This is a genomic window from Citrobacter freundii complex sp. CFNIH4 (assembly GCF_002934505.1).
In the GTDB taxonomy this organism is placed as follows: domain Bacteria; phylum Pseudomonadota; class Gammaproteobacteria; order Enterobacterales; family Enterobacteriaceae; genus Citrobacter; species Citrobacter freundii.
The window spans coordinates 1089853-1146816 of sequence record NZ_CP026231.1 but is presented as its reverse complement, the minus strand read 5'-3'; the positions used below and the strand labels follow the sequence as shown (position 1 = coordinate 1146816).

The following is a 56964-nucleotide window of genomic DNA, read 5'->3' as shown; positions in this document are numbered from 1 at the left end:
GAGCCATAAATGAGACAAGTATTCCGGCTACCGATGCGAGGAACTGACGACGGACCTGGCGACGACTTTTTTCCTCGACCAGCAAAATCGAGCCCAGCTTCATGCCCAGAACCGGTAACACACAGGGCATCAGATTGAGGATCAAACCGCCCAGCAGCGCCATTAGCACCACTTGCCACAGTGGAAGTGAGGCGTTCTCAACAACCGGGGCTTCGCCAATCGCAAGACGACTTTCCTGGGCAACACCGTTATCTGCCAGCACCAGGGTGACTGACTTACCACGCAGATCCGGCGCGCCTTCTCCCCAACCGTCATGTACAGGTACCGTGGCGCGTAATGTCTCCCCCTCAACATGGATTTGCGGCATGCCAAAATCCGCATCATCAACAGCATCCAGATACAGCCCTGGTGCAGTCCAGCCTCCCGCACGGTGAGCCTCGACGACTAACTCTCCCGCCCGTGCGCCGGCGCTCAGTGCATCGGTCAGGCCGCTGGCAAGTGGGATCTGTCCCATCGCCTGAGCATAGTCATGTGCAAAAGTCGGGTCCTGGGCTGTGGGCGTCACGGAAAAAGGAAAATCCGTCAACAGGCAAACGTTGCTACAGGTGGATAGCGTCAAAACGCCGCTGAGCGTGGCGGGCGCTCTACCGCGCACCACCATCGGGAACGTCACCTTATCGTGATACCCCTGGGTAGTGATATTGGCGACCTCAAAACGAGCAGGGGTTGGCCAGAACCAGTCGACCGCAGGCATTTCCTCTTTCCAGGCGATAGCAGGCGCTACGCCCCCCTCGCCCGGAGAACGCCAGTAGGTTTTCCAGCCGTCCTCCAGTTTGACATCCAACAACAGACGGGTTTCACCGCCAGCGGACGTATCAGCGCGTAACCGCACGCTGGCGTGATCGTTATCGGGTGAACGCATCCAGCCGGGTTCAGCCGCCCAGGATACGGGCAGCCATAGCAATAACAGACAGAGCAGTGTCTGCCTGAAAACAGTCATCATAGTTTTTCTCCGTGAATAATTATCTAACAGTCAGCAACGGCTGTTCTGTCATTCACGGAAGACGCAAAATCGGAGATGCACCCGGAGAGTGGGCGGCGAGATGGCTCGCGGTGGGAAAAAAGGTAGACGAAACACCCGCACTGGCGCCAGCAACGACAGCAGCAGGCACAGCACCAGAATAGCACCTTCAAACAGTACGGGTGGCGCAGCCAGTAATGACTTCGCGCTCAGTTCACAAGGGGTAACGGGTGAGGTTTCATCGGTCTGCACTTGTGCGCTGGCGACAACGCTTGTAACGGCGGTATCCATCTGCAACGCGTGCAGGCCCGCCATGCGTTGTGCGGTGCAAACCATCACCACAACACATGCCAGACAGAGGAACCACCATCCCATCCGTTGACGTTTCGCCATTATACCCTCACTCATTGATGCGAGTTATCTTAACCACTCGCCGGTTTTTGGCAACCTTTACGCTGTAAAGTTATGTCCTTCCATCTGCTGGATATACCGCGATTTCAATCAGATTGAGATCGGGATCCCTGACATAAACCGAGCGAATCGGTCCTGTCGCGCCGGTTCGTGCAACGGGCCCTTCAATAATCTCAACTCCGTGGGTTTGAAACGTCTCTGTCACCTCTTCCAGGGTACGCGTGGTGATAAAACACAAATCCAGCGCCCCCGGCGTTGGCGCGTAGGCTTTAGGTTCAAACTCTTTTCCCCGAATATGGAGATTGATTTTCTGATTGCCAAAGACGAAGGCTTTCCGACCTTGTGCGAAAGTTTCCAACCTCATGCCTAAGAGCTCGACATAAAAACGAACGCAAGCCTCTTCATGATTGGTGGTTAGTACCAGGTGATCCAGGTGGTCGATCATAGTGATATCCATTTGGGTTGCTCGTCTCTGACACTTACCCTATTCATTCACGCGCGACAAGAAAAAGACAATCTACAGGGGTATTTGCAGAACTTAGCGAAATACCTTGCCATTCACGCTTTAAAGGCGAAATGATAATTAATCATATTTTCGTTTTTGTTTATTACACTATAACATTGCTCAAAACACCCCTAAAAATATCACGGAAGTTATCATTCACTATTTACGAAGAATGCCAGAGAATATTTCAATGCCAGCACACAAATAATGCCCGCTACGTACTGATGCGTAAATGAAAGTAAGGGTCAGCGCATTTTCAGGGGATTTCCTTATTATATCCAGACGCAATGAATAACGTATTCATTAGCAGATAATTTGTTTATCAAATGTTATTTAGAGTATATGAAAATGAAAAAATATTTATTACCCCTGATTGGGTTACTTTTTACAGTTAGCGCTCAGGCAGCATCATTTACCGACGGTAAAGGGTGATGCTGCCAACTTACTGATTTAGTGTATGATGGTGTTTTTGAGGTGCTCCAGTGGCTTCTGTTTCTATCAGCTGTCCCTCCTGTTCAGCTACTGACGGGGTGGTGCGTAACGGCAAAAGCACCGCCGGACATCAGCGCTATCTCTGCTCTCACTGCCGTAAAACATGGCAACTGCAGTTCACTTACACCGCTTCTCAACCCGGTACGCACCAGAAAATCATTGATATGGCCATGAATGGCGTTGGATGCCGGGCAACCGCCCGCATTATGGGCGTTGGCCTCAACACGATTTTCCGCCATTTAAAAAACTCAGGCCGCAGTCGGTAACCTCGCGCATACAGCCGGGCAGTGACGTCATCGTCTGCGCGGAAATGGACGAACAGTGGGGATACGTCGGGGCTAAATCGCGCCAGCGCTGGCTGTTTTACGCGTATGACAGGCTCCGGAAGACGGTTGTTGCGCACGTATTCGGTGAACGCACTATGGCGACGCTGGGGCGTCTTATGAGCCTGCTGTCACCCTTTGACGTGGTGATATGGATGACGGATGGCTGGCCGCTGTATGAATCCCGCCTGAAGGGAAAGCTGCACGTAATCAGCAAGCGATATACGCAGCGAATTGAGCGGCATAACCTGAATCTGAGGCAGCACCTGGCACGGCTGGGACGGAAGTCGCTGTCGTTCTCAAAATCGGTGGAGCTGCATGACAAAGTCATCGGGCATTATCTGAACATAAAACACTATCAATAAGTTGGAGTCATTACCACGGTAAAGAGTATATCACCCAGGAAAAACCCGTCGCTTCCGCCCCAGCTGCGCTGAAGTTTTTCTCATTTTACTGTCCTTCCTGTTATCAGTACGATGAAGTTTTTGAAATCACGGATAACGTGAAAAAAGTACTGCCTGCTGATGTCAAACTCACCGAATACCACGTCGACTTTTTAGGTCCGCTGGGGCAAGACATGACGCACGCCTGGTCCGTCGCCATGCTGTTAAACGTACAAGATAAAGTTAAACCGTTGCTTTTTGATGCCGTTCAGAAAAAACAAACCGTTAAAACAGCGGATGATATTCGTAACGTATTTATCAGCGCGGGCGTCAGCGCCAGTGATTATGATGCCGCCTGGAACAGTTTTGCCGTGAAATCCCTGACCGCAAAACAACAAGAAATGGCTAAAGCGGTAGATTTAACCGGTGTGCCCGCCATTTTTATCAACGGTAAATATATGATCAATCCAAAAGGACTGAAATCTGACGACCTAAACTCTTTTGTGAAGAGCTACGCGGATACGGTTCGCTATCTGATCACCAAATCCTGACATTTCGCTAATCTCACTTTTCGCACCACACAACAGTCAAAAGCGCTGTTGGTGGTGCGCAATCACATCATTTAGACCAATATCCTTTCTTCCCGGTTGGCATTCGCCGTTATCAGGATTACCCTAAACTTAGCGGTGTTACCTGTTGTCGGGGTACACCTTCTTCAAGTGTTGATTTACACGAGAGAACGCTATGGAATTAAAGGATTATTACGCCATTATGGGCGTGAAACCGACAGACGATCTCAAGACAATCAAGACCGCCTATCGTCGACTCGCCCGTAAATACCATCCTGATGTCAGTAAAGAGACTGACGCTGAGGCCCGGTTTAAAGAGGTTGCTGAAGCCTGGGAAGTCCTGAGTGATGAACAGCGACGTGCCGAGTACGACCAACTGTGGCAGCATCGCAACGACCCTCAGTTCAGCCGTCAATTCCAGCAAGGAGAGGGGCAAAGCTACAGCGCCGAAGATTTCGACGATATCTTCTCCTCCATTTTTGGTCAGCGTGCGCACCAGTCGCGCCAGCGCCCTGCCAGCCGCGGGCATGACATCGAAATAGAAGTTGCCGTCTTCCTCGAAGAAACGCTTACTGAGCATAGCCGCACTATCAGTTACAACCTGCCAGTCTACAATGCGTTTGGCATGGTAGAACGAGAAATTCCTAAAACACTGAACGTGAAAATTCCGGCTGGCGTCGGTAACGGTCAGCGTATCCGCCTGAAAGGTCAGGGCACGCCCGGCGAAAACGGTGGGCCGAACGGTGATTTGTGGCTGGTGATTCATATTGCGCCGCATCCGCTGTTCGATATCGTTAATCAGGATCTGGAAGTTGTCGTTCCCCTGGCGCCGTGGGAAGCTGCGCTGGGTGCGAAAGTAACCGTTCCGACGCTGAAAGAGAGCATCCTGCTGACCATTCCTGCAGGCAGCCAGGCCGGTCAGCGGTTACGCATTAAAGGCAAGGGTCTGGTAAGTAAAAAACATACCGGCGATTTGTATGCGGTGATCAAGATCGTCATGCCACCGAAACCTGACGACACCAGTGCCGCCCTGTGGCAACAACTGGCAGATGCACAAAAGACCTTTGATCCGCGCAAAGAGTGGGGGAAAGCATAATGGCTAACGTTACCGTCACTTTTACCATTACCGAATTTTGTCTGTACACCGGTGTGTCAGAAGAAGAACTGCATGAGGTTGTCGGCTTAGGGGTGATAGAACCCCATGAAGACGAGACGTTTGACGATCATGCGCTGACCGTAATGCGTCGCGCGATGCGTCTGCGTCAGGAGCTGGAACTTGACTGGCCAGGGATTGCCGTTGCATTGACGTTGCTGGAAGAGAACGCTCAGTTACGTCAGGAAAATCGCCTGCTGCGCCAGCGATTGTCTCGTTTTATCAGCCATCCTTAGTGTGTCAGGGCCAGCATGGTGCTGGCCCTTTTATTGTCCCGAAACCTGCTCTTAATGACATTAAGCAGTAGATGGCATACAGTCAGCGATAAGAATTATCTCAAACAATAAGACGTTGAGCCATGCAGCTTAAGCCCCTCACAAAAGGTCGTTTTCACAATATCTGGCAGCAAGATGATGCCTTAATTGAGAAGATATTCCAGGAACTGCTCTCTGAAACGCAGATGATCCACGAAGATGAGTATCTCTATCGCCAGGGACAGGTAGTCGATCGACTTATCATGGTGCAATCAGGCAGAATTTCCCTGCGTTACAGCGCGGAAAATGGTCGCCGTTTTCAGTTGGGCGCAATGGAATGTGATGAGCAACTATTTGGTGAAATGGAGTTTTTTACCGGGTATCGCTGCCAGCTTGATATCGTGGCCGAAGAGCCGTTGACCGTGGCGGTGTGCAGCTGTGAGCGTCTGGAAGAAGCGCTAAACCAGCACCCGAGACTGGCGATATTTTTTGCCAGTGCGATGGCGATTGATTATCAGGATATGCTGGAAATCTTCCTGCACCGGATGCTCTACCCTATCGTTCATAACGTGGCGTATGACCTGTATCGCCAGCATCAGAACAAACAGCCGATGGATGGTTTCCATAAAAAATACCAGGAAGCAGAACGGTTCGGCACCACCGATCGGGTCTATCGGCGGGCGGTTAAAGCCCTGACGGATGCCGGACTGGTAACGCGCACGAAGCAAGGACTGGAAATTAAGGATCTGGATGGACTGCGTAAACTCCTCGGCAATGACATCATTGACTGACACACCATCTCCGTAGAGAAGGTTGGTGTGTCAGTTCAGCGCAATCAGAATTTATAGGTAAGGTTGAAGTAGTGACCGAGTCCGGTGGTGCGCCCTGCTCCGCCGTGATTTTCCATCAATGCCATATTGCGGAAATACTTCAGGCCATAACCCACCGCATAATGCTCTGAATGCCAGTAGATACCGTTATACCATTCAATCGCGTTATTGCTGTATAACGGTTGATTAGCAATCTTGTTAGCGGCGAACTGATAGTCAAAGTAACCCTGATAGTTCAGGTAGCTGCCGTTGGCAAAGGTATAGAACGGCGTCGACCAGTTGGTCGAGAACATGTAGCCATCCCACTTGCCTTCGTTATCCGCACCGTAGTTTTCACGCACATAATGCGCATAGATGTTCATTCCCACCAGACCAAACCACGGAACCTTAACATCTGTGCCCAGACCGACATAATGTTCAAATAATTCCCGGTCGCCAATGTTATTTACCGTTGCGATATAGAATTCGTTAAATGGCCCAACGGATAAATCTTTATTTAAAATAGCATCCAGAGAAAACCGTGGGGATATCTTGGCGAAAAAGTTATCGCCACCATGGCGGTCATCCTGCTTGCGGTCAAAAATATCAAAGAAATCGACATAACCATACAGATCGATAATTCCGGAACGCGCCCCAAACTCCAGTTCCAGATAAGTGTCATTACGAATACCATAAGGCACTTTCGCATCCACACTTTGCATTAAGTTCATCTGCATCCAGTTAAAATCATTTTTACGGACGTTGCCATCGGTATAATCAGCAGCAAGCGCTTGCGTACAGCTCATTGCAACGATTGCGCCCAGAACTGTTTTTTTAATCATTGATTTATTCTTCATCATTTTCAATTCCTTTGAGCAAGGTTGAGTGTCGCCCCACCAAATAAATGGTGTGGCGACTGACTATCTAATTAGAGAGGTAAGTGTTATTACTGTGCTTTGTTACGTTTAAGCTTTAATGTACCCATCAACATGATAAAGATTATTAAATATAATACTGGTATTGCGTACATAATTTTCTGCAAGCCCATTGTTTTTTCCATTAGCGCACTGATCGCTGGACTAAACATAGCCCCGGCGCTACCGCTAATTAAAATATATGAAACATTCTGACTACTTGCGCGCTTCACAAATGAAACTCCGTAGGCAATAAAGGAGTTATACAGCGCCGCACAGACGAATCCGTAACTATAAGCCAGATAATCAAGCCCCAAGATGTTTTCTTTCGTTACAATAATGGTCGTAATAACGCAAGCGAGTAAAATAATACTCAACAGGAAATAATGTATCCTCACTCGAGAAACAATGACAGTTGATACTAGCGCCCCAACCAACGCAGCTCCCCAGTATTGCGTAATAATATTACCGGCTTCTTCAAAAGGAATGCCAAATTTGTTCTTCACAAATAATGGTGCCCAGGTCAGGAAGGTATACAGCGCCAGCATACCTAAGAACAGGCCAATACCTCCGCTAATAATCCCTGGGTTCCACTCAGACTTCACCGCGTCTGTCCGATCCTCCGCAGACGCGGTTTCACAGGCAGTAAAACGAGTGAGCGCCACCACACCTAACGTAAGTAAGGCCACCATGCCAACACTTAGATAGCTGTAACTCCATGACATATTGTGCGTCAGGGCGTAGGTGGTGATCAGCGGGAAAACCACGCCTGCGACGTTAAAGGTGGCGTCTTGTACCACCAACATTGTACTTTGAATGCGATCCTGCCATACCGAAACGACAATCGTTCCTGCCACACACAGGCCAATCCCACCGCAAAAGCCCACCAAAGTCATAGCAACCATCACTGGCCATAAGCCGGGGCTTAAGTGCATTGCCAGCGAACAGAGGAACACTATCGAATAGATAATAAACGTCATTCGCTTGACGCCAATTTTTTCTATCAGGAAAAAGGCGGCGATGGTCCCCGCTAATGCCCCACCGTTAAGCAGCGAAAATATCGAGGCAACGGTATTCACATCAGCACTGTAACGTACCGCAATCGGTTCAATCAGCATTCCAAACTGACTGGCAAACCCCGCCATAATAAAATTTGCCAGAAAACTAATCAGTGTAAGTGCTATTTTATTCTTCATATAATGACATCCCTGATTGGTTCAATTAAAAGCCAATGCTAAGCCGTAACGGCTGTATTTAGCGCCAGCTCAATCATATTTTTAAAAGTTAATTGTCGTTCCTCTGCCGTGGTTTCTTCGCCTGTCAGGCAATGATCGGACACCGTTAAAATAGCCAGTGCTTCAATATTAAATTGGTGTGCTAAGGCGTATAAGCCGGCCACCTCCATATCCACACCCAGTACACCAAACTTTTCCAGTGCAGGAATGAGGTTTTCGTCAGGATCGTAATAAAGATCGCCACTGAAAACATTACCGACCTTAATGTCGATTCCGGCCTTCTGTGCCAGCATCCACGCCTGTTGTAGTAATGGGAAGTGAGCGGACGTCGCCATCGTGTAGCCCGCGCTACGTTTTAAATTTGTGACAGAGTCAGTACCGGCAGCGAGAGCCAGAATAATGTCGCGCATTTTGACATGCGGTTGTGTTGCCCCCAGACTACCGACGCGAATAATTCTCTTCACATTAAAATCATGTACCAGCTCATGGGCGTATAGCGTCATAGACGGAATACCCATACCGTGTCCCATCACCGAAACAGGTTGACCAAAATAAAGACCGGTATAGCCCAGCATATTACGCACGTTGGTAACTTCGCGGTAATCCATGAGATAATTTTCGGCAATAAATTTTGCGCGCAGCGGATCGCCCGGCATAATCACAGTTGGCGCAAAATCACCCGCTTTAGCATTAATATGTGCAGTCATAACAATTCCTGAATTATGGGTATTGGAGATATACAGGGATTGTAACCAGACGTTTGCAGAGGATTGAGGACAAAAGTCCTGCTCAAAGGATCGGCCTCTCATTTCTGAGAGTTAGAGTTGCAGGCTTAGGATGCAGAGGAAAACTATGCCCCGGCAACAGTTAGGAAAAGCAAGACCCAGAACAATAAAAGAACAGATTAGCCCCCAAATCGCTGGTGACTACCGCGTTGGCGCGAGTAGCCATAGCAGCGTCAATATTGTTTTGAAAGTGGTCTTATTGTTATTATCGTATTCCACTCTAATCTTGGATGCCTGCCATGACCCGATTAAGGTTTAGTGAGATGACTCACGCCGATATACCTGCTGTTCAGTCGTTCCTTATTAAGCATCTTAATTTGTTCTTCAATGCCGGGAGAGTCATGCCTGCTGCTGAAGAAGATATCTTCGATCTCAAGCAGCAGTATATTTTGCAAGAAAGAAATCTATTACTTTGCGCATGGAGTGAAAAACAAGAGCTCATCGCTACACTTGCGGTATGTCAATATGATGATCGTATCACTGAGCTACGTGGGCACTATAATTTGCCTGAAACGGCAGAAATTTGTCGTTGCTACGTGGATGCGCGCTACCGCAGACAGGGAATCGGAAGCCGGTTGTTTGCTTTAGCTCAAATGTTCTGCCAGCAGCAAAAATATAAAACCTTATATCTGCATACTCATCATTTCTTGCCTGGAGGGTATCATTTTTGGTTGCGTAAAGATTTTAGCGTCGTTATGGATATGCAGGATGAATGGCAATTGGTACATATGCAGAGATCACATTATTAAATTAACCCAACGCTAATTAACTGCGTTATTGATAACGATCAATATGATTAAATTGAAAAAATAAAACCGTGTTTATAGTTTGATCAATATCAATCAATTCTCATTTAGCTTTTTATTGTTATTTTCATGTATACATCCGAGATAAAGGATTTAAGCATAACCAACTGTAAAACATAACAATTTTACCAAAGGTGTGAGGTTTTCCCTGTTTATTCATACGGTTGACCTCGTTAACAATTGCCGTTAGAGTCGCTTTTGACAGCATTTCATTACATTTTTGTATATGAATAGGAATATGGTGAGAATTATTCAATTCAATTCCATAACTGCCCCCGCAACTGTAGGCGGATGCAGAATATCCTTGTGTGGTTAATAAGCCACAGGTCACTGTAAAGCTCGTCTTTATGGGAAGGCCGATATTCTGATTACCGTGAGTCAGGAGACCTGCTGTCAACGATGTATACCATTAAGTGGACGGGATGGTCCATGGGATGAATTATTTGACGTAAGCAGTAGTGTATTTATGAATAAGATTTTGGCTAAGTAAGGCTTATTTGCATTTGTTGCATATCTTCATTCTTAAAATTCACGATTTAATGTCATCTATCTTCATGTCTCCTCCCGATATATGGAATGAAATGAGCCATGACCAGACTTTAAGATTCTGGCATCAACGGGACGATGATAATGCACGCTAATTCTACATTTTTCTCTTCTAAAAAAACGCTTCTGGCTATTGTTGGAACCACTGTACTGTTGACTTCCGGTTTTTCTAACGCGGCAAAAACCGAATATCCTCTGACGATTAAAAACTGTGGACGCGATATTACCTTTAATCAGGCCCCAACGCGCGTGGCAACCGTGGGTCAGAACAGTACCGAGATTCTCTATTCACTGGGGCTGGCCGATCGCGTCGTGGGTACTTCGTTGTGGTTTGGCCCGGTACTGGATGCTTACAAAGCAGCAAATGAAAAAGTTGCCGTCATTGCGCAAAATATTCCCAGCTTTGAAGGAATTGTGGCTAAAAAACCAGATCTGGTCGCCAGCCAGTTTGAATGGCAAATCGGCCCTGCTGGCACAGTTGCCTCATACGAACAGTTTAGTGAACTGAAGGTGCCCGTTTACACCGCGCCAGCTGACTGTGCTAAGGATAACGAAGATGGGGGTGATGGTGTTCGTAAGGGCATGTTTGATATTGCTATGGTGTATCAGGAAGTCGCCGATCTGGCAAAAATTTTTGATGTTCAGGATAAAGGCGAAGCGCTGATTGCCAGCCTTAAAGCGCGTGAATCAGCAGCAAAAAATAAAATTACCGGCATGGATAAGAATGTTTCTGCCGTGTTCTGGTTCTCAAGCGCCGATTTACAGCTCGATCCTTACGTTGCCGGGAAGTTTGGCCCAGCAGCATGGATAGCCCAAACGCTGGGTGTGAAAAATGTCATTGATTCTGCTGAAGAGTGGCCAACGGTGGGCTGGGAAACCATCGCTAAAGCTAACCCTTCTGTCATTGTGCTCGGTGAGATGAGCCGCCGACGCTTCCCGGCAGATGACTGGAAGATCAAGATGGAATACCTCCAGTCCGATCCTGTCACCAAACTGATTCCTGCCGTCAAAGAAAACCATCTGCCGGCCATTGACGTACAGACAATGAATGCCGGGATCAGAACTATTGATGGGGTGGAAAAACTGGCTGACGCTCTGGTTGAATATGGCTTAGCGCATCCGCAGGCTGCTCATTAATCTACATTTTGCGCTATATCACGGCACGGTATAGCGCATCTCCGTTACTCAGGAACGCAGATAATCATGAGTGATTCTCGCAGGATGCGTCGCGCTGTTGGTCAGCTTGCGGTGAGAGTCGGTGGTCATGCCGTTTGGGTCAGTGCGCTGATGTGTTGCGTACTGCTGGCGGGGATTTCCATCGGCGAAACGTTTATCCCCTGGCGGCACGTACTCAGCACGTTGGCAAATCATCTTTTCGATACCCACTATCCTGTCGATGCACTGGATGCGGGGATCGTCTGGAACTACCGCCTGACCCGAGCACTGGTCTCAGCAAGCTGCGGCGCCTGTCTGGCTGTTTCCGGCGTAGTGTTGCAGTCGTTGCTGCGCAATGCGCTCGCCGAACCTTATCTACTGGGGATTTCTGCCGGAGCATCTACCGGTGCGGTGCTGATTGCGCTCACGGGACTGGGGGCTGGCATCATCAGTATGTCTTTAGGGGCGTTCATTGGTGCGCTGACGGCATTTCTGTTCGTTGCGCTATTGGCGATGGCCGCTGGCGGTAAACAAGGCGGCGGGATTACAACCCAAATCATTCTTGCCGGGATCGCCAGTTCGCAACTGTTCAATGCGATTACGTCGCTTATCATCACCCGCTCAGCAAACGCCGAGCAAGCACGCGGAATTATGTTCTGGTTGTTAGGCAATTTGAGCGGTGTACGCTGGCCCGATGTTGTCTTAGCTATTCCTACCGCTCTGGTCGGTATTGCGCTGTGCTTCTGTTATGCCCGCCACCTTGATGCGTTCTCCTTTGGCGCTGAATCCGCGGCATCGTTGGGCATTCCAGTCAAACGTACTCGCGCAGTACTAATTGCTGCTGTCACCGGTATGACAGCGATTATGGTCTCCATTGTTGGTGCGATCGGCTTTGTCGGTCTGGTGATCCCTCATGCCGCTCGTTTGCTGGTCGGCAACCAGCATCATCGACTGCTGCCGGTTAGTGCGCTTACCGGCGCCATTTTCCTCATTGTCGCCGATGTTATTTCTCGCACGTTACTACCCGGCCAGGTACTGCCCATTGGGGTAATCACGGCTTTGGTCGGCGCGCCTGCGTTTTCAATCATTCTGATAAGAGGAAACCAGAACAAATGACGGTAAACCTCGTACAGCCACTTGTTACCTCTGCGCAAGCCGTTATTGAAGCCTGCAATCTGCGTTGGAAGGTAAAGGGTAAGACGATTGTTGATGATATTTCTCTCCGCGTAACTCCCGGCGAGTTTGTCGGTATCATCGGTCCCAACGGCTCGGGCAAAACGTCACTGATTTCACTGCTGGCCGGTTTGCTGAAGCCGACTTCCGGGCACATCACTCTGCGGCAAAAAGCGCTCCAGCACTATTCGCGACGTCATCTTGCGCAACATGTGGCGCTGGTCGAACAACAGGCTGAAACCAGCGAGCGGCTTACCGCTTTACAAGCCGTTTCTCTGGGACGGACCCCCTGGCTTAGCCTGCTCACCCCCTGGTCTGCCAAAGATGACGATATCGTACAAACGATGCTGGAGAAGGTCGATCTCAGTGAATTACAGCACCGCTGCTGGCATACCTTTTCCGGGGGAGAAAAACAGCGCCTGCATATTGCACGGGCGCTGGCGCAGCAGCCGCAATTGTTGCTGATGGACGAACCCACCAACCATCTCGACATTCAACATCAGATTGGCCTGCTGAGTCTGGTTAAACGTGAAAAGCTCACGGTGATTGCTGCTCTGCACGACCTTAATCATGCCGCAATGTTCTGCGATCGCATCATCGTAATGACCTCCGGACATATGGCAATGCAGGGTAAACCTTGCACCGTTTTTACCCGCGATAATCTCCATGCCTGGTTTGGTATCGACGCCGTTGTCGAACATGAAGCGGGTAGTGAAAACTGTTTTATTCGTTATCAAAGACCTGATGAATTTTAAGGAAGAATCGATGAAATACCTCAAACAGAGTCTGAAAGTTTTGTGTTTACTCGCCCTCGCCTCTTCAGCCTTCGCGCAAACTCACGAAGTGTTGATGAAGAATCGTGGGTCTGCGGGGCCGATGGTCTACGAGCCGGATTATCTGGAGATCCAACCCGGTGATACGGTGAAGTTTATCCGTAAGCATAAGAGCCACAACGCGGCTTCAATTGCTGAATTGTCTCCGGCTGACTATCCCGGTTTCATGGGAAAAATAGATGAAGAGATCGAGGTGACTTATGACAATCCTGGATTTTACGGCATCAAATGTTCACCGCATTACGCTCAGGGCATGGTGATGATGATTAAGGTTGGCGATACCACGTTACCGGATAGCTATCGGGCATTCAAAGCGCCAGGTATTGCTGATAAGCGCTTTCAGGAAATTTACGCGCGTATCGACAAACAATAATCCGCATTACTCTGGGAGAAATACAAGGTGGCAGATAAAAAACTTGCAGATGGCGAAATCCAGGAACAGCGTCGGGAATGCCTGTGTAAACTGACGAAATTCGTCGGCGCGGCTGGCGTCGCGGCTGCCGTGTGGCCGCTGGTTTCGGCCTTAAGCCCGGATGAGAAAACGCTAGGGGAAAATGAACCGATTGATGTTTCTCTTGCGGGTGTTGCTGCTGGACAAACCATCAGGCGCATATGGCAGGGAAAGCTGATTCTTATTCACCACCGCACGCAGGAAGAGATTGTCGCCGCCAGAAATACCAACTGGCATACGCTTATTGATCCACAGTCTGACAGCGAGAGGGTCTCTGCGGTTCATCCCCAATGGCTGGTGGTTCAAGGGTACTGTCCACATGCCGGATGTGTCCCCAACGCCCAGCCGGGAGGGCTGGGCTGGATTTGTCCGTGCCACGGCTCGGAATTTGATACCTCCGGGCGCGTGACGCGCGGCCCCGCAACGGCCAACCTGGCAATCCCGGATTACGCCTTTCATTCTGATGGTCAGATCGTGCGTATCGGCACTAAGGAAGCCTGACATGATGAGTGAGCGCGTCTATTCGCTTCGCTGGCGAATTCCTTTTCCTCGTTCGATTGCCGGACTCTGGCTGTTCGCTATCGGCGCAATCCTGCTGGTTATGCTCGGCGTGCAGATCCTGACAGGTATCGTACTGGCGATGTTTTACGTGCCGACAGCCGGGCTGGCATTTGACTCCATTATTCATATTATGCGTGCGGTTCGCCACGGAGAACTGATACGTAATATGCATGCTATTGGCGCATCGCTCTTTTTCTTTGCCTGTTATCTGCATATTTTTCGCGGTATGTACTACAACGTGTACCGCAAGCCCTGGACAACAATGTGGTTAATTAGCGTCACGCTGTATATCCTCCTGATGATAACCGCATTTCTTGGTTATAGTCTTATTTGGGGGCAAAAAAGCTACTGGGCGGCAACGGTCATTACTCGCTTTGCCCAGGCCATTCCGCTAGTGGGTGATACGTTATACGCATATTTAGTCGGTAGCCATACGCCGGGAACACCGATGCTTGGCCGCTTTTTTGTTATCCACTTTATTCTTCCTTTTGTGATTGTCGTGGCAACGGTTTTTCATATTCGAACCGTACAGTCAGCGTTTGCCCAGGCGATGAAAAAGAAGTTCAGCGAGAAAGAGTCCAGGAGCCTGTTGTTCGATTACAAAATTACCGATCTCGATGCCATCAAAATCACCCTTTTTTTGATGCTCTTCGCCTGGTTTTTATTCTTTGCTCCGCACTATCTGAGCAGCGCCGATAACTTTATTCCCGCAGACCCAACGATTACACCGGCGATTGTTGCGCCAGAATGGTATTTCCTTCCCTTCTTCTCCATCTTGCGCTGTTTCCCGAATGAATTCGTGGGACTAGCCGCGATGTGCGGTTCGATACTGATTTTCTATTTTCTTCCCTGGCTTGATACCTCCCGGGCTCGTTTTCGCCATTACAGCAAGCTGGTCAAATGCGGATTCTGGCTGTGGGTCATCAATGCCTGCTTTTTAGGCTGGTTAGGATCGAAAGCGCTGGTTGGCCCCGACCTTCTTGACGGTTTTCGTAACGAAGAAGGTTGGATACGTGCCGCGTCCCAGCTTTCCACGCTGATTTGGTTTGCCTGGTTTTTAATCGTATTACCTTGCCGTCGTTTTCTGGAAAAACAGGACTGATAATGAAACGACTATTGAAATTCAGTGTTCTGTGTTTTTCTCTATTGGGACTGGGCTCCACCTATGCGCAAGAAGCCACGCCTGAACGACAGGAATGGAGTTTCAGCGGCATCAATGGCCAGTATGATAAAGAGCAGCTTCGGCGTGGTCTGCAGGTTTATGAAGAGAAGTGTCGCGCTTGTCACGGCATGAAGCACCTTACCTTTCGAACCTTGACCAGACCCGGCGGCCCGGAACTCACGGAAGAAGAAGCAAGAAGTATCGCTAACGGCTATCAGTTTCCTGAGATTCAGGATGACGGCCAGATGGGTGAGCGGGACGGGACGCTAAATGACAGCTTTATATCGCCATATTTAAACGAGCGGGAAGCTCGATACCTTAATAATGGCGCAGAACCTGTTGACCTGAGCTATATCGTCCGCGCCCGCTCATACGATCGTGGATTTCCGCAATTCCTGTTAGATGCTTTTCTGCCCTACACGGACCAGGGAGCTGATTACGTCTACGCGCTACTCACCGGCTATCTGCCTGACGATCCCGAACTGAAGGCTAACCGCTATTTTCCGGGCGGCGTGATTAACATGCCGAAACCGCTGAATAGCGGAGAGATCCAATGGAGTCCGGCGTCACAGAAAGCTGAAACTGAGGAGCAATACGCCAGGGATGTTACCGCCTTTCTGGCATGGGCAGCCGATCCGGCGCTCTCTGAACGAAAACAGCAAGGGAATTACGTTATGGGCTATCTGGCTATTATGCTGGGGCTGCTATGGATATTACGACGAATGAAGAGACGTTCGCTCATGTAGGTCTTGCGAGGCGGGGGATTACTCAGTTCACCAGCATTCAACCGGTCAGCTGCGCTGTTGCCCTCGCGCGACTAAGACAAGTAAAGGAAGGAAAAATATAAATCAAGCAAAATGAAAAAACCCCAAGCTATTTGATAGCTTGGGGTTCATGTTTGGCGGAAGCGTAGAGATTCGAACTCTAGAACCCTTTCGGGTCGCCGGTTTTCAAGACCGGTGCCTTCAACCGCTCGGCCACGCTTCCAATGAGGCGCACTATAAACATCCCGAACGGACCTGTAAAGCACCAATGTGTTCGTTTGCCTGAAAAACAGCCAAAATGCTGTTAATCGACTGAAATAACAACAGATTGACCATTTAATCAGCACAAATATCGGCTACAACGCTTAATGTTTTTTGATGTACATATCTTTGGTGTAGTAATTTCCCCGGTTATCCGGTGCAAATCCCCCCACCCACGGCTTCACCAGATGCGTGCGGACATAGTGGTAAACCGGAATCGCAGGGACATCATCACCTAAAAGATCTTCAGCCTGCTGATAGTATTTGCCTCGTTCTTCCAGTGAATTTGCTTTCGCCGCATTACGCATCGCTTCATCAAAGGCGGGGTTGCTGTACTTGGTAGTATTCTCGCTATCACCGGTACGGAAAATATTGAGGAAACTTGAAGCATCATCATAATCGGCTATCCACGCATAGCGCACGACGTCAAAATTACCGGTGTGCATAGTGTCCAGCATGGTTTTCCATTCCTGGTTTTGCAGCTTCGCCTCGACGCCAAGGTTTTTCTTCCACATCGACGATGCGGCAATCGCAATACGCTGGTGCGTTTCGAAGGTGTTGTAGAGCAAATTCAAGCTAAGCGGATGCTCAGGACCAAAACCGGCTTCAGCAAGCAGTTTTTTGGCTTCAGCAATACGTTTTTCGAGCGGCCATGACGCATACTCCGGTGCATGCAGTTTCACCCCACCTATTTCCGGCTGGCTGATAACCCACGCTGCTCGCTGTCCCTGCCCCATCACCTTTTGCGCAATGATGTCTTTATCCAACGCCATATTCAGCGCCCGGCGCACGCGCGGATCATTAAACGGCGCGCGGGTTGTATTGAACTGATAGTAATACGTTGAGAGCTGGGGAGAGACATGCAGTTCATCGCCCATCGTTTTTTTCAGTTGGGCGAACTGATTGACCGGTACGCTATAAACAATGTCGATTTCACCGGCCTTATAGCGGTTTACGTCAGCCGACTCTGAGCTGATGGGCAAATAAGTAACTTTATTAATAACCGTATGCCGATCGTCCCAGTAATGTGGGTTACGCTCGGCAACGATGCGCTCATTGACCACCCATTGCGATAGTTTGTACGGCCCACTGCTGACAAAATGTTCTGGTCGGGTCCACTTGTCGCCAAAACGCCCAATCAGAACTTTATCCAGCGGCACCAGCGATGGATGCGCCAGCATCGCCAGAAACGCCGCCGTCGGTTGCGTCAGGGTAATTTCCAGCGTGGTATCATCCAGGGCTTTGACCCCTAGTGTAGCGGGATCTTTATTCCCTTGGGCAATATCAACCGCGTTCGCAACATGCATATTGCCCAGATACGAAGCATAAGGTGAAGCCGTTTGCGGCGAGACCAGACGCTGCCAACTCCAGACAACATCCTGTGCGGTAATCGCAGAGCCATCAGACCAGGTAATGCCCGGACGTAAATGAAAGGTCCAGATAGTATTGTCTTTATTCTCCCAGGATGCCGCAAGGCGGGGCTCGATAGACCCATTCTGCTTGACAGCAACCAGACCGTCGAACATATCGCTGATTAAATTAAACTCAACGTTGCTTTCGACTTTATGCGGATCCAGCGATGCCGGCTCACTGCCGTTATTTCTCACCAGTTCCTGCTTTTCAGCCAATGCTGTTCCTGCGGGAACATGAGCTGCCCATGCCGCGCCGTTTATTGATATCACACAGGCGGCCAACAGCGTAAACGTAAATACCTTCGATTTGTGTTGAGTCATTCCCTGCACCTTATTGTTCTGTTTTATGTAGACACCGCTTTCACTGTCAGAGAGATTCAGGAATAACGCAATATTTTTCAGTGACCTATAAGATGTCGATCTGACATTTTCAAACAATAAGTGGTAACATCTAATTTAGACACTTTTGCTGAAATAATATGCTTAAGTCTGGCGGGTTAAAATGCGTAAAGATGGGTAAAACCGCTGTGTCATTCCCCTTGATTTCATTATCCTCCATCATTAATTACATCTGTCATAAGAGAGTGACTCATGGATCGTATTATTAGTTCTTCGCGCGACCGTACATCGCTACTCAGCACGCATAAAGTGCTGCGCAATACCTATTTTCTGCTCAGCCTGACGCTGGCGTTTTCTGCCATCACCGCAACGGCAAGCACCGTGCTGATGCTGCCATCCCCGGGTCTAATCCTGACGCTGGTGGGTATGTATGGTCTGATGTTCCTGACATATAAAACTGCGGATAAGCCGGTCGGAATTCTGTCTGCTTTCGCATTCACCGGCTTCCTGGGCTACATTCTGGGACCGATTCTGAACACCTACCTGTCTGCAGGCATGGGTGATGTTATCGGTATGGCGCTGGGCGGCACTGCTCTGGTCTTCTTCAGCTGTTCTGCCTATGTGCTGACCACCCGTAAAGACATGTCCTTCCTCGGCGGTATGCTGATGGCAGGTATCGTGGTGGTGCTGATTGGTATGGTTGCGAATATCTTCCTGCAACTGCCAGCTCTGCATCTGGCCATCAGCGCGGTGTTTATTCTGATTTCTTCAGGCGCTATCCTGTTTGAAACCAGCAATATCATCCGTGGCGGTGAAACCAACTACATCCGTGCAACGGTCAGCCTGTATGTTTCGCTGTACAACATCTTCGTCAGCCTGCTGAGCATTCTGGGCTTCGCCAGCCGCGACTAAGTTGTCAACTCGCACTATCCAGCCCCGCTTATGCGGGGCTTTCTTTTTTGGTAAACTGCCGCCAGTTTGACTAACGTAGTGACGAATTATGTTGATCTTTGAAGGTAAAGAAATCAGTACCGATAGCGAAGGCTATCTGAAAGATACCACGCTGTGGAGCGAGCCGCTGGCGGAGAAAATCGCCGAAAACGAAGGCATTACGCTCTCCGCAGAACATTGGGAAGTGGTGCGTTTTGTCCGCGATTTTTATCTGGAATTTAATACCTCCCCCGCTATCCGCATGCTGGTAAAAGCGATGGCCAACAAGTTTGGCGAAGAGAAAGGCAACAGCCGTTATCTCTACCGCCTGTTCCCAAAAGGTCCGGCCAAGCAGGCGACTAAAATTGCCGGCCTGCCGAAACCGGTGAAATGTATTTAATAACGGATACTAAATCCCTTTAGCTCGTCGCCAGGACGATGGGGTTCGCTGAGAACTCTGTCTACCCTGGCGCTTCGCGGCCCCCCGGCTTTCAACCACTTCATCAGTTGTTCCACCCGGTCACTTTCACCGCAGGCGACAACCTCTACGCTGCCGTCATCCATATTCTTCGCGTATCCGGTCAATCCCAGCCGTTGTGCTTCATACTGGGTGGTGTAGCGAAATCCTACCCCCTGAACCCGGCCATAGACCCAGGCGATTATGCAGACTTTCGACATTGCGGTTCTCCTTATCATCACTGCGCGCGTTGCAAATATGCGTAAAACTCAGGACAATGGCGCCCATTTCTTTGAATTGACAGAATAGTAAATTATGAGTGTACGTTTAGTGTTAGCCAAAGGGCGCGAAAAATCATTACTGCGCCGCCATCCGTGGGTATTTTCCGGTGCTGTCGCACGTATGGAAGGTAAAGCCAACCTCGGTGAAACCATCGATATTGTTGACCATCAGGGTAAATGGTTAGCACGCGGCGCGTACTCACCCGCGTCGCAGATCCGTGCACGCGTCTGGACATTTGACAAGTCTGAGTCCATCGATATTGATTTCTTTACCCGTCGTCTGCAGCAGGCGCAGACATGGCGTGACTGGCTGGCGAAAAAAGACGGTCTGGACAGCTACCGTCTGATCGCCGGCGAATCCGATGGTCTGCCGGGTGTCACGATTGACCGCTTCGGCAACTTCCTGGTGTTGCAGTTGCTCAGTGCGGGGGCTGAATACCAACGCGCCGCGCTGATTAGCGCTCTGCAAATTGTTTTCCCGGACTGCGCCATTTATGACCGTAGCGATGTTGCGGTGCGTAAAAAAGAAGGTATGGAGCTGACTCAAGGGCCAGTAACGGGCGAGCTTCCGCCAGCACTGCTGCCAATTGAAGAGCACGGCATGAAGCTGCTGGTTGATATTCAGCATGGTCACAAAACCGGCTACTACCTCGATCAACGCGATAGCCGCCTGGCCACGCGTCGTTATGTGGAAAATCAGCGTGTGCTGAACTGTTTCTCTTATACCGGTGGATTTGCGGTTTCAGCATTAATGGGTGGATGCCGTCAGGTCGTCAGCGTTGACACCTCTCAGGAAGCGCTCGATATTGCCCGCCAGAACGTGGAACTGAACAAGCTGGATCTGAGCAAAGCTGAGTTCGTGCGTGATGATGTGTTCAAACTTCTACGAGCTTATCGCGATCGTGGTGAGAAATTCGACGTCATCGTGATGGATCCGCCGAAATTTGTCGAAAACAAAAGCCAGTTGATGGGTGCCTGCCGCGGCTATAAGGACATCAATATGCTGGCTATTCAGTTACTCAATCCGGGCGGCGTACTGCTGACTTTCTCCTGCTCTGGGCTTATGACCACCGATTTATTTCAGAAAATCATCGCTGATGCCGCAATAGATGCTGGTCGTGATGTACAATTTATAGAGCAGTTCCGTCAGGCCGCCGATCACCCGGTGATCGCTACCTACCCGGAAGGGCTGTATCTGAAAGGGTTTGCCTGTCGCATCATGTAACTTGAAAAGTGGAATATTACCCTTACATAGAGGGTATCTATTTCCCGGGAGGTGACTATGATTGCCAGCAAATTCGGTATCGGCCAGCAGGTCCGCCATTCCCTGTTAGGTTACCTCGGAGTGGTCGTGGATATCGACCCGGAATATTCGCTTGATCAACCGTCAGCCGATGAGTTGGCGGTTAACGACGAACTTCGCGCCGCTCCCTGGTATCACGTGGTGATGGAAGACGATAATGGTCTGCCAGTACATACGTATCTGGCCGAAGCACAACTGAGTAGCGAGCTACAGGAAGAACATCCGGAGCAACCGTCGATGGATGAACTGGCGCGAACAATTCGAAAACAGCTTCAGGCCCCGCGCCTGCGCAATTGATGCAAACACAGACTCGATTAGCTAATCGGGTCTGTGCGTTTTGTTCGGCTACAGATCAACCTTACTTCGCCAGTCCCAGCCGCGGGATCTCAATCGCCGGGCAACGATCCATTACCACCGTCAACCCTGCATCACGAGCCAGTACGGCTGCCTGCTCGTTAATCACGCCGAGCTGCATCCATAGGGTCTTCGCGCCGATGGCAATTGCCTCCTGAGCAACACCCCACGCCGCTTCGGAATTACGGAAGACATCTACCATATCCACTTTCTCTGGTACATCTGCCAGCGTCGCATAGCCCTGCTGCCCCAGCAGTGTTTTTCCGGCAACTTTCGGTGAAACAGGAATAACGTGATAGCCCTGATCGAGTAAATATTTCATAACCCGATAGCTTGGGCGATCGGGTTTATCGCTTGCACCCACCAGTGCAATCGTGCGGGTCGTTGTCAAAATGCCAGCAATATCGGTCTCTTTCATCGTTTTCCTCCAGGCTGTTTAGCAAAGTGTACGACAAACCTGACTTTGCGACCATTCATCCCATACTGGCGCATGAGAGCTAAACTCAAAAATATGTCTATATGTTAGTAAACATGATTATCGAAAAATTTAGATACATCTTATACAGATTTTTTCTGGACAGGAGAAACCTATGAAAGCCGGCATTGTGACAGCCTTAATTGCCCTGTGTTTGCCGGTAACCGTTTTTGCTACCTCTCTACGTCTGTCTAATGATATTGACCTTCTGGTGCTGGACGGAAAAAAAGTCTCCAGCTCATTACTGCGTGGTGCCGAAAGTATTGAGCTGGAAAATGGTCGGCACCAGCTCGTGTTTCGCGTAGAAAAAACCATTCGCCTGTCCAGCCACGAAGAACGTCTGTATATTTCGCCCCCGCTGGTCATCAGCTTTGATACCCAACTCGTCAGTCAGGTTAATTTTCACCTGCCACGTCTGAGCAACGAGCGAGATGCAACGCATTTTGATGATACCCCACGCGTAGAACTGCTGGATGGGGATTCCATGCCTATACCGGTTAAGCTGGATATTCTGTCAATCACATCCACCGCAAAAATCGTAGATTATGAAATGGAAACAGAGCGCTATAACAAAGCGGCTAAGCATGCGTCTTTACCGCAATTTGCCACGATGATGGCCGATGACAGTTCGCTGCTTTCTGGGGTATCTGAACTGGACCGCGTGCCGCCTCAGTCACAAACGCTGACCGAGCAGCGCTTAAAATATTGGTTTCAACAGGCTGACGCACAAACGCGAAGTAACTTCTTACAATGGGCTGAGAAACAGCCCCCATCGTGACATTTATGTTCGTATACGCATTTTTTTTGTCTTTCTCTTGCAGCGTCAAGTGCTTCCAGTACTCTGTAACAAGGTTAACTTGGGAGCTGTACTATGGAATTAACGACTCGCACATTACCAGCGCAGAAACATATTGCGTTGGTCGCACACGATCACTGCAAAAAGATGTTGATGAGCTGGGTTGAACGCCACCAGCCATTACTGGAAAAACACGTTCTGTATGCTACAGGAACAACTGGAAATTTAATTCAACGCGCGACAGGAATGGACGTCAACGCCATGCTGAGCGGCCCGATGGGGGGTGACCAGCAGGTGGGTGCGCTAATTTCAGAAGGGAAAATTGATGTGCTGATTTTCTTCTGGGATCCGCTCAACGCCGTTCCCCACGATCCTGATGTCAAAGCCCTGCTACGCCTGGCCACAGTCTGGAACATTCCGGTCGCCACCAACGTGTCAACGGCTGATTTTATTATCCAGTCGCCAAACTTCAACGACGCAACGGATATCTTGATCCCGGATTACGCCCGTTATCTTGCAGAACGCCTCAAATAAACGCTAAGCAGGCGGCAACTGCCGCCTGCTTTTCAGGGTTTCCGGGTCACCGGAACGTCTAATTGCTTAAGCTCATCAACAAAACATGATGGCGCGTCTTTGCTAAACAGTAGCCATACCCGATGCCGTGCACGCGTTAGCGCCACATACAGCAACCGCCGCTCTTCAGCATCAGGAAAATCTTCAACAGCCGGGAGTAACGCCTCTTCCATAATCGACTCGCGAGCCGGAGCCGGAAAACCGTCATTCCCGTCATGAAGCCCCATAACAATGACGTAATCCGCCTGCTGCCCTTTGCTGGCATGAATAGTCATAAAATCCAACTGCAGCTTGGGCCAGCGGGTGGTCGCTTTGTCCAGGCTGGCTGGCTTCAGATGATGGTACCGCGCCAGCACCAGAATTCTCTCTTCAGCTTTCACAAAACCCGACAGCTTATCCAGCAACAGATCTAACTGACTTTCATCGAGCAACGTGACTGCTTTTTTATCACCGGTCGTCAGACTGTTCAGCGGTTTCGTGAGCTGATGTGGGTTTTGCTGGATAAACTGGTTTGCGACTTCGCCAATCCGGCTATTAAAACGGTAAGTCGTATCCAGATTACAGCTATCGCCCTCACCAAAATTTTGCTGGAATGCGGTCGTCAGAGAAAGCTGTGCTCCGCTGAACCGGTAAATGGCCTGCCAGTCATCTCCCACGGCAAACAGCGTGGTCTGCGAGTTTTGCTTTCGCAAGGCGGCTAACAGGGCGGCGCGCTGAGGGGAAATATCCTGAAATTCATCGACCAGAATATGTTTCCACGGACTGATAAACCGCCCCTTCTCCAGAATGACAATAGCCTGATGGATCAACCCGGAGAAATCGACGGCATTCTCATCCTTCAGGGCACTCTTCCAGGCCTTGAGCAGCGGCGCCATTAGCTTTATGCGTTTACTGAACAGATCGCGGATCTCCTCCGGAGCATTAGCAATCATCTCCGCCTGTGCTCCACCATGCATCCGCATCAAACTAACCCAGCGATCCAACCGGGAGGCCAGACGGCGCTGTAATTTTTCGTCATCCCAGAAGTTACCTTCGGGTACAGACCACTGCATTTCTTCTTCTAACCATTGTCGCCAGCCTTTAGCCTGAGCCTTTTTCTCACTGCACTGCTGACGCCAGGTCGTTATAAAGAGTTTACTGCGAGCGGCGGCATCATTTTCCAGCTTGCTCACTGTTGGAACTTTTTTGCTACCTTGCGAAATAATGTACAACGCCAGTGAATGGAACGTCCGTGCAGTGACCTCGTCCGTATGCAGACGCTCACGAATGCGGTCATCCATCTCCTGGGCTGCTTTGCGTCCAAACGCCAGCAACAGGATCTGTTCTGGCGCGGCTTCTCCTCGTGCAAGCAGCCAGCCCGCACGGGCGACCAATACGGATGTTTTGCCGCTTCCGGCCCCCGCAAGAACCAATAAAGATTGCTCACCGTTCACTACCGCACGCGCCTGAGCCGGATTCAACGGCGAAGATTCAATATGCTGGAAAAACTCAGCATACTCTTCCAGCATTGCCTCGGTGTACGCCTGATTGTGCTGTAAGCGGCAGGCTTCAATGTCCTTCAACCATGCCAGGCATTGACGTAACGCCTCCCGGCAATTTTCAAATTCTTCCAGCCGATTAACCGGGAGCGGTAACGCGGCAAAGGCACGGCGAATCTGCTGCTGCAGCCCTGACGTTTGTTCGCGCGTCAGCCATTTACTTTCACTAGTACGGGCCGCTATCGCATCCAACTGCTGCTGTAAAACCCCCGCAGCAACGTCACTCATTTCCTGGCTCCACTGTTGCCAGAGTGCATTCAAATGATGATGGAAGCGCTGGGTTTCCGCCCACTCTGTACCGTGAAGACGGACCACCTTCTCATCCGGGAGTACAAACTCCAGCTCGCCCCACACCAGACCACGTTTGCAATGAATAGCCAGTAACTGATTGAAGGGAATAAGATACTCGTGACGATCGCCGGAAACTTTAATCCCGGCATTGAGAATAACGGCCCGATCGTAAGGGTGTTGTGCCAGACGTTTTCCAAGAGAAGTAGCTTTCAGTTCCATAAGACTCAAGCGGATCCACACGAAGAGGTTTGCTTATCAGTGTAACCGCCAGAGAAAACGTGCTCCAGCCCAAAAAAACGTTACAATTGCCGAATTCACAGAAAACCAGAGTTAACCGAGGGTTTATGCGTACTGTTCTGAATATTTTAAATTTTGTGCTTGGGGGGTTCGCCACCACCCTGGCCTGGTTACTGGCAACGCTGGTCAGTATCGTGCTTATTTTTACTTTACCCTTGACCCGTTCATGCTGGGAGATAACCCGACTTTCGCTGTTTCCCTATGGCAACGAAGCGATACATGTCGATGAACTGAATCCTGCCGGTAAAAGCGTCCTGTTGAATACCGGCGGCACCGTGCTCAATATTTTCTGGCTAATTTTCTTCGGCTGGTGGTTGTGTCTGATGCACATTGTCTCTGGTATTGCTCAGTGCATAACGATTATTGGTATTCCGGTTGGCATTGCGAACTTTAAAATCGCTGCCATTGCGCTCTGGCCGGTGGGTCGCCGGGTAGTTTCAGTAGAAGTTGCCCGTGCAGCGCGTGAAGCCAATGCACGTCGTCGCTTTGAATAATCAGGACCAATGGCCTTTATGTTAAGTCCTCTGCTCAAACGCTATACCTGGAACAGCACCTGGCTGTACTACGTGCGGATTTTTATCGCGCTATGCGGTACAACGGCGCTGCCCTGGTGGCTGGGTGACGTCAAGCTGACCATCCCACTCACGCTGGGTATGGTCGCTGCCGCACTTACCGATCTCGATGATCGTCTCGCGGGCCGACTGCGCAATTTAATCATCACGCTGGTGTGCTTTTTTATTGCCTCAGCCTCCGTTGAACTGCTCTTCCCATGGCCCTGGCTGTTTGCTATTGGGTTAACGCTTTCCACCAGCGGTTTTATTCTGCTGGGGGGATTAGGCCAGCGCTATGCAACCATCGCTTTTGGCGCGTTGCTCATCGCCATTTACACGATGCTGGGCACCTCGCTTTACGATCAGTGGTATCAACAACCAATCCTGCTGCTCGCTGGCGCTATCTGGTATAACCTGCTGACGCTCACCGGACATCTTCTGTTCCCCATCCGCCCCTTACAGGACAATCTGGCCCGCAGCTACGAACAATTAGCGCACTACCTGGAACTGAAGTCGCGTCTTTTTGATCCCGACATCGAAGATGAAAGCCAGGCGCCGTTGTATGATTTAGCCCTCGCTAATGGGCAACTGATGGCAACGCTAAACCAGACCAAAGTGTCGCTGCTGACTCGCCTGCGCGGTGACCGTGGACAACGGGGAACACGTCGCACGCTACATTACTATTTTGTGGCGCAGGATATTCATGAACGCGCAAGCTCCTCACATATTCAATATCAAACGCTACGCGATCATTTCCGTCATAGCGATGTGATGTTCCGCTTCCAGCGGTTGATGTCGATGCAAGGACAAGCCTGTTCACAATTGTCTCGTTGTATTTTATTGCGCACGCCTTACCAGCACGATCCGCACTTTGAGCGCGTCTTCACCCATATAGATGCCGCACTTGAGCGCATGCGTGCCAGTGGTGAGCCTGCAGATCTGCTCAATACGCTGGGATTCTTACTATCGAACCTGCGGGCTATCGATGCGCAACTGGCCACCATTGAGTCTGAACAGGCTCAGGTACTCTCGCGCAATGAGTCTGAAAATCAGCTTGCTGATGACAGTCCCCATGGATTCAGTGATATCTGGTTACGCCTGAGCCGTAATTTCACCCCAGAGTCCGCACTGTTTCGCCATGCCGTCCGCATGTCGTTAGTGCTCTGTGTTGGTTATGCCATTATCCAGGTAACTGGCATGAATCACGGATACTGGATCTTGCTGACCAGCCTGTTTGTCTGTCAACCAAACTACAATGCCACCCGACATCGCCTGGCGCTCAGGATTATCGGCACGTTGGTTGGTATTGCCATCGGTTTACCGATCCTGTGGTTTGTGCCCTCTTTAGAAGGGCAGCTAATACTTTTAGTGATCACTGGTGTACTGTTTTTTGCCTTTCGCAACGTCCAGTATGCGCACGCCACCATGTTTATCACGCTGCTGGTATTACTGTGCTTTAACCTGCTCGGCGAAGGTTTTGAGGTTGCACTGCCGCGTGTCATCGATACGCTAATTGGCTGTGCTATCGCCTGGGCGGCTGTCAGTTTCATCTGGCCAGACTGGCGTTTTCGTAATCTACCACGGGTAATTGAGCGGGCGACTGACGCTAACTGCCGCTACCTTGATGCAATTCTCGAACAATACCATCAGGGTCGTGATAATCGTCTGGCCTACCGTATCGCTCGCCGTGACGCGCATAACCGTGATGCTGAACTCGCCTCCGTGGTGTCAAACATGTCGAGCGAGCCGGATGTGACGGCCCAAACCCGCGAAACGGCGTTCCGTTTACTGTGTCTCAACCATACGTTTACCAGCTATATTTCTGCGCTTGGCGCACATCGCGAACAGTTGACCAATCCAGACGTTCTGGCATTGCTGGATGACGCTGTTTGCTATGTTGATGATGCCCTTCACCATCAACCCGCTGACGAGCAACGCGTATACCAGGCGTTAGAAGGGCTGAAGCAGCGAATTCAGCACCTGGAACCACGCCCGGACAGTAAAGAGCCTCTGGTCGTTCAGCAAGTTGGGTTATTGATCGCTCTGCTCCCGGAAATCCGGCGATTACAGCAGCAAATTGCCGTACTACCTTCTAATACCCCGATTCCGGCGTAAGAGAACTTACCCACTCCACCAGCTCCTGGCGACGCGTCGCCGGGAGCGCGGCTTCATGTATCCCCCCTACCGCGCCTTCAAGGGCATAGAGTACTTTTACCGTCAGAGCCGGGTTATTTTGCCGAAGTTTCAGCCAGCACATTTGTGCTCCCAACGACCGCATGGTCCCCTCATCTTTAATTCCAACTTCATTCAGCAGAGTCTCCAGATGAAACGTCATATTTGGCAATTCCCGCAGACGATGCTGGGTAAAGCGACTCTGTTTTTCCTTAACCGCTGCATCCAACGAATATCGCGATAACGACACCAGTTGCTGCTGGTTTTGCCACAGGGCATCGTTCACCTGGTAATAATTAAGTACAAGAGGACGTCCCCGCTTAATAAATGTCAGCCAGACAGGAGAATTTTGTACACAATACTGGGCGCTCTGTTCACAGGCGCGAAGATACAACTCACCATTGGCGACCATGGCAAAGACCGTATCGCCAACCGTCAGACTGTAGCCACCAAACAGTGAGCGATAGTGAATTGTCCCCAGAGAAGCCAGATATTCCTGCGATTTATAGATCCTTGCATAAGAAAGCTCTTTCATAAAAATCCTTTTTAAATCATAACGTAAGCAAATGATTTTCAATAGCGGATCCGTTAATGACGAAAATAGGCAACTTATGCGTATGGGGCAAGATGAATTTTATTTTTCCCGTGACGACAACTAAAAATTGCGAACCTGTTTCCGAAAATAAGGTTGATCTTTGTTGATAGCAGGGTTACTGTATATTCATACAGTAACTCACAGGGCTGGATTGATTATGTACACTTCAGGCTATGCAAATCGTTCTTCGTCGTTCTCTTCCGCATCAAGCAGCATTGCGCGCGTTTCATCAGAGAACGCAACCGCTGGGCTTATCAGTGAAGTAGTCTATCGCGAGGACCAGCCCATGATGACGCAACTACTGCTGCTTCCTCTGCTGCAACAGTTAGGGCAGCAATCACGCTGGCAGCTGTGGCTGACGCCTCAGCAAAAATTAAGCCGGGAGTGGGTGCAGTCAGCCGGACTTCCATTGACAAAAGTAATGCAGATTAGTCAACTCTCCCCCTGCAATACGCTGGAATCGATGATCCGTGCGCTGCGCACAGGTAATTACAGTGTTGTTATCGGCTGGCTGGCGGAAGAATTAACGGAAGATGAACATGCCGAGCTGGTAAAAGCGGCTGATGAAGGAAATGCGATGGGTTTTATCATGCGTCCTGTTTGCGCACAGTCACTTGCGGGGAGACAGCATTCCGGGCTAAAAATTCACTCGAATTTGTATCATTGAGTAAAATTAGGATTTATCCTGGAATTTTTTTTCATGCTTCAATTTGCCTTTGAGCTTTAACGCGTTTTTCGTCCGAACGCCTGTCTCAAGCGGTTTTCAGGAAATCCTCAGTGCATTTAGTCATCAATAAATGTTAAATATTATGTATACAAGCCTTTTTTTTTCATATGCCTGACGGACTTCACACTTGTAAGTTTTCAACTACGTTGTAGACTTTACATCGCCAGGGGTGCTCGGCGTAAGCCGCAGATATCGGTAGAGCAACTATTGAACTGGTCCCCGGGTGAAGGATTTAACCGTGTTATCTCTCTTCGGAGATATTCATGGCGAATTTTGGATGATAACGAGGCGCAAAAAATGAAAAAGACAGCTATCGCAATTGCAGTGGCACTGGCTGGTTTCGCTACCGTGGCGCAGGCCGCTCCGAAAGATAACACCTGGTACGCTGGTGCTAAAATGGGCTGGTCTCAGTACCATGATATTGGCAACAACCAGATCAACAACACTGGCCCAACTCACGAAAGCCAATTGGGTGCTGGTGCGTTCGGTGGTTATCAGGTTAACCCGTACGTTGGTTTTGAAATGGGTTACGACTGGTTAGGCCGTATGCCGTACAAAGGCTACACCGACCAGACTCATCAAAACGGCGCTTTCAAAGCTCAGGGCGTTCAGCTGACCGCTAAACTGGGTTACCCAATCACTGACGATCTGGACGTTTATACCCGTCTGGGTGGTATGGTTTGGCGTGCAGACGCTAAAAACAACGAAGGCTTCAAAGACCACGACACTGGTGTATCCCCAGTATTCGCTGGTGGCGTAGAGTATGCAATTACTCCTGAAATCGCTACCCGTCTGGAATACCAGTGGACCAACAACATCGGTGACGCGAACACCGTTGGTGGTCGTCCGGATAACGGCCTGTTGAGCGTTGGTGTTTCTTACCGTTTCGGCCAGCAGGAAGAAGCAGCTCCAGTAGTTGTTGCTCCGGCTCCGGCTCCAGAAGTACAGACCAAGCACTTCACTCTGAAGTCTGACGTTCTGTTCAACTTCAACAAAGCAACTCTGAAACCAGAAGGCCAGCAGGCTCTGGACCAGATGTACAGCCAGCTGAGCAACCTGGATCCGAAAGACGGTTCCGTAGTGGTTCTGGGCTTCACTGACCGCATCGGTTCTGACGCTTACAACCAGGGTCTGTCCGAGAAACGTGCTCAGTCCGTTGTTGATTACCTGATCTCTAAAGGTATTCCTTCTGACAAAATCTCTGCACGTGGCATGGGTGAATCCAACCCAGTTACTGGCAACACCTGTGACAACGTGAAAGCTCGCGCTGCACTGATCGACTGCCTGGCTCCGGATCGTCGTGTTGAGATCGAAGTTAAAGGCATCAAAGACGTTGTAACTCAGCCTCAGGCTTAAGTTATCGTCTTATAAAAAAACCCCGCTATGCGGGGTTTTTTTTCATCTGTTTCCACTCAAAACAAGCCTCTTGTTACACCAGCCAACCGCTAGTCTTTTCCCAGCAACGCCTGTAAATCCTGCTTCAATGTCGACATTTTGTTCGCGTACTTCTCTTTATGCTCTGCGTCTTCAATCAGCTGCACTATAGTTTCAGAAAGCGTTTTTCCACGCCGCTGCGCAAGACCAGCCAGACGCTGCCAGACCATAAACTCCAGATCGATCGATTTCTTACGCGTATGTTGATGTTCTGCATTAAAGTGCCGCTTACGCCTCGCCCGGATCGTTTGCTTCATACGATTGAGCAGTGCAGGGTTCATGTATTCTTCAATCCAGGCGTTGACCCGAACCGGTTCATTTTCGAGGGTTAGCAACAAATCAACGGCTTCTTTGGCAGCGCTGGCTTCCACATAGCGGGTAATCAACTCCCCCTCGCGATGCTTCTTCACCAGGTACTTCCATTTCCATCCGCTTTCAAGATTTTCAAGTTGTTGATATTTCATTGCGATCTCAATGTTACCGTGTAACTCTTATCAGAATATCAGCTTTTTCGGCATCTGAAGAAAAGAATATCCAGCCTGTGAACTGCCGCGCGTCATCACAACCGTTTCGCGGCGCTTTCCTGGTGTTTAGTGGTGAGGGTTACGGTATAATCTCGTTTTTTACAACAGACTAAAAAACATCAACTTTGACCATTACGAAACTTGCATGGCGTGATCTGGTACCTGATACCGACAGTTATCAGGAAGTATTTGCACAGCCGCACGTCACTGACGACACCGACACCTTACTTAGTGATACTCAGCCACGTTTACAATTCGCGCTAGAGCAGCTTCTTCAGCACTGGACAACATCCTCGTTCATGTTGGTTAAAGCACCGGAAGAGCTTGAGTATCTCAACCTTATTGCAAAGGCTGCACGTCCCTTGCACACGGATGCAGGAAGCCTGACTGGCGGCCATTACGACATCTCCGGTCATACTATTCGTTATCGTACAGCTGAAAAAGCGGAAGACAATTTTGCGACGTTGACGCAGGTAGTCAGCGCTGACTGGGCCGAAGCCGAACAACTGTTTGGCTGCCTGCGTCAGTTCAATGGCGAAATTACGCTGCAGCCAGGTCTGGTACATCAGGCCAATGGGGGGGTGCTGGTTATCTCATTGCGCACGCTGTTGGCCCAACCGCTGTTGTGGATGCGCCTGAAAGCCATTGTCAGCCACGAGCGTTTTGATTGGGTGGCTTTTGATGAGTCTCGCCCGCTGCCTGTCTCTGTTCCGCCTATGCCGCTTAAACTGAAAGTGATTTTGGTGGGTGAGCGTGAATCGCTGGCGGATTTCCAGGACATGGAACCAGAGTTGGCTGAGCAGGCCATTTACAGCGAGTTTGAAGATAATCTGCAGATAGTGGATGCCGAAACCATGACGCAGTGGTGTCAGTGGGTCACGCATACTGCCATGCGCAATAATTTGCCTTACCCCGCTCCTGATGCCTGGCAGGTTTTGATCCGTGAAGCCGTCCGCTATACCGGTGAACAGGATACATTGCCGCTTAACCCGCTGTGGATCACCAGACAGTTCAAAGAGGTGGCCCCGTTATGCGAGAGCAAAACCTGCAACGCTGAGCAGTTCAGCCTGATGCTGGCTCAGCGCGAATGGCGTGAGGGATTCCTGGCTGAACGCATGCAGGATGAAATTCTGCAAGAGCAGATCCTTATCGAGACAGAAGGCGAGCGTATTGGCCAGATCAACGCCTTGTCGGTGATTGAGTTTCCAGGCCACCCACGCGCATTTGGCGAACCTTCTCGTATCAGTTGCGTCGTGCATATTGGCGACGGCGAGTTTACGGACATTGAGCGCAAAGCCGAGCTCGGCGGAAATATTCATGCCAAGGGTATGATGATTATGCAGGCGTTCCTGATGTCGGAACTCCAGCTTGAGCAGCAAATCCCCTTCTCTGCCTCGCTGACCTTTGAGCAATCTTACAGCGAAGTGGACGGTGACAGCGCGTCTATGGCAGAACTGTGCGCATTGATCAGCGCCCTCGCCGACGTGCCTGTTAATCAAAGTATCGCCATTACCGGTTCTGTCGATCAGTTTGGTCGGGCGCAACCTGTCGGTGGTCTGAATGAGAAAATTGAAGGTTTCTTCGCCATCTGCCAGCAGCGTGAGCTGACGGGCACGCAGGGCGTTATCATTCCTTCGGCTAACGTCAGACACCTCAGCCTGCATCCCGCACTGCTGCAGGCCATAGAAGAAGAAAAATTCACTATCTGGGCGGTGGACGACGTAACTGATGCGCTGCCACTGTTGTTAAATCTGGTGTGGGATGGCGAAGGCCAGACAACGCTGATGCAAACCATTCAGGAGCGTATTGCCACGGCTACGCAACAGGAAGGTCGTCACCGTTTTCCATGGCCGCTACGTTGGCTGAACTGGATTATTCCGAACTGATCGGACTTGTTCAGCGTACACGTGTTAGCTATCCTGCGTGCTTCAATAAAATAAGGCTTACAGAGAACATGGTAGATAAACGCGAATCCTATACGAAAGAAGACCTTCTTGCCTCTGGTCGCGGTGAACTGTTTGGCGCAAAAGGGCCACAACTGCCAGCACCAAGCATGCTGATGATGGACCGTGTCATCAAGATGACCGAAACCGGTGGCAACTTTGACAAAGGTTATGTTGAAGCTGAACTGGATATCAACCCAGACCTGTGGTTCTTCGGTTGTCACTTTATCGGCGATCCGGTGATGCCGGGCTGTCTGGGTCTCGACGCCATGTGGCAGCTGGTTGGATTCTATCTCGGCTGGCTGGGCGGCGAAGGTAAAGGCCGTGCGCTGGGCGTAGGTGAAGTTAAATTCACCGGCCAGGTTCTGCCGACTGCGAAGAAAGTCACTTACCGCATTCACTTCAAACGTATCGTTAACCGTCGCCTGATCATGGGCCTGGCTGATGGTGAAGTGCTGGTTGATGGTCGTCTGATCTACACCGCAAACGATCTGAAAGTGGGTCTGTTCCAGGACACTTCCGCGTTCTAATCCAGGACTGCGTAGCAGCCAGACATTAACGTTTCTCCGTTTTATCTGGTGTGCAAAAAGGCGAAACCTCCGCTCTGCGGAGGTTTCTTTTATCTAAAGAGACAGAATCAGGCCATTAAAACCCTATCCCCCATGGCTTCTCGCCAGCCTCCCAGCCAGTATGACCTCTGATTCAGCGTCTGATAGGGACACATTTCTTTTGAGCGTCCGGCAATGCCGGCCTGATATCCACGTTGATGTGCCCGTTCCAGGCGATCTCGTTTTTGTCTCTTCATGCCTCGTTTCCCTCATTTTTTGGTCTGGTGGAAAAGAAAACAGTGATTACTAAGTGTGCAATCACACTAAACGAATACCCCTAAACATTAGGCTCGTCAATGCGCAAAATTCACGCCAGTGTCATATTTGTGAGCTAGCCTCTAAATCATTTGTACAAAAATAGTCAGTCAGAACAGCTATCTCCACGGCTAAAAAAATAAAAAAAACCGCCCCGGGCGGTGAGCCAGGGGCGGCATAATTTACAATTATTTAAGCTTATGGGATGCGTTTCAGCTCTTGAGCAATAGCCGCCGCTTCCTGACTCCAGGCGTTAGCAAGAACCTTCACCATCTCATCGTAGCCGTCTTTAGTCTGTACAGCTTCGATGTGGAATGGACGTTTGATCAGTTGTCCCTGATGATTCAGCAACCATTCTCCACTCACGATAACCTTACCATCGTAACGACCGTGGAAGCCGGTTACGGTGACGTTCAGCGTGTCCTGAGTGCTTCCCAGCGGCTGCGAAGCAACAACCCAGCCAGGCAACTGCATGCTGAGGTTAGCAACCAGCGTATTGCGCAATTGCTGATCTAATGGGCTGGCCCAGAGATTATTATTGGCTATAACATATTGCACATCGCTGGTCTGGTAAACCACCCCATTACCGGCCAGATAATCAGGTACCGCAATCTGTTCAACCCACAGCAGACGGTTTCCCTGATTGGCGGAGCTCTGCACACCGCCTTGTGCGATAGGGAGCTGGTAATAGCTTTTATTCTCTCCGCTGGAGCTGCATGACGTCAGCCAGACCGCCATCATCACCACTAGCCACTTTTTCATTGTTTCGCCCTCTTCGGCTCTGGATCTTTTTTGTCCTTCGCTTCAAATACCAGCGCATTACTCTTATCGTTCAGCGTTTTCAGTACCGGTTGCAGTTCACGTAGCACCTGATCAAGACGCTGCATATCTGCCACCATCTTGTTGTAGGCCGCAGAACCAGGCTGGAAGCCCTGCATGCTACGATTTAGTTCACGCAGCGTGTTCTGCATATCCGCCGGAAGATCCTGCATCGACTGGCTGGACGTGATCTTGTTCATGTTATCCAGCGTGGTTTGCAGATGCTTCATCGTGCGCTGGCTTTCCGACAGCGTATTGGTTGCCTGCTCAATCATCGGGTTCAGCGGCAGATTATTAATCTTATCCAACGCTTCCATCAGACGCTGTTGGATCTGCGCCAGACCACCGCTCACGGTCGGAATAATTTGATAACCATTAAATTCGCGTACACCAGTAATCGGCGGCTCTTTCGGATAGAAGTCGAGATCGACATAAAGCGCGCCGGTCACCAGGTTCCCGGTTTTGAGCGATGCCCGTAATCCGCGTTTAAGCAATTCCGCCAGATGAGCACCAACATCAGTATCTTCGCCCAGCTGCGCCTTCAGACGTTCTGGTTCGATGCGTACCAGCACCGGAATGCGATAATCATTGTTGAACACCTGGCGCATATTCGGTGAGAAGAAAGGCACTTTACTCACCGTACCCAAGCGGATGCCACGGAATTCCAGCGGCGCACCAGGCTGCAGGCCACGAATCGAATCTTTAAAGAACATCAGATAATCGATATGATCGGTATACAGTGAATCCTGAATACTTTTTTGATCGTCATAAAGATTAAACGCTGACTGTTGTGCGACCGGCTCGCCCTGCTCTAAACCTTCTGGCACATCAAAACTTACACCACCGCCAAACAGCGTGGAGAGCGAACCCATTTCTACGCGCATACCTGCTGAGGTAAGATCTACGGCGATCCCGCTGTCTTTCCAGAAACGCACATTACTGGTCACCAGACGATCGTTAGGCGCATTAATGAAAAGCTGATAGCTGATCGTACGCTTTTGCGCATCAAATGTGCTGGTTTCAACCGAACCTACACGATAGCCGCGAAAAAGCACCGGATCGCCCGGACTCAACTGACCGGCTTTTTTGCTGTCCAGAATCACACGGATCCCTTTTGCATCTGGCGGGGCCAGTGGCGGTGAATCCAGCAGTTGGTAATTTTCCAGCTTACTGCCTTTATTGCCAGGCTGCAGTTCAATATAAGCCCCCGACAATAGCGTGCCGAGCCCACTGATACCTTCACGTCCAACCTGCGGCTTCACCACCCAAAAGACAGAATCTTTATGCAGCAGCTTTTCCATTCCGGAGTTAAGGCGCGCTTTAATCTCCACATGGGTCAGATCATCCGTCAGGGTTGCGCTCTCAACGATGCCGACGTCCACACTGCGGCTCTTAATCGTCGTCTTGCCCCCTTCAATACCTTCGGCATTGGTGGTAATAAGCGTGACCTGTGGCCCCTGATGACTGTAGTGATAAAACAGAACCCACGCGCCAATGAGTGCAGTGACGATAGGAAATATCCACACGGGCGACCAGTTTTTTACCTTTTGCACTTTGGCTTCCCCACTTTTAGATTCCATGCTGTCAGGACTCCTCATGGCCTGGTTCTGGTTCACGATCCCACGACAGACGCGGATCAAATGTCATCGCAGAAAACATTGTCATAATGACGACTAAAGCAAACATCAAAGCACCCATTGCAGGATAAATGTTCATTAACCCTCCCATGCGCACCAGCGCAGAGAGTACCGCAATCACAAAGACGTCGATCATTGACCAGCGACCGACAAATTCCACGACCTCATAAATTAAATGCATCCGTTCACTGTCGCGCTTGCCGTGCCCCTTGGCGTCCCAGCATAGCCAGGCAATGGCGATCATTTTCAACGTCGGCACCATAATACTGGCGATAAAGATAACCGCAGCCACCGGATACGAGCCTTCGCTCCAGATTAAAACCACCCCCTCAAGTATGGTTGACGGCAGCTTTGACCCGAGCAAATCGGTAATCATAATCGGCAGAATATTGGCAGGAAGATAAAGCATGATTGACGTAAACAGTAATGCCAACGTCCATTGCAGACTGTTTTTACGCCGCACATAGCCTTTCGTCTGACAGCGTGGGCACACCCGTTCATCAGCGGGAAGTATTGCAGTGCAGCAAGAGCAGGAACGCAGTCCCTGTCGGATGCCAGGCACGCCAGGTTTTAAGGCCTGCTTTATGACAGGCATTGGCGCAATATCATCCCATAGCCAGCGACGGTCAACGCACTGAAATGCACGCAACTGTAAAACGCAAAAGAAGCACCACGGAATAAAGCTGCTGCCCACGCCGATATCGCCGTAGGCCATCAGCTTAACAAAGCTCACCAGCACGCCGGCGAGGAAGATTTCTGCCATTCCCCAGCTTTTTAACTGAAACAAAATGCGCGCCAGCCATGCTTTAAGCCGCTCGGGCATCTGAACCCGGTTTACCAGTAGCAGGATCGTCAGCAGGCAAAAGGCCGGAACCAGCTGAACGAATAAGATAAAGAAGGTGCCGAGACTGGCGTAATCTTCAGAAAAGAGCACGCTGGGAATTTGCAGCAACGTCACTTCACTACTCACACCTGCGACGTTCATATTCACAAAGGGAAAGAGGTTTGACAGCAGCAGCATAAATAGTGCGGCTAAAACATAGGCAGTGGGACGCTGCCGGGGCGCGTCCCACTCAACGGTTAACGTAGTGCCACATCGTGGACATGCCGCTTTCTGACCATGCTCAAGGCGAGGTAACGCCACCAGCATGTCACACTGCGAGCACAAAATATGCTTCGCGGCATGGTGATGTTCGCACATAGGTGCTCCTTTAATTATGCGCCATTCTTCAAAGACTCAAGATAGTCCCAGCGCTCAAAGGCTTGCTCAAGTTCTTGTTCCGCTTCGTTCAAATTAGCTAACACCTGTTGCGTTTGCTCGTGAGGCTGACTGAAAAACGCGGCGTCAGCAACCTGAGCCTGTAAGGCTTCCAGCTTAGCTTCCAGTTCTTCAAGCAACGCGGGGAGCTGCTCCAGTTCGCGCTGCAGTTTATAGCTTAGTTTGCTGGTGCCGCGTTTGACAATTTCTGCTTTAGGAGCGGCTGGCTCCTCTGTTTTTTTCGCAACTGGCTGCTTAAACGCCACATACTGCGATTGTTGACTGCGCGCATCATGATAACCGCCGACATAACGACCAATTTTACCGCCGCCTTCGAAGATCCAGCATTCGGTCACGGTATTATCGACAAACTGACGGTCGTGGCTCACCAGCAGCACGGTGCCCTGGTAGCTATCAATCAACTCTTCGAGCAGTTCTAGCGTTTCGACGTCAAGATCGTTCGTTGGTTCATCGAGAATCAACAGATTGCTGGGTTTCAGGAACAAACGTGCCAATAACAGGCGATTACGTTCCCCGCCAGAGAGCGCACGTACTGGCGTCATCGCACGTTTCGGATGGAACAGGAAGTCCTGCAGGTAACCCAGCACATGGCGAGGTTTACCGTTAACCATCACCTCTTGCTTACCTTCAGCCAGGTTGTCCATCACGGTTTTATCGGGATCCAGTTCGGCGCGGTGCTGATCGAAATAGGCCACTTCCAGCTTGGTACCGACGTGAATGCGTCCGCTGTCAGCCTGAAGCTGACCTAACATCAACTTCAGCAGCGTTGTTTTGCCGCAGCCGTTAGGTCCGATTAGCGCGATCTTGTCGCTACGCTGCACCTGCGCGGAGAAATCTTTCACCAGCTGCTTTCCGTCAACCTGGTAATCCACATTCTCCATTTCGAAAACAATCTTGCCTGAACGGCTAGCCTCTTCGACTTGCATCTTCGCTGTGCCCATCACTTCGCGACGTTCGCCACGCTCGCGACGCATGGCTTTCAGTGCGCGCACGCGACCTTCGTTACGCGTACGACGCGCTTTGATACCCTGACGGATCCAGACTTCTTCCTGCGCCAACTTGCGGTCAAATTCCGCGTTTTGTAACTCTTCTACGCGCAACGCTTCTTCTTTATCCAGCAGATACTGATCGTAGCTCCCCGGATAGGTCACCAGCTTGCCGCGATCAAGATCGACAATACGCGTCGCCATATTGCGGATAAATGAACGGTCATGGGAAATGAAAATAATTGTCCCATTGAAGGTTTTCAGGAACCCTTCCAGCCAGTCGATGGTTTCAATATCCAGGTGGTTCGTCGGTTCATCCAACAGCAGCACGCGCGGGTTGCTCACTAACGCGCGGCCCAGCGCCGCCTTACGTAGCCAGCCGCCGGAAAGCGATGCCAGCTCCATGTCTGCTTCCAGGCCAAGCTGTTCCAGTACTTCATTAATACGGTTTTCCAGCTGCCACAGATTGTGGTGATCCAGCTGTTCCTGAACCTTCGCCAGTTCCTGGAGGTTTTTATCACTCGGATCGGCGATCACCAGATGCGAGATATCGTGATAACGCTTGAGGTAAACCGCCTGTTCTGCAATCCCTTCGGCGACAAAATCGTAGACGCTACCCTGCACGTTGCGCGGCGGATCCTGCTGCAGACGCGCCACAACCAGATCCTGCTCATAAATAATACGCCCATCGTCAAGACCCTGTTCACGGTTCAGGATCTTCATCAGCGTCGATTTGCCCGCGCCATTACGGCCAACCAGACAGACCCGCTCGTTATCTTCGATATGCAGTTCAGCATTATCAAGAAGCGGCGCATCGCTAAACGACAGCCATGCACCATGCATACTGATTAATGACATTTAATTTTCCTTTCAGGCTGCGGTAATCAGCCAGCAATTGTGGATCTGACGGTTACGGGCAAAGTCCTGGGAAAGCGTTTTTTGGGTGATTTCTTGTGCTTTCAATCCCAGTTCAGCCAAACCGTCGAGATCCATACGGAACCCACGTTTGTTGTTGGAGAACATGATCGTGCCGTCTTTACGCAGCAAACGTTTCAGATCTTTCATCAGCGCCAGATGATCGCGCTGCACATCAAACGAGTCTTCCATACGTTTTGAGTTAGAGAACGTCGGCGGATCGATGAAAATCAGATCAAACTGTTCATTGGCATCACGCAACCAGCCCAGGCAATCGGCCTGAATTAAACGGTGAGCGCGACCGCTCAGGCCGTTCAGACGCAGGTTGCGTTCCGCCCATTCCAGATAGGTACGCGACATATCAACCGTCGTGGTGCTACGCGCACCGCCCAATCCTGCATGTACGCTGGCGCTGCCGGTGTAGGAGAACAGGTTAAGGAAGTCCTTACCTTTACTCATCTGCCCCAGCATACGGCGCGCAATACGGTGATCGAGGAATAAACCCGTATCAAGGTAGTCAGTCAGGTTCACCCACAGGCGCGCGTTGTACTCGCTTACCTCAATGAATTCACCCTTCTCATTCATCTTCTGATACTGATTCTTGCCTTTCTGCCGTTCACGGGTTTTCAGCACCAGTTTATTGGGTGCGATTTCCAGTACTGACAGCGTTGCGGCAATAATGTCAAACAGGCGTTGGCGCGCTTTTTGCGCATCAACTGTCTTCGGTGGGGCATATTCCTGAACCACGACCCACTCACCGTAACGATCCACAGCAACGTTGTATTCCGGCAGATCAGCGTCATACAGGCGATAACATTCAATGCCTTCCTGGCGCGCCCATTTTTCCAGTTTCTTGATGTTCTTGCGCAGGCGGTTAGCATAATCTTCCGCGACCGTGGCAGGCTTGCTGTCCGCGGTGGTCTCTGCAACGTGATAGTTTTTCTGCACACAATCCAGCGGGCCGTTTTTCGCCTTGAACTGCTTGTCGGCACGTAATTGCAGGCTGCTGAGCAGATCCGGAGAGGCGCTGAACAGCGACAAATTCCAGCCGCCAAACTGGTTTTTCATCGTACGGCCCAGCAGGCTGTGCAGGGCAATCAGCGCCGGTTCGCTATCCAGACGTTCGCCGTAAGGCGGGTTACTGATAACTGTCCCATACGGTCCTTTCGGCAACGGATTGCTCAGTTTGGCGACATCTTTAACCTCAAACGTCATCAGATCGGCGATACCGGCGCGGCGAGCGTTACTGCGCGCTTTTTCAATCACGCGCGCATCGCTGTCGGATCCATAAAAATGCGAGGTATAGTCAGCCAGTCCCTTACGCGCACGCACCTGCGCTTCGGCTTTAACTTCTTGCCAGACGGCTTCGTCGTGCTGCGCCCAACCGCTGAAGCCCCAGTACCCGCGGTGCAGGCCCGGCGCGCGATCGGTTGCCCACATCGCAGCTTCAATCAGCAGTGTGCCGGAACCACACATCGGATCGAGTAACGGGGTTCCCGGCTGCCAGCCAGAACGCATAACAATAGCGGCGGCCAGCGTTTCTTTAATCGGTGCCTGACCCGCGCGATCGCGATAGCCACGCTGGTGCAAACCATCACCGCTCAGATCGAGCGCAATGCTGGCGGTATCTTTATTCAACCAGACGTTGATGCGCAGATCCGGAGATTCACGATCCACATTCGAACGCGGCATATTTTTACGGGTAAATGCATCGACAATCGCATCCTTGACCTTTAGCGCGCCGTACTGGCTGTTACGAATGGTTTCGTTCAGGCCGCTAAAATGAACGGCAAACGTAGCACCAGGGTTAAATATCTCTGTCCAGTCGATTGCCTGAACGCCGAGGTACAGATCAAGATCGCTGTAGACCTTGCACTCTCCCATCGGCATGATAATGCGCGAGGCCAGGCGACTCCACATCAGGCTCTGGTAAACAAGCCGCGTGTCGCCCTTAAAATGGACCCCACCCTGAACGACCTGACACTCCAGCGCGCCGAGGTTTTCCAGTTCAGTTTTTAACAGCTCTTCCAGCCCGCGGGCCGTACTGGCAAACAGAGAATTCATAATGTCACTTTTACTCCGAGAAAATTGCTGCGCATTATAGCTAATATGGGCTGTATGTCATAAAGTTGAAGGCTTATTTTCATTCGAGGGGCTGTACAGTGGTCACGTTAACCCGACTTTTTATTCATCCGGTTAAATCAATGCGCGGCATTGGGCTTACGCATGCCCTGGCAGATATTAGCGGTCTCGCCTTTGATCGCATATTTATGATCACTGAACCTGATGGAACGTTCATAACCGCCCGCCAGTTCCCACAAATGGTCCGTTTTACGCCTTCCCCATTCCACGATGGGCTGCATCTTACGGCTCCAGACGGCAGCAGTGCGCTCGTACGGTTTGCCGACTTCGCCACCCAGGATGCGCCAACTGAAGTATGGGGTAATCATTTTACCGCGCGCATTGCGCCAGTGGCTATTAACCAGTGGCTTAGCAGTTTTTTCTCCCGTGACGTGCAGTTACGCTGGGTCGGTCCGCAGCTGACGCGCCGTGTAAAACGACATGTTGATGTTCCTTTATCCTTCGCTGATGGTTATCCCTATCTGCTGGCCAACGAAGCATCCCTGCGCGATGTGCAACAGCGCTGTCCGGCAAGCGTCAAAATGGAACAGTTTCGCCCCAATCTGGTGGTTTCAGGAGCTGGTGCCTGGGAAGAAGATACCTGGAAAGTGATTCGTATTGGCGACGTCATTTTTGATGTTGCAAAACCCTGTAGCCGCTGTATTTTCACTACCGTTAGCCCGGAAAAAGGCCAGAAACATCCATCCGGCGAACCGCTCGCAACACTGCAAACCTTCCGAACTGCGGTAGATAACGGCGATGTCGATTTCGGCCAGAATCTTATCGCACGCAACAGTGGCGTTATTCGCGTCGGCGATGAGGTAGAAATTTTGGCAACCGGCCCCGCCAGAGCGTACGGCGCGGCGGAATCAGACGACACTGCACCCGAACAACAACCTGATGCCACGGTGCTTATTGACTGGCAGGGACAGACCTTTCGCGGAAATAATCAGCAGGTATTGCTTGAGCAGCTGGAAAACCAGGGTATCCGGGTTCCCTATTCATGCCGGGCAGGCATTTGCGGATGCTGTCGAATTCGACTGGTAGATGGCGAAGTTAGCCCGTTGAAGAAATCAGCGATAGGGGACGACGGAACGATTCTGTGCTGCAGCTGTATTCCCAAAACGGCAATCAGGCTGGAGAGCTAAACCGCCTGCTCAAGGCTGAAACTGTCAACTACTGCTTGCGGTTTCAGTCTGTCATTCATTATTTTAATCGCATCGCCAAGCTGCATCGTGCGCCCGGCGATAACCACACCAGGTTGCGCAAGCAGACAAAGCGCGGCGTTTTCACCCGGCTCAACCACTAACAGGTTTACCTGTTCATCGGTATCGCTTAAATCAACACAGGCAGCGTCACCCACGACCGGCGACCAGTTAATACCGTGTGCAACAAAGTGCCAGCTTTTCGGCATTTGCGGTTTGAGATAACGAATCGCCACCAACGCATTGAGCACCAGTTCCGCTTTTTGTTCTTTGGCTAAATCCAGGTAGCGACATTTTTCTTCAAAGGAAAAATAAAGCGCGGCGTCATCAACACAAAAACCTGACGGAGAAAATGCATCAGGAGTGAGCATTTTACGAGCAAAACGCGAGCGGAATAACATGCCATTGGCTAAATCGAGCATCATACGATCATGCTCTTCATCATAATACCAGCGCCAGTTATCGTCGGGTTTAATTCGCATCAGTTTCTCTCCTTTCCTTAATCATCACCGTTACGACAGTATCCTTTTGCCGCTTCGTTTATTGCCCTAATAATAAAAGCTCAGAATGTTTAAATAAGCAACAGTAAAGGAATATAAAACAACCAGGGCTAGAAATAAAGCCCTGGTTTGTGATTAAGGTAGCATTCAGATATTGCTGACGATTTCTTTTATCAACGGCGGACCTTTAAAAATAAAGCCCGAATAAATCTGTACGAGGGTTGCACCAGCAGCTATTTTCTCACGTGCAGCAATCACCGAATCGATACCACCAACACCAATAATCGGCAGCTGGCCTTTTAATTCCTGAGACAACTGGCGAATAATTTCTGTACTTTTTAATTGTAATGGTCGACCGCTCAGGCCACCCATTTGATCGCAATTTTTCATTCCTTGAACGAGAGAACGATCGAGCGTGGTGTTAGTCGCAATTACGCCATCAATATTATGACGAACTAAACTGTCAGCAACCTGGATCAGTTCTTCCACAGAAAGATCCGGCGCGATCTTTACCGCCACTGGAACATATTTATGGTGGATCGCTTGCAGATCATTTTGCTTATTTTTAATTGCCGTCAGGAGATCGTCTAGCGCCTCGCCGTATTGCAGCGTACGTAATCCCGGCGTATTCGGTGAAGAGATATTAATCGCGATATAACCCGCATAAGCATAGACTTTTTCCATACAAATCAGATAGTCATCTTTGCCGTTCTCTACTGGGGTATCTTTATTCTTACCAATATTAATCCCCAGAATACCGTCAAAATGCGATTTTTTAACGTTCTCAACCAGGTTATCAACCCCGTGGTTATTAAACCCCATACGGTTGATCAAACCTTCTGCATCGACCAGACGGAACAGACGCGGTTTATCGTTACCCGGCTGAGGGCGTGGCGTCACGGTACCAATCTCAATGGAACCAAATCCCATCGCGCCGAGCGCATCAATGCACTCCCCGTCTTTATCCAGTCCGGCAGCAAGCCCGAGCGGATTTTTAAACGTCAACCCCATACAGGTAACCGGTTTTGCCGGTACTTTCTGGCGCACAAGCGCTTCAAGCGGTGTGCCGGTAATGCGACGTAATTGCTGGAATGTCAATTCATGAGCGCGCTCTGGATCGAGCTGAAAAAGGGCTTTACGAACGAAGGGGTAGTACATGAACTCTCCTGGATTCCCGGTGTGCAAACCGGGGGCGTATTATGTGCGATCGCGAGTAAAAAGGGAATTGACCTGCGGCAATAAATAGCAATCGTTTTCCTCGCCCCTGCTTTTTACACCCTAAATAATTCGAGTTGCAGGAAGGCGGCGACGCAGCAAATTCCCAGGAACGTACACCAGTACGTGACTGGGGTGAGCGAGGAAAGCCAACGCACATGCAACTTGAAGTATGACGGGTATATTTATTTTTCGACTTTTCTATCCCGTATAAATCATTTCGATAAACAAAATCTCTCTGCCAGACTGCATAAATTGTTATCAATGTTAAGCAAAAGCAAACAATTAGTTATAAGGGGAGATTAAAATTATGCGCGTCATTACTCTGGCGGGAAGCCCACGCTTTCCCTCTCGCTCCAGCGCGTTACTGGAATATGCCCGAGAAAAACTAAACGGTCATGATGTCGAAGTCTTTCACTGGAACCTGCATAACTTTGCCCCGGAAGACCTAATCTATGCCCGTTTTGACAGTCCGGCGTTGAAGACATTTAGCGAACAATTGCAGGATGCAGACGGGCTGATTGTCGCCACGCCGGTCTATAAAGCCGCTTACTCTGGCGCCCTGAAAACCCTGCTCGATCTGCTCCCCGAGCGAGCGCTGGAAGGGAAAGTAGTTTTGCCGTTGGCTACCGGCGGCAGCGTGGCGCATTTGCTTGCCGTCGATTACGCGCTGAAACCGGTACTGAGCGCATTAAAGGCCCAGGAGATCCTGCACGGTGTGTTTGCCGATGATTCGCAGGTAATTGATTATCAACATAAACCTCAGTTTACGCCTAACCTTCAGCAGCGTCTGGACAGTGCGCTCGATACCTTCTGGCTGGCGTTACATCGTCGCTATGTCCAACTTCCTCAACTGAACACCCTGCGAGGTGCCGCCCATGCTTAATCTTCTCAAGCGTCACACGTCATGGCTGGCACTGAGTGGGTTGTTGTCGCTATCAACTTTGGGGCATGCCGCAGAATCGGCCCCCGATGCCTTGCGTATTGGTTACCAGAAAGGAAGCGTCAGTATGGTACTGGCCAAAAGCCATCAGCTACTGGAGAAACGCTATCCGCAGACTAAAATCTCGTGGATTGAATTCCCGGCTGGGCCGCAAATGCTGGAAGCGCTCAACATCGGCAGTATCGATCTCGGCAGCACCGGTGATATTCCGCCAATTTTCGCCCAGGCTGCCGGAGCCGATCTGGTTTACGTGGGCGTCGAGCCGCCCAAGCCGAAAGCCGAAGTGATTCTGGTGCCGAAAAATAGCCCGATCCAGAGCGTCGCGCAGCTTAAAGGACATAAAGTCGCTTTCCAGAAAGGTTCCAGCGCCCACAATTTACTACTCCGGGCGCTGCAACAGGCTGGACTGAAATTCACCGATATTCAACCGACCTATCTGACTCCCGCCGACGCGCGAGCAGCCTTTCAGCAAGGAAACGTTGATGCATGGGCTATCTGGGACCCCTATTATTCCGCCGCGTTACTGCAAGGTGATGTACGCGTGCTAAAAGACGGCTCAGACCTCAAGCAAACCGGTTCGTTTTATCTCGCCGCCCGTCCCTATGCCGAGAAAAATGGCGCATTTGTTATTGGCGTACTGGATACCTTTAGCCAGGCCGATGCGTTAACCCTCAGCCAGCGCCAGCAAAGTATTACCCTGCTGGCCAAAACCATGGGACTATCAGAACCGGTGATTGCGTCTTATCTGGATCACCGTCCGCCAACCACCATTGTGCCAGTCAACGCCTCTGTTGCAGCCCTGCAACAACAAACCGCCGATCTGTTTTATGACAACCGTCTGGTGCCGAAAAAAATCGATATTCGCCAGCGTATCTGGCAACCCACTCAGCAGGCAGGAGAAAAATTATGAGTCTGAACATGTTTTGGTTTTTACCCACCCATGGTGACGGTCATTATCTTGGAACGGAAGAGGGTTCGCGCCCTGTCGATCACGGTTATCTGCAACAAATCGCGCAAACGGCCGATCGTCTTGGGTTTACCGGCGTTCTGATCCCAACTGGTCGCTCTTGCGAAGATGCCTGGCTGGTCGCCGCCTCGATGATCCCGGTCACCCAGCGATTAAAGTTTCTGGTCGCGCTGCGTCCAAGCGTTACCTCGCCAACGGTTGCCGCACGTCAGGCTGCAACGCTCGACAGACTCTCAAATGGCCGGGCGTTATTTAACCTGGTGACCGGCAGCGATCCACAGGAACTGGCAGGCGACGGCGTGTTCCTCGATCACACCGAGCGCTATGAAGCCTCTGCTGAATTTACTCAGGTCTGGCGGCGCTTGCTGCAAGGTGAAACGGTGGATTTCAACGGCAAACATATTCACGTCCGCGGCGCGAAGCTGTTTTTCCCTCCCGTACAACAACCCCGACCACCGCTTTATTTCGGCGGCTCGTCTGATGTCGCACAAGATCTTGCTGCAGAACAGGTTGATCTCTACCTGACCTGGGGCGAGCCGCCCGAACAGGTGAAAGCGAAGATTGAACAGGTGCGGGCCAAAGCAGCGGCGCTCGGGCGCAAGATTCGCTTCGGTATTCGTCTGCATGTGATCGTACGAGAGACAACGCACGAGGCATGGCAGGCAGCGGATCGTCTGATAGCCCATCTGGATGACGACACCATCGCCAAAGCCCAGGCCGCCTTCTCAAAAACGGATTCGGTTGGTCAGCATCGAATGGCTGCACTGCACAACGGTAAACGCGACAAACTGGAAATTAGCCCGAACCTGTGGGCAGGGGTAGGACTGGTACGCGGTGGCGCAGGGACCGCACTGGTTGGAGACGGTCCTACGGTCGCAGCACGTATTAACGAGTATGCCGCGCTGGGCATCGACAGCTTTGTGCTGTCCGGCTATCCGCATCTGGAAGAAGCGTACAAGGTTGGTGAGCTGCTGTTCCCGCATCTGGATGTCGCGATACCAGAAATTCCGCAACCGCAGCGCCTGCAACAGCAAGGAGAAGCGGTTGCAAACGAATTCATCCCGCGCAAAGTCGCACAAAGCTAAGGAGCGGCTAATGGCAACGACGAAAAACATATGGTTATTGCGCCTCGCGCCCTGGTTTTTACCGGTAGGTCTGCTGGCGCTCTGGCAGCTCGCATCATCAATGGGCTGGCTGTCCAACCGCATACTACCCTCTCCGGAGGGTGTTATCGAAGCCTTCTGGACGCTTTCCGCCAGCGGCGAGCTTTGGCAGCATCTGGCCATCAGTTCCTGGCGCGCGCTGATCGGATTCTCCATCGGTGGATCGATTGGCCTGACGCTGGGACTGATCAGCGGTCTTTCGCGTTGGGGAGAACGCTTGCTGGATACCTCGGTGCAGATGCTGCGTAACGTACCGCATCTGGCGCTGATCCCGCTGGTGATTTTGTGGTTCGGCATTGATGAATCCGCCAAGATCTTTCTCGTTGCGTTAGGCACGCTGTTCCCGATTTACATCAACACCTGGCATGGGATCCGTAATATCGATCGTGGGCTGGTAGAAATGGCGCGTAGCTATGGGTTGTCCGGCTTTTCACTGTTTGTTCATGTCATCCTCCCTGGCGCCCTGCCCTCAATTATGGTCGGCGTGCGTTTCGCTCTCGGGCTGATGTGGCTGACGCTTATCGTCGCAGAAACCATTTCAGCCAATGCCGGTATTGGCTACCTGGCGATGAACGCCCGCGAATTTCTGCAAACCGATGTGGTCGTGGTGGCCATTATTCTCTACGCCTTACTCGGCAAACTTGCCGACGTCAGCGCCCAATTGCTGGAGCGAGTCTGGCTGCGCTGGCACCCGGCTTACCATATAAAGGAGGCTACCGTATGAATACCGCTCGCTTGAACCAGGGTACGCCGCTGTTGCTGAGCGCCGTGACAAAACAATACGCCGCCAATACGGTGCTCAATCAGTTAGATTTGCATATACAGGCCGGGCAGTTCGTTGCCGTGGTTGGCCGCAGCGGTGGTGGTAAAAGCACGTTGCTGCGTCTGCTGGCAGGGTTGGAGTCGCCCACCTCAGGCGCATTACTTGCCGGAACCACCCCACTGGCGGAAATTCAGGATGATACGCGTATGATGTTTCAGGATGCGCGTTTGCTGCCATGGAAGACGGTTATCGATAACGTCGGTCTGGGTCTGAAAGGTCACTGGCACAATGCGGCCCGAGATGCGCTGGCCGCCGTTGGACTGGAGAATCGTGCTCAGGAGTGGCCCGCAGCGCTTTCTGGCGGACAAAAACAGCGCGTGGCCCTGGCCCGGGCATTAATTCATCGCCCTGGTCTGCTGCTGCTGGATGAACCCCTCGGCGCACTGGATGCCTTAACCCGCCTTGAAATGCAGGAGCTGATCGTCTCTTTATGGCAAGAGCACGGCTTTACCGTACTGTTGGTCACCCATGACGTCAGCGAAGCGGTAGCAATGGCCGATCGCGTTTTGCTGATTGAAGACGGAAAAATCGGGCTGGATTTAACGGTGGATATTGCACGACCTCGCCGGATTGGTTCCGTGCGTCTGACAGAACTGGAAGCCGAGGTGTTGAACCGGGTGATGCAGCGCAGCGACAATGAAGTTCAGCTACGCAAGCAAGGTTAAAAATGCCGGATGGCGCTACCGCTTATCCGGCCTACGCGTGAATGGTAGGCCGGACCCATCCGGCAATATTATCAGGCTAACGCTTTAGAGATCTTTTCGAACAGATCGCCGGAGAGATTCTCCAGACCTTTCAGCTGTTCCAGCGCCGCACGCATCTTCGCCTGACGTTTTGCATCATAACGTTTTAAGCGAATCAGCGGCTCAATCAGGCGTGACGCCACCTGCGGGTTACGGCTGTTGAGCTCAGTCAGCATGTCAACCAGGAACTGATAACCGCTACCATCTTCCGCATGGAATGCTGCCGGGTTGCTGCCCGCGAAGGCACCGATCAGCGAACGGATGCGGTTTGGGTTACTCATGCTAAAAGAGCGATGCTTCAACAGGCCGCGTACCGTTTCCAGCACGTTTCTAGCCGGGCTGGTGGATTGCAGGATAAACCATTTATCCATCACCAGACCGTCATGGTGCCACTTATTGTCATACTCCTGCATCAACGCGTCACGACAAGGAAGCTGCGCAGCGACTGCCGCGGATATCGCCGCCAGCGCATCGGTCATATTGTTCGCTTCACGGTACTGCTTGCTTACCAGCGTGTCAGCCAGATGGGTTTCGCCAAAAGCCAGGAATCGCAGGCAGGCGTTACGCAGCGTACGCTTGCCAATATCGGCATGCTCAACGCGGTACTCATCAAGATGATTAGCGTTATAGATGGCGAGGAATTCATCCGCCAGCTCGGCCGCCAGCGTGCGGGTTAACGCTTCGCGAACTTCGGTTATCGCCACCGGATCAATGATGTCGAACAGTTCGGCAATTTCATTTACTGAAGGCAGCGTCAGGATCTCTGCCGCCAGCGCCGGATCGATTTTCTCATCCAGCAAAACTGCGCGGAATGCATCGGCCACGTGTACCGGCAGCGACAGCGGCTGTCCCTGCTGATGGCGGGCAACGTTGAGCTTAATGTAGGTCGCCAGCAGGCTTTGCGCCGCGTCCCAACGAGAGAAATCATTACGCGCGTGACGCATCAGGAAGGTCAGTTGCTGATCGCTCCATTTATATTCCAGTTTTACCGGCGCGGAGAATTCGCACAGCAGCGCCGGAACCGGCTGGAAGTAGACGTTATCAAAGACAAACGTCTGCTCTGCCTGGGTGACGTTGAGTACGGAATTCACCGGGTGCCCGCCTTTTTGTAGCGGGATCACTTTCCCTTCGTTGTCATACAACTCGAGAGCGAATGGAATATGCAGCGGTTGTTTTTCAGCCTGATCCGGCGTGGCCGGCGTGCGCTGGCTAATGGTCAGCGTGTACTGTTCAGTTGATGGGTTATAGTCATCACGCACGGTCAGAATCGGCGTACCGGACTGACTGTACCAGCGGCGGAAATGGGAGAGATCAACGTTAGACGCATCTTCCATCGCCTGCACAAAATCATCACAGGTTGCAGCGCTACCGTCGTGACGCTCAAAGTACAGCTGCATCCCTTTCTGGAAGTTAGCCTCACCCAGCAGGGTGTGGATCATACGAATCACTTCCGCACCCTTCTCGTACACGGTCAGGGTATAGAAGTTGTTCATTTCGATGACCATATCCGGGCGGATAGGATGCGCCATCGGGCTGGCGTCCTCAGCAAACTGCAGACCGCGCATGGTACGCACATTGCTGATGCGGTTTACCGCACGTGAGCCGAGATCGGAACTGAACTCCTGATCGCGGAACACAGTTAAACCCTCTTTCAGGCTCAACTGGAACCAGTCGCGACAGGTCACGCGGTTGCCGGTCCAGTTATGGAAATATTCGTGACCGATGACGCGCTCAATATCGAGGTAATCTTTGTCGGTGGCGGTATCGGTACGCGCCAGCACGTATTTGGAGTTAAAGATGTTCAGACCTTTATTCTCCATCGCGCCCATGTTGAAGAAATCCACAGCGACAATCATATAGATGTCGAGGTCATACTCGAGGCCAAAGCGCTCTTCATCCCATTTCATGGAGTTTTTCAGCGAGGTCATCGCCCATGGCGCGCGGTCCAGGTTACCGCGATCGACGTACAGTTCCAGTGCCACTTCACGCCCTGAGCGGGTAGTAAAAGTATCGCGCAGGACGTCAAAATCACCGGCCACCAGCGCAAATAAATAGCACGGTTTCGGGAATGGATCCTGCCACTGAACCCAGTGGCGACCATTTTCCAGTTCACCCTGCGCCACGCGGTTACCGTTGGAGAGCAGGAACGGATATTGCGTTTTATCGGCGATTATTTTGGTAGTAAAACGCGCCAGCACGTCCGGGCGATCAAGATACCAGGTAATATGGCGGAAACCTTCTGCTTCGCACTGGGTACACAGCGCATCGCCTGACTTGTACAGCCCTTCCAGCGCGGTATTCGCCGCTGGGCTAATTTCATTCACGATACGCAGCGTAAAACGTTCCGGCAGTTGATTGATGACCAGAGCGCCCTCTTCTTCTCTATACTCTGTCCACAGCTCGTCGTTTACGTGGATCGACACCAGGGTCAGATCTTCGCCATTCAGGCGCAGGGGCGCGTCGGACGCGCCATGACGGACAACCTGGCTCACTGCGGTGACCACGGTTTTTTCAGCATCCAGGTCAAAGGTCAAATCAATATCAGTAATCTGGTAATCCGGCGCACGATAGTCGTGACGGTATTTGGCTTGTGGCTGTTGTGTCATAAAATAACCTTTAGCATCTTTAATAGAGTCTCGGCTTCAGTCTATTCCTGTTGCGTAAATCGCGCTACGCAGAATGTTCATCTTTTCAGGCACAAACACCCTTTTTGCTACATTTTTATAACACGTGGCACGAATTGCCCTCGACCAGAAAGAGAGCTTATGGTGTGATCGGGGTTCAATAAATCGCTAAACAGGGTATACTCCAGCGGTTTTCTTAGTTGTTTATTGTACTAAACGCTCCCGTGAGAGGATGCTACTGCGCACCTATGACACAATTCGCTTCTCCTGTTCTGCACTCGCTGCTGGATACAGACGCTTATAAGTTGCATATGCAGCAAGCCGTTTTTCACCACTACTATGACGTACAAGTAGCGGCTGAATTTCGTTGCCGTGGCGATGACCTGCTCGGTATTTATGCCGATTCTATTCGTGAGCAGGTGAATGCTATGCAGCACCTGCGACTGCAGGAGGATGAGTACCAGTGGCTCTCCGGCCTGCCTTTCTTTAAAGCTGATTACCTCACCTGGTTACGTGATTTCCGCTATAACCCGGAACAGGTTTGCGTCACCAATGATAACGGTAAGCTAAACATCCGCTTAACCGGTCCGTGGCGTGAAGTGATCATGTGGGAAGTCCCGCTGTTAGCGGTGATTAGCGAACTGGTACACCGTTACCGCTCACCTGAATCAGGCGTCCCGCAGGCACTCGATGAGCTGGAAAGCAAACTAGTAGAATTCTCTGCTTTAACAAAAGATGTCGATATGTCCCGCTTCCATTTGATGGATTTCGGTACGCGTCGTCGTTTTTCGCGCGAAGTACAGCAGGCTATCGTTAAACGCCTGCAGCAAGAGCCCTGGTTTGTCGGCACCAGTAACTACGATCTGGCCCGCCGCCTGTCATTAACCCCAATGGGTACGCAGGCGCATGAGTGGTTCCAGGCTCATCAGCAAATCAGTCCTGAACTTGCCACCAGCCAACGTGTAGCCCTGGCCGCCTGGTTAAATGAGTATCCTGATCAACTCGGCATTGCATTGACCGATTGCATCACCATGGACGCATTTTTACGCGACTTTGGCGTTGAGTTTGCGACCCGCTACCAGGGATTACGCCATGACTCAGGCGATCCGGTGGAATGGGGTGAAAAAGCCATCGCCCATTATGAAAAACTGGGTATTGATCCGCTGAGCAAAACGTTGGTCTTTTCAGATAACCTCGATCTGAAAAAAGCGATTGAACTCTACCGCCACTTCTCTTCCCGCGTACAGTTGAGTTTTGGTATTGGGACACGGCTAACATGCGACATTCCACAGGTTAAGCCGCTTAATATCGTAATTAAGCTGGTGGAATGTAACGGCAAACCAGTGGCGAAGTTATCTGACAGCCCGGGTAAAACCATCTGCCACGATAAAGCATTTGTTCGTGCACTGCGCAAAGCCTTCGATCTCCCGCATATTAAAAAAGCCAGTTAATCCTTCCAGGGAGCCATTTTGGCTCCCTTATTCGCGTTTATTTCCGAAATCTTTCACTCCAGCTACGAATTCTGCTTGTCTGATTGCAGATGCCAGGTAACATAGGTATCCCCCCCATTATGGGTGGACATGTGTTTATATATCCGACTATTAACAGAGAGAATATTATGAGCGTTGTGCCTGTAGCCGACGTACTCCAGGGCCGCGTAGCCGTTGACAGCGAAGTCACCGTGCGCGGATGGGTGCGTACCCGCCGAGATTCAAAAGCTGGCATCTCCTTCCTCGCCGTTTATGACGGTTCCTGCTTTGATCCTGTACAGGCCGTCATCAATAATTCTCTGCCCAATTACAATCAGGACGTACTGCACCTGACGACGGGTTGTTCAGTTATCGTAACGGGTAAAGTCGTTGCATCACCTGGACAAGGACAGAGCTTTGAAATTCAGGCCACTGAAGTTGAAGTCGCGGGCTGGGTTGAAGATCCTGATACCTACCCAATGGCGGCTAAGCGTCACAGCATCGAGTATCTGCGTGAAGTGGCGCATATGCGTCCGCGCACCAATATGATTGGTGCGGTAGCGCGCGTACGTCATACGCTGGCGCAAGCGCTGCATCGCTTCTTCCACGAGCAGGGTTTCTTTTGGGTATCGACTCCGCTGATCACCGCTTCCGATACGGAAGGTGCCGGTGAAATGTTCCGTGTTTCTACACTGGATCTGGAAAACCTGCCGCGTAACGATCAGGGTAAAGTCGATTTCGACAAAGACTTCTTTGGTAAGGAAGCGTTCCTGACCGTTTCCGGTCAGTTGAACGGTGAAACCTACGCCTGCGCTCTGTCCAAAATTTATACCTTTGGCCCGACGTTCCGTGCAGAAAACTCTAACACCAGTCGTCACCTGGCAGAGTTCTGGATGCTGGAACCAGAAGTGGCGTTCGCTGACCTGAACGATGTTGCAGGCCTGGCTGAAGCGATGCTGAAATACGCGTTCAAAGCCGTACTGGCAGAGCGTGCGGATGATATGAAATTCTTCGCTGAACGTGTCGACAAGGACGCGATTTCACGCCTGGAACGTTTCATTGACGCTGACTTCGCGCAGGTGGATTACACCGACGCGGTAAGCATTCTGGAAAAATGCGGAAAACAGTTTGAAAACCCGGTTTACTGGGGTGTGGATCTGTCTTCCGAGCATGAACGTTATCTTGCTGAAGAGCACTTTAAAGCGCCGGTGGTGGTGAAAAACTACCCGAAAGATATCAAAGCGTTTTATATGCGCCTTAACGAAGACGGTAAAACCGTTGCTGCAATGGACGTTCTGGCTCCAGGAATCGGCGAAATCATCGGTGGTTCTCAGCGTGAAGAGCGTCTGGACGTGCTGGATGCCCGTATGCTGGAAATGGGTCTGAACAAAGAGGATTACTGGTGGTATCGCGACCTGCGTCGCTACGGTACCGTTCCGCATTCCGGCTTCGGATTGGGCTTCGAGCGTCTGATCGCTTACGTCACCGGCGTGCAAAACGTCCGTGATGTTATTCCGTTCCCGCGTACTCCGCGTAACGCCACCTTCTAAACGTGCGTTATTGTTTCAAAGGCCAGCATTGCTGGCCTTTTTTATACCCTTTTCATGTTATCTGGATACCCACCTCACGTTAAACACAACCATTCAATCCCCTCCACCTGTTACGTAATATTTCATCGCAATACATTTGCACAAAAAATAACCAGTAATTTTATTGTGGATTAGCATTTTCTGATTAAATAGTACATTTTTTAGCCTTTCGCACGGCACTCCAGACGTCCAAAAATCGTTATCTGTAAAATCCAAACTTTCCGGTATTACGGAGAAAAAATAACCTTAGCAAAATTAAATATAAGAAAATCATATAAATAGAAATAAAAACGAGAATTTTCAGCTCAGGGGTATCCGAAGTTTGACGCTGTTCACAAAGTTGCACAAAAATAACATTTTGTTACACATTTTTTCTTTTTGAAACCAAATCTTTATATTTGTAGCACTTTGACGGTAACGAAACGGTAGTTTGAATGGAAAGATGCCTGTCAGACACATAAAGACACCAAACTCTCATCAATAGTTCCGTAAATTTTCATTGACGGAATTTATTGGCGGCAGTGGCAGGTGTCATATAAAAACCGATGAGGGTAATAAATAATGATGAAGCGCAATATTCTGGCAGTGGTTATCCCTGCTCTGCTGGTAGCCGGGGCAGCTAACGCTGCAGAAGTTTACAACAAAGATGGTAACAAGCTGGATATCTACGGTAAAACCGTTGGTCTGCATTATTTTTCTGACAGCGCTGCTGACGATGGCGATCAGACTTATGCTCGTCTTGGTTTCAAAGGGGAAACTCAGATTAACTCCGAGCTGTCCGGTTACGGTCAGTGGGAATACAACTTTGCCGGTAACAACTCTGAAGGCGGCAGTGACGCTCAGAACGGCAACAAAACCCGTCTGGCATTTGCTGGTCTGAAATATGCCGATCTGGGTTCTTTCGACTACGGTCGTAACTACGGTATCGTTTACGATGCTCTGGGTTACACCGATATGCTGCCAGAATTTGGTGGTGATACCGCATACAGCGACAACTTCTTCGTTGGTCGTGTTGGTGGTGTTGCAACCTACCGTAACTCCAACTTCTTCGGTCTGGTTGACGGTCTGAACTTCGGTATCCAGTATCTGGGTAAAAACGAACGTGATGGCAATACCGGTCGCTCTAACGGCGACGGCGTTGGCGGTTCTGTAAGCTACGAAATGGATGGTTTCGGTATCGTGGGTGCTTACGGCGCAGCTGACCGCACCAACGCGCAGGAAAACTCTTTCTACGGCAATGGCGGTAAAAAAGCTGAGCAGTGGGCGACCGGCGTGAAATACGATGCTAACAACATCTACCTGGCAGCGAACTACGGTGAAACCCGTAACGCGACCCGCATCTCAGGTGCTGGTAACAGCGGTTTTGCGAACAAAACTGAAGACGTATTCGTCGTTGCTCAGTACCAGTTCGATTTCGGCCTGCGTCCGTCCCTCTCCTACAACAAGTCTAAAGCGAAAGACGTAGAAGGTATCGGTGATGTGGATCTGGTCGATTACTTCGAAGTAGGCGCAACCTACTACTTCAACAAAAACATGTCCACCTAT

General features: G+C 50.7%; 55 protein-coding genes, 1 tRNA gene and 1 riboswitch (2 of these 57 cut by a window edge). Of the genes, 34 read left to right on the top strand and 22 right to left on the bottom strand.

All coding sequences use genetic code 11. The features are described from left to right. From C2U41_RS05755 to C2U41_RS05745, 3 genes are all read right to left on the bottom strand, one after another. On the bottom strand, positions 1-1003 hold the 5' portion of the coding sequence (locus C2U41_RS05755) for a protein-disulfide reductase DsbD family protein (RefSeq protein WP_044700733.1). Its footprint begins 878 nt before the window's first position; the window shows 1003 of its 1881 coding nt (coding positions 1-1003); it begins with the start codon at positions 1001-1003; the stop codon falls past the left edge of the window. 48 nt (positions 1004-1051) lie between these two features. Continuing rightward, positions 1052-1414: a copper resistance protein gene (locus C2U41_RS05750; RefSeq protein WP_103849140.1), complete on the bottom strand. Its 363-nt coding sequence runs from the start codon at positions 1412-1414 to the stop codon at positions 1052-1054. Between the two features lie 70 nt (positions 1415-1484). Next, on the bottom strand, positions 1485-1889 hold the full coding sequence (locus C2U41_RS05745) for a VOC family protein (RefSeq protein ID WP_003846865.1): 405 nt from the start codon (positions 1887-1889) through the stop codon (positions 1485-1487). Positions 1890-2419: 530 nt separating this feature from the next. On the opposite strand from C2U41_RS05745, the gene C2U41_RS05730 reads away from it, so the two are divergent. From C2U41_RS05730 to C2U41_RS05710, 5 genes are all read left to right on the top strand, one after another. Beyond that, positions 2420-3117, top strand: a protein-coding gene (locus C2U41_RS05730) for an IS1-like element IS1B family transposase (RefSeq protein WP_095033700.1) whose coding sequence is annotated in 2 segments (ribosomal slippage) — positions 2420-2669 and positions 2669-3117 — 699 coding nt in all. Because the reading frame shifts where the segments join, the coding sequence is not laid out codon by codon here. Then, a complete protein-coding gene (gene dsbA, locus C2U41_RS05725) occupies positions 3114-3686 on the top strand; it encodes a thiol:disulfide interchange protein DsbA (protein ID WP_103848631.1) in 573 nt (190 codons plus the stop codon). The genes C2U41_RS05730 and dsbA overlap by 4 nt, the downstream gene beginning before the upstream one ends. A gap of 193 nt (positions 3687-3879) precedes the next feature. Further along, complete coding sequence (gene cbpA / locus C2U41_RS05720; protein WP_003035957.1) at positions 3880-4800, top strand: curved DNA-binding protein; 921 nt, start codon at positions 3880-3882, stop codon at positions 4798-4800. After that, a complete protein-coding gene (cbpM, locus tag C2U41_RS05715; RefSeq protein WP_003836827.1) occupies positions 4800-5093 on the top strand; it encodes a chaperone modulator CbpM in 294 nt (97 codons plus the stop codon). Before cbpA ends, cbpM begins: the two co-directional genes overlap by 1 nt. Before the next feature lie 122 nt (positions 5094-5215). Further along, positions 5216-5902, top strand: coding sequence for a Crp/Fnr family transcriptional regulator (locus C2U41_RS05710; protein ID WP_103848630.1), 687 nt, complete (start codon positions 5216-5218; stop codon positions 5900-5902). A gap of 44 nt (positions 5903-5946) precedes the next feature. Here C2U41_RS05710 and C2U41_RS05705 read toward each other — a convergent pair whose 3' ends face one another. From C2U41_RS05705 to deoD, 3 genes are all read right to left on the bottom strand, one after another. Beyond that, complete coding sequence (locus C2U41_RS05705) at positions 5947-6780, bottom strand: nucleoside-specific channel-forming Tsx family protein (RefSeq protein WP_061548782.1); 834 nt, start codon at positions 6778-6780, stop codon at positions 5947-5949. Positions 6781-6866: 86 nt separating this feature from the next. After that, entirely contained in the window at positions 6867-8030 is a 1164-nt protein-coding gene (gene tsgA, locus C2U41_RS05700) for an MFS transporter TsgA (protein ID WP_103848629.1), read from the bottom strand. A 38-nt stretch (positions 8031-8068) separates the two neighbouring features. Beyond that, a complete protein-coding gene (gene deoD, locus C2U41_RS05695; protein ID WP_003035940.1) occupies positions 8069-8776 on the bottom strand; it encodes a purine-nucleoside phosphorylase in 708 nt (235 codons plus the stop codon). 317 nt (positions 8777-9093) lie between these two features. Between deoD and C2U41_RS05685 the strand changes: the two genes are divergently transcribed. The 8 genes from C2U41_RS05685 to C2U41_RS05650 all read left to right on the top strand — a co-directional run bounded on the left by C2U41_RS05685 (position 9094) and on the right by C2U41_RS05650 (position 16287). Next, on the top strand, positions 9094-9603 hold the full coding sequence (locus C2U41_RS05685; protein ID WP_016149892.1) for a GNAT family N-acetyltransferase: 510 nt from the start codon (positions 9094-9096) through the stop codon (positions 9601-9603). A gap of 242 nt (positions 9604-9845) precedes the next feature. Next, positions 9846-10069, top strand: a riboswitch (cobalamin riboswitch). A 221-nt stretch (positions 10070-10290) separates the two neighbouring features. Next, positions 10291-11343 (top strand): ABC transporter substrate-binding protein, encoded by a 1053-nt coding sequence (locus C2U41_RS05680; RefSeq protein ID WP_003035934.1) that lies wholly within the window; start codon positions 10291-10293, stop codon positions 11341-11343. 66 nt (positions 11344-11409) lie between these two features. Next, positions 11410-12477 (top strand): FecCD family ABC transporter permease, encoded by a 1068-nt coding sequence (locus C2U41_RS05675; protein WP_003836829.1) that lies wholly within the window; start codon positions 11410-11412, stop codon positions 12475-12477. Then, positions 12474-13289: an ABC transporter ATP-binding protein gene (locus C2U41_RS05670; RefSeq protein ID WP_044700745.1), complete on the top strand. Its 816-nt coding sequence runs from the start codon at positions 12474-12476 to the stop codon at positions 13287-13289. Before C2U41_RS05675 ends, C2U41_RS05670 begins: the two co-directional genes overlap by 4 nt. Positions 13290-13299: 10 nt before the next feature. After that, positions 13300-13740, top strand: a complete 441-nt coding sequence (locus C2U41_RS05665; RefSeq protein WP_003035925.1) for a pseudoazurin — start codon at positions 13300-13302, stop codon at positions 13738-13740. A gap of 27 nt (positions 13741-13767) precedes the next feature. Then, the gene (gene petA / locus C2U41_RS05660; RefSeq protein WP_044700748.1) at positions 13768-14319 is read left to right on the top strand and encodes a ubiquinol-cytochrome c reductase iron-sulfur subunit; all 552 of its coding nucleotides are present in this window, start codon (positions 13768-13770) and stop codon (positions 14317-14319) included. A gap of 1 nt (position 14320) precedes the next feature. Further along, positions 14321-15481, top strand: coding sequence for a cytochrome b (locus C2U41_RS05655; RefSeq protein WP_032936278.1), 1161 nt, complete (start codon positions 14321-14323; stop codon positions 15479-15481). A gap of 2 nt (positions 15482-15483) precedes the next feature. Continuing rightward, positions 15484-16287, top strand: coding sequence for a cytochrome c1 (locus C2U41_RS05650; protein ID WP_044700752.1), 804 nt, complete (start codon positions 15484-15486; stop codon positions 16285-16287). 153 nt (positions 16288-16440) lie between these two features. On the opposite strand, the gene C2U41_RS05645 is transcribed toward C2U41_RS05650, so the two are convergent. Together C2U41_RS05645 and C2U41_RS05640 are read right to left on the bottom strand one after the other, a co-directional pair. Beyond that, positions 16441-16528 (bottom strand) — tRNA-Ser (locus C2U41_RS05645). Positions 16529-16670: 142 nt separating this feature from the next. Continuing rightward, complete coding sequence (locus tag C2U41_RS05640; RefSeq protein WP_103848627.1) at positions 16671-18299, bottom strand: ABC transporter substrate-binding protein; 1629 nt, start codon at positions 18297-18299, stop codon at positions 16671-16673. Positions 18300-18569: 270 nt separating this feature from the next. Between C2U41_RS05640 and yccA the strand changes: the two genes are divergently transcribed. Continuing rightward, positions 18570-19229: an FtsH protease modulator YccA gene (gene yccA / locus C2U41_RS05635; RefSeq protein WP_003035917.1), complete on the top strand. Its 660-nt coding sequence runs from the start codon at positions 18570-18572 to the stop codon at positions 19227-19229. Between the two features lie 88 nt (positions 19230-19317). Then, positions 19318-19647 (top strand): sulfurtransferase TusE, encoded by a 330-nt coding sequence (gene tusE, locus C2U41_RS05630; protein WP_003035914.1) that lies wholly within the window; start codon positions 19318-19320, stop codon positions 19645-19647. Here tusE and yccX read toward each other — a convergent pair. After that, a complete protein-coding gene (yccX, locus tag C2U41_RS05625) occupies positions 19644-19925 on the bottom strand; it encodes an acylphosphatase (protein WP_061547835.1) in 282 nt (93 codons plus the stop codon). The two genes, tusE and yccX, sit on opposite strands and share 4 nt — an antisense overlap. Positions 19926-20019: 94 nt before the next feature. Between yccX and rlmI the strand changes: the two genes are divergently transcribed. Together rlmI and hspQ are read left to right on the top strand one after the other, a co-directional pair. Then, positions 20020-21210 carry a 23S rRNA (cytosine(1962)-C(5))-methyltransferase RlmI gene (gene rlmI, locus C2U41_RS05620; protein ID WP_032936284.1) on the top strand — a complete coding sequence of 397 codons (1191 nt, stop codon included), beginning with the start codon at positions 20020-20022 and terminating at the stop codon, positions 21208-21210. Positions 21211-21267: 57 nt separating this feature from the next. Next, positions 21268-21585: a heat shock protein HspQ gene (hspQ, locus tag C2U41_RS05615; RefSeq protein ID WP_003035905.1), complete on the top strand. Its 318-nt coding sequence runs from the start codon at positions 21268-21270 to the stop codon at positions 21583-21585. 61 nt (positions 21586-21646) lie between these two features. Here hspQ and C2U41_RS05610 read toward each other — a convergent pair whose 3' ends face one another. Continuing rightward, complete coding sequence (locus C2U41_RS05610) at positions 21647-22060, bottom strand: CoA-binding protein (protein WP_003035903.1); 414 nt, start codon at positions 22058-22060, stop codon at positions 21647-21649. A 172-nt stretch (positions 22061-22232) separates the two neighbouring features. Between C2U41_RS05610 and csgI the strand changes: the two genes are divergently transcribed. Beyond that, positions 22233-22895 carry a curli synthesis inhibitor gene (gene csgI, locus C2U41_RS05605; protein ID WP_103848626.1) on the top strand — a complete coding sequence of 221 codons (663 nt, stop codon included), beginning with the start codon at positions 22233-22235 and terminating at the stop codon, positions 22893-22895. A gap of 93 nt (positions 22896-22988) precedes the next feature. Beyond that, positions 22989-23447, top strand: coding sequence for a methylglyoxal synthase (gene mgsA / locus C2U41_RS05600; protein WP_003035897.1), 459 nt, complete (start codon positions 22989-22991; stop codon positions 23445-23447). 32 nt (positions 23448-23479) lie between these two features. On the opposite strand, the gene helD is transcribed toward mgsA, so the two are convergent. Next, positions 23480-25534: a DNA helicase IV gene (gene helD, locus C2U41_RS05595; protein WP_103848625.1), complete on the bottom strand. Its 2055-nt coding sequence runs from the start codon at positions 25532-25534 to the stop codon at positions 23480-23482. A 125-nt stretch (positions 25535-25659) separates the two neighbouring features. Here helD and C2U41_RS05590 point away from each other — a divergent pair, with 125 nt between their 5' ends. Then, complete coding sequence (locus tag C2U41_RS05590) at positions 25660-26106, top strand: YccF domain-containing protein (protein WP_003035892.1); 447 nt, start codon at positions 25660-25662, stop codon at positions 26104-26106. Between the two features lie 18 nt (positions 26107-26124). Next, positions 26125-28278, top strand: coding sequence for a YccS family putative transporter (gene yccS / locus C2U41_RS05585; RefSeq protein WP_103848632.1), 2154 nt, complete (start codon positions 26125-26127; stop codon positions 28276-28278). Here the strand turns inward: yccS and C2U41_RS05580 are convergent. After that, on the bottom strand, positions 28256-28870 hold the full coding sequence (locus tag C2U41_RS05580) for a TfoX/Sxy family DNA transformation protein (protein ID WP_032936287.1): 615 nt from the start codon (positions 28868-28870) through the stop codon (positions 28256-28258). The genes yccS and C2U41_RS05580 overlap by 23 nt on opposite strands. A gap of 217 nt (positions 28871-29087) precedes the next feature. Between C2U41_RS05580 and sulA the strand changes: the two genes are divergently transcribed. Next, positions 29088-29597 carry an SOS-induced cell division inhibitor SulA gene (gene sulA / locus C2U41_RS05575; protein ID WP_032936288.1) on the top strand — a complete coding sequence of 170 codons (510 nt, stop codon included), beginning with the start codon at positions 29088-29090 and terminating at the stop codon, positions 29595-29597. Between the two features lie 357 nt (positions 29598-29954). Next, positions 29955-31013, top strand: a complete 1059-nt coding sequence (gene ompA, locus C2U41_RS05570; RefSeq protein WP_103848624.1) for a porin OmpA — start codon at positions 29955-29957, stop codon at positions 31011-31013. An 89-nt stretch (positions 31014-31102) separates the two neighbouring features. Here ompA and matP read toward each other — a convergent pair whose 3' ends face one another. After that, a complete protein-coding gene (gene matP, locus C2U41_RS05565; RefSeq protein ID WP_003035881.1) occupies positions 31103-31555 on the bottom strand; it encodes a macrodomain Ter protein MatP in 453 nt (150 codons plus the stop codon). 185 nt (positions 31556-31740) lie between these two features. Between matP and C2U41_RS05560 the strand changes: the two genes are divergently transcribed. Beyond that, on the top strand, positions 31741-33501 hold the full coding sequence (locus C2U41_RS05560; RefSeq protein ID WP_032936291.1) for an AAA family ATPase: 1761 nt from the start codon (positions 31741-31743) through the stop codon (positions 33499-33501). A 68-nt stretch (positions 33502-33569) separates the two neighbouring features. After that, positions 33570-34088 carry a bifunctional 3-hydroxydecanoyl-ACP dehydratase/trans-2-decenoyl-ACP isomerase gene (gene fabA, locus C2U41_RS05555; RefSeq protein ID WP_003035875.1) on the top strand — a complete coding sequence of 173 codons (519 nt, stop codon included), beginning with the start codon at positions 33570-33572 and terminating at the stop codon, positions 34086-34088. Between the two features lie 107 nt (positions 34089-34195). Here fabA and rmf read toward each other — a convergent pair whose 3' ends face one another. From rmf to rlmKL, 6 genes are all read right to left on the bottom strand, one after another. Continuing rightward, positions 34196-34363 carry a ribosome modulation factor gene (rmf, locus tag C2U41_RS05550; protein WP_003035871.1) on the bottom strand — a complete coding sequence of 56 codons (168 nt, stop codon included), beginning with the start codon at positions 34361-34363 and terminating at the stop codon, positions 34196-34198. Positions 34364-34619: 256 nt separating this feature from the next. Next, entirely contained in the window at positions 34620-35183 is a 564-nt protein-coding gene (gene pqiC, locus C2U41_RS05545) for a membrane integrity-associated transporter subunit PqiC (protein ID WP_032936292.1), read from the bottom strand. Then, positions 35180-36820, bottom strand: coding sequence for an intermembrane transport protein PqiB (gene pqiB, locus C2U41_RS05540; RefSeq protein ID WP_003836843.1), 1641 nt, complete (start codon positions 36818-36820; stop codon positions 35180-35182). Before pqiB ends, pqiC begins: the two co-directional genes overlap by 4 nt. Before the next feature lie 4 nt (positions 36821-36824). Next, positions 36825-38078 carry a membrane integrity-associated transporter subunit PqiA gene (gene pqiA / locus C2U41_RS05535; RefSeq protein ID WP_003035862.1) on the bottom strand — a complete coding sequence of 418 codons (1254 nt, stop codon included), beginning with the start codon at positions 38076-38078 and terminating at the stop codon, positions 36825-36827. Positions 38079-38092: 14 nt separating this feature from the next. Continuing rightward, a complete protein-coding gene (locus C2U41_RS05530) occupies positions 38093-40000 on the bottom strand; it encodes an ABC transporter ATP-binding protein (RefSeq protein WP_103848623.1) in 1908 nt (635 codons plus the stop codon). 12 nt (positions 40001-40012) lie between these two features. Then, complete coding sequence (gene rlmKL, locus C2U41_RS05525; protein ID WP_103848622.1) at positions 40013-42121, bottom strand: bifunctional 23S rRNA (guanine(2069)-N(7))-methyltransferase RlmK/23S rRNA (guanine(2445)-N(2))-methyltransferase RlmL; 2109 nt, start codon at positions 42119-42121, stop codon at positions 40013-40015. 98 nt (positions 42122-42219) lie between these two features. On the opposite strand from rlmKL, the gene C2U41_RS05520 reads away from it, so the two are divergent. Further along, on the top strand, positions 42220-43326 hold the full coding sequence (locus tag C2U41_RS05520; protein WP_032936301.1) for a YcbX family protein: 1107 nt from the start codon (positions 42220-42222) through the stop codon (positions 43324-43326). Here C2U41_RS05520 and zapC read toward each other — a convergent pair. Both zapC and pyrD read right to left on the bottom strand, forming a co-directional pair. After that, entirely contained in the window at positions 43323-43865 is a 543-nt protein-coding gene (zapC, locus tag C2U41_RS05515; protein ID WP_003035852.1) for a cell division protein ZapC, read from the bottom strand. The genes C2U41_RS05520 and zapC overlap by 4 nt on opposite strands. Before the next feature lie 165 nt (positions 43866-44030). Beyond that, positions 44031-45041: a quinone-dependent dihydroorotate dehydrogenase gene (gene pyrD / locus C2U41_RS05510; protein ID WP_003831973.1), complete on the bottom strand. Its 1011-nt coding sequence runs from the start codon at positions 45039-45041 to the stop codon at positions 44031-44033. 367 nt (positions 45042-45408) lie between these two features. Between pyrD and ssuE the strand changes: the two genes are divergently transcribed. Genes ssuE through ssuB form a run of 5 tightly spaced genes read left to right on the top strand, consistent with a single transcriptional unit; the run spans position 45409 to position 49659 of the window. After that, positions 45409-45984 carry an NADPH-dependent FMN reductase gene (gene ssuE, locus C2U41_RS05505; RefSeq protein ID WP_032936304.1) on the top strand — a complete coding sequence of 192 codons (576 nt, stop codon included), beginning with the start codon at positions 45409-45411 and terminating at the stop codon, positions 45982-45984. Further along, a complete protein-coding gene (locus C2U41_RS05500; RefSeq protein ID WP_032936305.1) occupies positions 45977-46951 on the top strand; it encodes a sulfonate ABC transporter substrate-binding protein in 975 nt (324 codons plus the stop codon). Before ssuE ends, C2U41_RS05500 begins: the two co-directional genes overlap by 8 nt. Further along, complete coding sequence (ssuD, locus tag C2U41_RS05495) at positions 46948-48093, top strand: FMNH2-dependent alkanesulfonate monooxygenase (RefSeq protein WP_032936307.1); 1146 nt, start codon at positions 46948-46950, stop codon at positions 48091-48093. Before C2U41_RS05500 ends, ssuD begins: the two co-directional genes overlap by 4 nt. A 10-nt stretch (positions 48094-48103) precedes the next feature. Continuing rightward, positions 48104-48895 (top strand): aliphatic sulfonate ABC transporter permease SsuC, encoded by a 792-nt coding sequence (ssuC, locus tag C2U41_RS05490; RefSeq protein ID WP_103848621.1) that lies wholly within the window; start codon positions 48104-48106, stop codon positions 48893-48895. Continuing rightward, the gene (gene ssuB / locus C2U41_RS05485; RefSeq protein WP_032936311.1) at positions 48892-49659 is read left to right on the top strand and encodes an aliphatic sulfonates ABC transporter ATP-binding protein; all 768 of its coding nucleotides are present in this window, start codon (positions 48892-48894) and stop codon (positions 49657-49659) included. Before ssuC ends, ssuB begins: the two co-directional genes overlap by 4 nt. 71 nt (positions 49660-49730) lie before the next feature. Here the strand turns inward: ssuB and pepN are convergent, their stop codons facing one another. Continuing rightward, positions 49731-52343, bottom strand: coding sequence for an aminopeptidase N (pepN, locus tag C2U41_RS05480; protein ID WP_032936314.1), 2613 nt, complete (start codon positions 52341-52343; stop codon positions 49731-49733). Between the two features lie 266 nt (positions 52344-52609). On the opposite strand from pepN, the gene pncB reads away from it, so the two are divergent. The 3 genes from pncB to ompF form a co-directional block, all read left to right on the top strand. Then, on the top strand, positions 52610-53812 hold the full coding sequence (gene pncB, locus C2U41_RS05475) for a nicotinate phosphoribosyltransferase (RefSeq protein WP_003836860.1): 1203 nt from the start codon (positions 52610-52612) through the stop codon (positions 53810-53812). Between the two features lie 167 nt (positions 53813-53979). Next, positions 53980-55380, top strand: a complete 1401-nt coding sequence (gene asnS, locus C2U41_RS05470) for an asparagine--tRNA ligase (RefSeq protein ID WP_032936329.1) — start codon at positions 53980-53982, stop codon at positions 55378-55380. Between the two features lie 600 nt (positions 55381-55980). Next, positions 55981-56964 carry the 5' portion of a porin OmpF gene (gene ompF / locus C2U41_RS05465; RefSeq protein WP_016149871.1) on the top strand. 93 nt of this gene lie beyond the right edge of the window, so 984 of the gene's 1077 nt are visible here — the first part of the coding sequence; the start codon lies at positions 55981-55983; the stop codon falls past the right edge of the window.

What these genes read in the sequence shown, in the direction of transcription:
- C2U41_RS05750 (WP_103849140.1), bottom strand. Translation starts at nt 1,414, where the DNA reads ATGGCGAAACGTCAACGGATGGGATGGTGGTTCCTCTGTCTGGCATGT.
- C2U41_RS05745 (WP_003846865.1), bottom strand. Translation starts at nt 1,889, where the DNA reads ATGGATATCACTATGATCGACCACCTGGATCACCTGGTACTAACCACC.
- cbpA (WP_003035957.1), top strand. Translation starts at nt 3,880, where the DNA reads ATGGAATTAAAGGATTATTACGCCATTATGGGCGTGAAACCGACAGAC.
- cbpM (WP_003836827.1), top strand. Translation starts at nt 4,800, where the DNA reads ATGGCTAACGTTACCGTCACTTTTACCATTACCGAATTTTGTCTGTAC.
- C2U41_RS05710 (WP_103848630.1), top strand. Translation starts at nt 5,216, where the DNA reads ATGCAGCTTAAGCCCCTCACAAAAGGTCGTTTTCACAATATCTGGCAG.
- C2U41_RS05705 (WP_061548782.1), bottom strand. Translation starts at nt 6,780, where the DNA reads ATGATGAAGAATAAATCAATGATTAAAAAAACAGTTCTGGGCGCAATC.
- tsgA (WP_103848629.1), bottom strand. Translation starts at nt 8,030, where the DNA reads ATGAAGAATAAAATAGCACTTACACTGATTAGTTTTCTGGCAAATTTT.
- deoD (WP_003035940.1), bottom strand. Translation starts at nt 8,776, where the DNA reads ATGACTGCACATATTAATGCTAAAGCGGGTGATTTTGCGCCAACTGTG.
- C2U41_RS05685 (WP_016149892.1), top strand. Translation starts at nt 9,094, where the DNA reads ATGACCCGATTAAGGTTTAGTGAGATGACTCACGCCGATATACCTGCT.
- C2U41_RS05680 (WP_003035934.1), top strand. Translation starts at nt 10,291, where the DNA reads ATGCACGCTAATTCTACATTTTTCTCTTCTAAAAAAACGCTTCTGGCT.
- C2U41_RS05675 (WP_003836829.1), top strand. Translation starts at nt 11,410, where the DNA reads ATGAGTGATTCTCGCAGGATGCGTCGCGCTGTTGGTCAGCTTGCGGTG.
- C2U41_RS05670 (WP_044700745.1), top strand. Translation starts at nt 12,474, where the DNA reads ATGACGGTAAACCTCGTACAGCCACTTGTTACCTCTGCGCAAGCCGTT.
- C2U41_RS05665 (WP_003035925.1), top strand. Translation starts at nt 13,300, where the DNA reads ATGAAATACCTCAAACAGAGTCTGAAAGTTTTGTGTTTACTCGCCCTC.
- C2U41_RS05655 (WP_032936278.1), top strand. Translation starts at nt 14,321, where the DNA reads ATGATGAGTGAGCGCGTCTATTCGCTTCGCTGGCGAATTCCTTTTCCT.
- C2U41_RS05650 (WP_044700752.1), top strand. Translation starts at nt 15,484, where the DNA reads ATGAAACGACTATTGAAATTCAGTGTTCTGTGTTTTTCTCTATTGGGA.
- C2U41_RS05640 (WP_103848627.1), bottom strand. Translation starts at nt 18,299, where the DNA reads ATGACTCAACACAAATCGAAGGTATTTACGTTTACGCTGTTGGCCGCC.
- yccA (WP_003035917.1), top strand. Translation starts at nt 18,570, where the DNA reads ATGGATCGTATTATTAGTTCTTCGCGCGACCGTACATCGCTACTCAGC.
- tusE (WP_003035914.1), top strand. Translation starts at nt 19,318, where the DNA reads ATGTTGATCTTTGAAGGTAAAGAAATCAGTACCGATAGCGAAGGCTAT.
- yccX (WP_061547835.1), bottom strand. Translation starts at nt 19,925, where the DNA reads ATGTCGAAAGTCTGCATAATCGCCTGGGTCTATGGCCGGGTTCAGGGG.
- rlmI (WP_032936284.1), top strand. Translation starts at nt 20,020, where the DNA reads ATGAGTGTACGTTTAGTGTTAGCCAAAGGGCGCGAAAAATCATTACTG.
- hspQ (WP_003035905.1), top strand. Translation starts at nt 21,268, where the DNA reads ATGATTGCCAGCAAATTCGGTATCGGCCAGCAGGTCCGCCATTCCCTG.
- C2U41_RS05610 (WP_003035903.1), bottom strand. Translation starts at nt 22,060, where the DNA reads ATGAAAGAGACCGATATTGCTGGCATTTTGACAACGACCCGCACGATT.
- csgI (WP_103848626.1), top strand. Translation starts at nt 22,233, where the DNA reads ATGAAAGCCGGCATTGTGACAGCCTTAATTGCCCTGTGTTTGCCGGTA.
- mgsA (WP_003035897.1), top strand. Translation starts at nt 22,989, where the DNA reads ATGGAATTAACGACTCGCACATTACCAGCGCAGAAACATATTGCGTTG.
- helD (WP_103848625.1), bottom strand. Translation starts at nt 25,534, where the DNA reads ATGGAACTGAAAGCTACTTCTCTTGGAAAACGTCTGGCACAACACCCT.
- C2U41_RS05590 (WP_003035892.1), top strand. Translation starts at nt 25,660, where the DNA reads ATGCGTACTGTTCTGAATATTTTAAATTTTGTGCTTGGGGGGTTCGCC.
- yccS (WP_103848632.1), top strand. Translation starts at nt 26,125, where the DNA reads ATGTTAAGTCCTCTGCTCAAACGCTATACCTGGAACAGCACCTGGCTG.
- C2U41_RS05580 (WP_032936287.1), bottom strand. Translation starts at nt 28,870, where the DNA reads ATGAAAGAGCTTTCTTATGCAAGGATCTATAAATCGCAGGAATATCTG.
- sulA (WP_032936288.1), top strand. Translation starts at nt 29,088, where the DNA reads ATGTACACTTCAGGCTATGCAAATCGTTCTTCGTCGTTCTCTTCCGCA.
- ompA (WP_103848624.1), top strand. Translation starts at nt 29,955, where the DNA reads ATGAAAAAGACAGCTATCGCAATTGCAGTGGCACTGGCTGGTTTCGCT.
- matP (WP_003035881.1), bottom strand. Translation starts at nt 31,555, where the DNA reads ATGAAATATCAACAACTTGAAAATCTTGAAAGCGGATGGAAATGGAAG.
- fabA (WP_003035875.1), top strand. Translation starts at nt 33,570, where the DNA reads ATGGTAGATAAACGCGAATCCTATACGAAAGAAGACCTTCTTGCCTCT.
- rmf (WP_003035871.1), bottom strand. Translation starts at nt 34,363, where the DNA reads ATGAAGAGACAAAAACGAGATCGCCTGGAACGGGCACATCAACGTGGA.
- pqiC (WP_032936292.1), bottom strand. Translation starts at nt 35,183, where the DNA reads ATGAAAAAGTGGCTAGTGGTGATGATGGCGGTCTGGCTGACGTCATGC.
- pqiB (WP_003836843.1), bottom strand. Translation starts at nt 36,820, where the DNA reads ATGGAATCTAAAAGTGGGGAAGCCAAAGTGCAAAAGGTAAAAAACTGG.
- pqiA (WP_003035862.1), bottom strand. Translation starts at nt 38,078, where the DNA reads ATGTGCGAACATCACCATGCCGCGAAGCATATTTTGTGCTCGCAGTGT.
- C2U41_RS05530 (WP_103848623.1), bottom strand. Translation starts at nt 40,000, where the DNA reads ATGTCATTAATCAGTATGCATGGTGCATGGCTGTCGTTTAGCGATGCG.
- rlmKL (WP_103848622.1), bottom strand. Translation starts at nt 42,121, where the DNA reads ATGAATTCTCTGTTTGCCAGTACGGCCCGCGGGCTGGAAGAGCTGTTA.
- zapC (WP_003035852.1), bottom strand. Translation starts at nt 43,865, where the DNA reads ATGCGAATTAAACCCGACGATAACTGGCGCTGGTATTATGATGAAGAG.
- pyrD (WP_003831973.1), bottom strand. Translation starts at nt 45,041, where the DNA reads ATGTACTACCCCTTCGTTCGTAAAGCCCTTTTTCAGCTCGATCCAGAG.
- ssuE (WP_032936304.1), top strand. Translation starts at nt 45,409, where the DNA reads ATGCGCGTCATTACTCTGGCGGGAAGCCCACGCTTTCCCTCTCGCTCC.
- C2U41_RS05500 (WP_032936305.1), top strand. Translation starts at nt 45,977, where the DNA reads ATGCTTAATCTTCTCAAGCGTCACACGTCATGGCTGGCACTGAGTGGG.
- ssuD (WP_032936307.1), top strand. Translation starts at nt 46,948, where the DNA reads ATGAGTCTGAACATGTTTTGGTTTTTACCCACCCATGGTGACGGTCAT.
- ssuC (WP_103848621.1), top strand. Translation starts at nt 48,104, where the DNA reads ATGGCAACGACGAAAAACATATGGTTATTGCGCCTCGCGCCCTGGTTT.
- ssuB (WP_032936311.1), top strand. Translation starts at nt 48,892, where the DNA reads ATGAATACCGCTCGCTTGAACCAGGGTACGCCGCTGTTGCTGAGCGCC.
- pepN (WP_032936314.1), bottom strand. Translation starts at nt 52,343, where the DNA reads ATGACACAACAGCCACAAGCCAAATACCGTCACGACTATCGTGCGCCG.
- pncB (WP_003836860.1), top strand. Translation starts at nt 52,610, where the DNA reads ATGACACAATTCGCTTCTCCTGTTCTGCACTCGCTGCTGGATACAGAC.
- asnS (WP_032936329.1), top strand. Translation starts at nt 53,980, where the DNA reads ATGAGCGTTGTGCCTGTAGCCGACGTACTCCAGGGCCGCGTAGCCGTT.